Raw genomic sequence first — 57,671 nt, forward strand, 5'->3', positions numbered from 1 at the left:
GTCAACATCACCGGAATATGCACCAGGTCCATCAGCTGCCATAACGAATGTTGATACGGCGATTAAAGCTGCTGCTGCGAATGTTTTTACTAATGCCTTCATAATGTCTTTACTTTATATTGTTAGTTTTTTGTTCTTATTTGTTGACTCAAAACTACAACACAATAGGCCCCTAGCCTATGGGCTTTAGACCAACGCTCTGGAAAACTCGGTGAATGGCGGGAATGTGGAGGTGAAAGTTATCGTTCGAAATATCGCTTCAATTGATGCTGTGCAAAATAAATATCCTTTCTTATTGGAACAACTTTATGAAAACTATTGATCAGGGTTAATCAAGGGCATTAGTGGTTAAATTGAAAACAATCGTACCGTGGAAAAATTCGCTATTGTCAGATAGGATCTAACACCATGAATAGGTGTTTTAAATGGACTATAATTAGTCTTATACACCTAACATCATTTTGTAAAAATCATAATATAGTTTACCTCCTGCAATGTCCCCCAATTCTTCAGCCATTTGAATGTTCAATTCTATATTCACATACAAATCTTCTTCAACCGCCCTTCTTTCAAGATAAAGAGCGACATTAAAGATGGAAGATAAAAAGGATTTATCATTTTGAGCGCACTTAAAAAGTAGATTGTCATATCCAGATTCCAATACAACAATGGCCCCAGTAGTAGTATCAATTGCTAAATCATGACCATAAGCCTTTCCAAAGTATATAAAATTGCTAATTTCTTCTGTTTTTTCCTCAAAGGTGACCATTCCAATTTCTAAATGCGAACAGTCATAGTTTTCTACCAATTCAATAATTGAATATTGAGATACAATTGTTCGCTCTTTTGGCATAACGATATACGCTCTTTTTATATGCTCAATATATTCGTCTGACAAGCCTTGTTTTTTTAGTAGACTAGCATCGATATAAATATTTCTCAAACTTTCAACAAATTCGACTGCTTCCATTTGTTTATTTATCTTAAAATAGTTCTTGCAATGAAAAATAGCCCATCTTCAAGAATTACTATGCTTATGGACTTTGACTCTATTATTATTCAAAGAAGGTATATTTCAAATTAAATCGCTTTATTTCTTCATGTAATTGTTCATGCTATCTTCAATTCCTTTGATGCTTTTAAGAAGATCCGCCCATGTTAGACTTTCTCCTACTATCATATTTTCACGCATGATTTTATAATCCGCCTCCCACTCTTTTATTATCTCTTCAGGCGGAAGGATACTTAAACTCCCTTTTCGATGGTTGGAATAGTCAATCCCCCGAAGTGATGTGACTGTTTTTCGATGCTGGACTATTGTGTTAAATAATTCTTCGTCTTTAATGGCTTCTGTTCCAAAATCAGTATTCATAATCTTATCTATATCATAGAAATGCCTAGTAAGCCTATCTGTCCTGATTTTGTCAATCGGTTTAGAGAACTCTTCATGTAATAAGAGAACCTTTTCTATAAAAGTCCGTGTAGGGATTACAACTTTAACATTAAAAGCGGCTTGAGCAAACCCGGAATCTTTATAATTATCATCTATAAAAGATAGGACCGGTTGTGTCTCGAACGGTTCAGTTAGCGATCTGGCCCCCATTTCCAAGAGTACTCTTTGCTTGATATATGCGTGACCGACTGGCGCTATCGGTTGGTAATAAATTTCCAGCGTATTAGGATCGCTAGTATCGTCAACATAAGTATTATAACGAATTTCATAGAAATCCTTAGGAACTCCCAATTTTTCCAATTGAAGAATCAATTCCTCTCTAAACTCATTGATAATAAAACCTCCGGAGGCCTTTCTCAGTTTTTTAATCTGGGTTTTTGAATCTAATTCGTCGAAACCCAGTAGGTGTCGGTCGATTATTAAATCGATATCTTCTGAAAAACGGTCTATCAACTGATACGCTTTGCTTAAAGACGTACCGCCTTTAAAAATAATAGACTCTGCATATCTTGTTGCAAAAACAGCCTTCAGAACAATACACACCCACCAATCTTTTTCAATAACAAAAGCTGGCAATCCCATTATATTGCTCAATTGATCCAATACAAGCCTCTTTTGTTCTGTCTTAAGATTTAACCACATAATTTTAGGATTGGTAAAGCTTAGTTATTTCTTTCTGGATCCATACTGGAGCATATTTCAACTGAGAATCAAGAATTTGTTTTTCTATCTTTTTGACTGAATGTTTGATCATGCTTAAGAATTCTTCGGAAAGTCCCTCTTGACCTTGTTCTTTAAAAGCTGAAACAACCAACTGTAATAAATCATCTTTTATCGCAAAGCTTTTGGGTACAGTACGTTTAAATTTGATTGTACGCTTACCTATTTTAATATCCCGCTGTGAACCATCTGTTAGATAAACGGCTTTTAGCGGCACCTGCGTAGTCAGCCCTAATAAATACAACGCTAATACACCTGTCGGAGCAATACGAGCTTTGTCTCGCCTTGCAATTTCTTTTGCAATTTCTTCAACACTAGGATATATTGTACCCAATAAAGGGTCCTTTTTAGGTTTAATATAAATACCATGAGCCAATCTTTCAATAAGTCCATTATTCTCCAGGCGGAAAAGTGTCAACCTGATATTCTCTGGTGTCCCATAATTCTTAAAATCATCTGCAAAAAAAAATTCGCCGCGAGAAGACTTAAAAATCTTTGTTTCTATCTTATTTCTAGATGTTTCTGACATTAAAAACCATTTAATCTGTAACAAATTTAGTAAATATTTGTTACAACAAAACAATCTATCGTATAGTATTTACCTTCGATTGCGCCAAATTAAGTGGTATGTCAGAAATTCCGAGCAAGCACTTACAACTATTTCTTTCCCTAATCTTTTTCCTAACTTGAAGTTCCTGTCATTTACAGTCAGATCTTCGGGCATATACAGAAACTAGGTAATATAGGAGGCTTTAATAAATCCGCTGGATTATTGTCCAGCTGAGATTCGTTACGCAGTGCGTAACGGATTGGAGATTCTCTACGCGTTGCGTAGAGAATCGGTCCAAGTCGGGAAAGGTCTGGTAAAAATACCACATATTCCGTAAGTTGGATTCGGAAAAACTGACCTCTCCCCAAAAAACTGGAGCATTTAAAAGTAGAGAATTCAGTCTTGAATTACTAATTTTAAATTTCACATCACGAGTCTCGTTTTAGCGAGAATTGAACAGTGCGGAGTGGATGTTCGGAAATTCCGAACAACTGGAAACGTCTTTGAACTCCCCCTACTCAAAAAAAACATCTAAAACACTAACTACCAACAGATTCACACTTTTAAAACTATCGGCTTATTCTTCATATCATACCAATCATCTAACATACTTTTTTGAACTAAAACCTTGATCGGCAATCAACGAGTAACGCACATTGCATGACAAAATAAAAAAGCCACATCTCCCGACGTGGCCTTAATAAACATATGATTCACTAGTTGTCTGCTACCGATCTGTCCGAGCAGACAACTAGTTATTAAATACTATTTATACGAATTGATCGATTTGGATACTTTCCAGTCATTCCCCACATGCTCCAAGGTAACTAAATCTGTTTTGGTGAAGTTTTCAAACTTTAGAGTCACTTTCGCTACCATATAATCAGCTGATTCTTCTAAGATGTCGGTGCTTACTGTACAGTTTAGCTTTTCGCCTTTTTGTTTTTTCAAGGATTTAACCACTTCGCTACGGCTGTTACTTTGTGCATTGGAAGCTTGGATCTTTTGATTGAAATCAGCTGCAAATAACTGCTCTACTCCTGCTGTTTCTCCCGCTGTAGTTACCGCTACATAGTGTTCTAAAGCGAAGTCTGCTGTGGAAAGGTTAACGTTTGCTTTTGTTGCTTTTGCTCCAGGTCCTTCCGCTGCCATAGCGAAAGTTGATACGGCGATTAGGGCGGCGGCGGCGAATGTTTTTACTAGCGTTTTCATAATATCTTTTTTTATTGTGTTAGTTTTTTATCTGTTCTTATTTGTTGACTCAAAACTACGACACAATAGGCCCCCAGCCTACAAGCTTTAGACCAACGATCGGGAAAACTCGGTGAATGGCGGGAATGGAACGGCGAGGAAAGTGAAATTATTTTTATTATCTTTTAACAACAATTAAAAAACGCGATTCGCCAAGGCCGATGGTGTCAATGATTTTAGCGGAGCTGAGAAGAATACTGTTATTAACATAGAGAAGGAAAAGATGGAACAACATGTAATTAAACTGTTCAGATTATTACTTTTATTGTCATTTATATTTGTCAATGTTAGTTTATTTAGCCGACCAAAATATTTTGTTATGCCGGATAAGCCGGAGAACTATTCAATTGATCAGTACAAATTATCAACAGAAAAACTATACGGTATAGAAAAGAATGTAGAGTTATTTACACTCACATTCCATAATGGACCGGACTCAATAAGTAAAGATAAAATTAATGCCAACACGCAGCTCAATATAATACTTATTGCTGTCCTCCCCGATTTGTTAGGGAGCACAGATTGGAAAGAAATTAATCTCGATACTATTAAAGACGACATTATTACTACTTCGGTATTAAATAGATTATTCCGAATAAATACGCTTTCAGGTTTAGATGACCCTTATGGTCCAAAAACTAAATATTTTGACGAATATCAAATTATCCGGAAAATTGGCAACAAATACTTTGCGTCTAAACATTGTTTAATTCAATTTTTTGCCGTCAGAAATAGGCCTTCCATTTTTCAGCATGTGTTTGGGACAATAAATATTGAGCAAGAACCGCTCAAGATTACAGAAATGGAAACTATTTTTAAAAAGAGATACCCCGGCACTAACTTTCCACCATATACGATCGGCGACACACCTTATTCCTACAGTAGCGCTATTGATTATTTAAGAGATCGGAAAGAATATTTGTCAAAAACCATCAAGTTCCAAAATAACGAAATTGGTTACCAGTTTTGGACCTATACCAACTGGCATACGCATGATCATGAGTTGGAGGTAGATAGAGGAATAGACAGATTTGTATACGTGCCTGGAAAAGGGATCGTGGGCGGTTCATTTGACTTCTATTTTTATTTTCATCGTAAGAAATTGCCCATAAAGTATAGCGACTTTCTGAATAATGTGAAAGAGGAAAAAGTGATGATTGCGCCAGAATTTAAAGTTTAATGATCGCTCATCACATTAAAAATGCTATTCACCAAAGTCGGTTCATTAAATGATTTTAGCGAAGCGGAGAAAAATAGAGTTATTAACCATAGCGAAAGAAAAGATGAAACAACATATAATTAAACGGTTCAGATTATGGCTTTTGATGCCATTATTAATTGTTTCGCTCAGTTTATCTGCCAACGTCAAATATATCTTATTACCTGATCAGCCACAGGGCTGTATCTTAGATAATTACAAATTATCTACAGATAACTTGTATGGTATCAAGAAGAGCGTTGAGCTATTTTCACTGACGTTCATTGATGGTATAGCTATAGATCGAAATAAATTGGACCAGCAAAAAGACCTTAATCTAATTCTTATTGCCGTTCTTCCAGATTTGGAAGGGAACCGTGATTGGACTGAAATTCATCTAGATAGTATCAAAAATGATACAATACCTCACCAATACCTTAAAAGGCTATTAGGGGCCAATACATACGCTGATTTTGATAAAACATACGGTGCAAAAACTAAATATTTCGACGAATATCAAATTATCCGGAAAATTGGCAACAAATACTATTCGTCCAAACATTGTCTTATACAATTTTTTGCCGTCAGAAATAGGCCTTCCATTTTTCAGAATATATTTGGGACAATAAATATTGAGCAAGAGCCTATTAAAATTACTGAAATGGAAGCTATTTTTAAAAAGAGATTTCCGCATGAAGAATTTCCTGCTTACACTATCGGCAATACCCCTTACGACTATCCTACTTTCGATTATCTAAGAGACCGAAGAGAATATTTATCTAAGATCGTCAAGTTTAAAAATGGTAAAATGGGTTACCAATTTTGGACTTATACAGACTGGCATACGCATGACCATGAGCTGGAGGTAGATAGAGGTATTGACAGATTTGTATACGTGCCAGGAAAAGGGATCGTGGCTGGTTCATTTGACTTCTATTTTTATTTTCATCGTAAGAAATTGCCCATAAAGTATAGTGACTTTCTGAATAATGTGAAAGAGGAAAAAGTGATGATTGCACCAGAATTTAAAGTTTGATGGTCGCAATCAACGAGTAACGCACATTGCATGACAAAAATGCCAGATCTCACGACCTGGCTTCTAAACTAAATTTAAACATTTGATTCACTAGTGATCTAACCTTAAACTGATCTTGGCAGATCACTAGTTATTTAAATACCTTACATTGGGTGGTACTGTCATCAATAAGCATAGCCATTCTTGATCATATTCTCGTTGATAAAAACATCATGAAGATAGGCATAAGCCAAAGTCCTCCCGTAACGATCAAGTGAATCCACATCATATTCCAATCGAATATTCTTATCGAGAATCAAACTGTCTAGATACCTTTTGGAGACAATTCCAAATGGATGTTTCTTTTTATGGAAGGCGTTTCTATCCTCAGGTGCGTCTATACCGATCAGTCTAATTTTCACTTTATTCCCCTGACGGTTCCTAACCCAAAATGTGTCGCCGTCTACAACTTTGTAAACCCTGACTTCCTCAATATACGGAAGGTTAGTTTTCTCAAAAAAACCTACTGATCTAAACGTGCGTTCGGCATGTGAACAGCTCATCAAAAACACGATCAGAAAAAACAGGGCAATTACGCCCAGTTTGATCATTATATTTACCCATTTTTTCATGTGGCCTATCGTGTTTTAAGAAACTGTTCAAACTCTTGGTAAAATTCCTGTTTGGTGTTGACCGCCTGAACAACTTTAACATTGGGCGAACCGCTATCTTTCAGCCATTTTTCCCAAACAACCTTAATGATCTGAAAATCTGTCGGCTGTTCCTTTGCAACACCATATTTATCCAAGGATCGATCAACAAGCTCGGCAATAAATATATTGACATCTTTTAAGTTAAAATCTGTCTTATTGAGCGCATAGGCCGAATCAGATTTAATAAATGCAGCTAGATCAGATTTTCTACTTGCTTTAAAGTCCTGGCGGATCTTAGCAATTAATGCAGGGTCTAAGCGATAGCCCTTTCCCTTATTGGCATTCTCAAGGTAACCATCCGTAAACAGTAAAACGACATTGTTGTTTTTTTTGTCAACAAGTATATTGTTATCACTTTTTATGCGCTTTGGGGAAGCATCTACCAGGGAGGCTTTTACTGTTTCATTGAAGTAATTCCAGACATCGGCGCCCGTCTGATTTTTTAATGAATAGTCGTATACCCTTTTCACTTCGTCAGAAAACTGCTGTTCGTCAGCTTTCAATCCTTGGCGAATGTATTTGACCCGATCCATTTGGTTGTTTTCAAATCGATTAAAATCAATGGTCATTTTCTTAGGCTCAAATGATGTTCCGTTCAATATCCCACGGTTGATAAAGTCAATTTTATAAATATCGGCTTGCCCTGAACGACGGGTATTCAAAGTCAGCAGATCACTGCTATGGCCAATTAAACTGCTGATCAGAACCGTATCATGGATCGGTTTGGGATAAAGCGCCATATTGATCCGGTTGGAGAGATCTGGAGCAATAATAATATTATAGTCTTTGAGCGTCACTTGATTATTGGGCAGCTCCTCCTCTTTGGAGGAACCGTCATTCATACAAGCAACAAAAAATGGTAAAATGGCTAATGGCAAGATGTTAGTTACTTTCATTGGTTGATGGATTAGTTGTTAAAAGCTGTAAGATCTGCTAAAAGTTCATGTTTGATATCAGATTGCAATCCTAGATTCGACAGCCAAGCCTCACATTCCCCTACGGCTTCACGGGTTTTATTTTCGGCTTTTAGGATCGCATATACTTCATATAAATATTTGCTCCATCCTTCCATATAGATATTGACCCTATTTTCCATCTCGGCTTTGGAAATAGGCAACTTATCATTGTCAATCTGGCTCTTATAAATCTGTCCGATATTGCTGATGCGCTCTTTGAAGGTCAATAATTGATGCTGTAAGCTTCCGACTCGCTCGTTCTGTTGAATGGGCAGCTGCTGCACCTGCGTTATTTTCTCTTCTTTGTTGACCTGCAATGCAAAGAGTTCGGACTGCAATGCATCATTCTCAAGCTGGATTTTGTTGATCTGTTCTTGGTATTCTTCGATTTCAGCCTGATGGCTCTGTACAATATGTTTGCTTTTCTGTTGTTGGAAGGATAGATTACGCTCGTTGATCTGAGCCAATAGTTTTTCAAAGAAGAACCCAAATAGAAAAACGCCCAAAGCCCCGAGGATAAATACGAGCCAAAAATTACTGTCCCTGAATACAGTTGACAAGGTAAGATGCTGGTCTGTCTGATTGGTCAACAGCTCAATATCATTGATATTTTTTGAAACCTTATAGGCAATAAAGATATCGACGACGATAATAAGAATAATTCCTAGATTATCAATAAAGCCACCTTTAATTTTCTGCCAGATACTCCTATTGGATTTTTCTACTTTTTCTTTCGAATCAAATAGGTCTTTAAACACTTTATACATCCCTAATGCTAGGGGAATGGCGACAAAAAGAAAAAGGAATAGTATTCCCCCCAATCCCTTTTGCCCTATTTTGGAGATCGCATGTGGATTGAATACTTCAGGTGATTCAATATTGGCAGCTCCCATCAAAATCATTTTATTGATATCTTCTTTCGAAAAAACAAAGATATAGGCTACCGAAGAATAGAATACAAAGATATAGAGGGCAAGCAGCAATGTAGTTGCTATCAATATGGCCATCACAGGTTTATTGATACTGGGTTTTACAAACTCCACCTCAAGCTCCCTAATCTTTTGCTGTAGCGCTACGATCTTGCTTTCTAAAAATGGTATCTTGGTATTATTGTTGGAGCTGATCTGCATGCGCTTCTCTTCAATTTTTGTTGTCAAGATGCTGATATCCGAATCTAGGTTCTGCTGATCGAAGGCTGTATTGGTTTTGATCTTTTCGACTTCCTGTTCGGTCTTAAATTCCATATTGGTCGTACTCACCTTTTGCTGTTCGTCAATACGGACTTTCAAACGCTCCTTCTTCTCGGCAATGACTTCAATTTCATTGATAAAATTAGAGTAAAGGCTGTCCATCGCCTGGTGAAGTATCTGATGATCCCCGTTGTTTTCTTTGGCTCGGTTATATCCGCTCTGTTTGACCAGATCTTTGTCAAAAGAGCCTACCTCCGAGGCAATGATATTGTCTAAAACATCTTTGAACTCTTTTAAAGACTGTTGCTGAAAATTGAGATCACTGCCCGATGACACCTTGTACCTTGAGGTTTGGTTTTCCAATTTTGTCTGCATGGGTATTTCTAGTTTTTCAGATGAGATGATATCTTCTAAGGATTCACCATTATTGATTCGTATGGCCCTGTTGCGGATTCCATGAAAAGTTTCTGTAAGTTCCGAAATGGTCTTCGGGTAATTGGTCACTATGACGCTGACATGGTTGTTACTTTTGGAGTTGTTGCTCCAATTATAGGAGCCTGTTATGGCTACGCTCTGATCGATCACGCAAAACTTTTGGTTCATAATTCCCCAGCCGACATTCTTAACCTTGGTTACTTCAGCCCCCTGCTTTTCTAAAAGTGAAAAATCAAGCTTTTCATTATCGGGCTGATCGGAGATAATAATAGAAACTTTAACGTGACGATCAAGGCATCCCTGAACTGTGTCAAACAACTCATTGTCGGTAAACCAGGCCATTGCTATCAGAACTTCGGATCGAGCTTTAGAAAGTTCTTGCCTAATACGTTCGTAGATGACTCTGCTATCGGAGAGTGTATCTTGGATCAATTGATCTGTGTTCATAGTGTTTTTCAGTTAAATACGGTTAATTGACTTTTCTGCTATTTGTTGCTTTATCGATTCAAAACTATCAAAAACCGTAACCGAGATTCTACGGTTTCCCGTAAAGACGCCTCAGGAGGTACATCAGATAAAAAAATCTTTAAAACCTAAGGTAATCGAAATTAAGAGGAGAGAATTTCTTGAGATTTTTGATACCTTTAGAAAAATAACAATCAGCAATTTATTAATCTATATGAGTGCAAATGTTCCTATTGTAAGGTCAGTGTCCTGGCCAGCTGTTTTAATACTGATTGTCTTCTGGATAGTCCTGGTGGTAGCTTCCTTATTCTTATTCCAACTTGAGGGCGTGATGATCGCCTCAGTCCTTTTTTTCATTTTAGTAACAGCATTGCAACAGCTCATTCCAAAGAGCCACAAAAAGGGAATGAAAGCGGTCAAACAGAATGACTTTAAAGGTGCGATTGAATATTTTAAACAGAGTGTCGATTTCTTTACAAAAAAAGAATGGCTAGATAAATATCGAGCAGTTACCCTGTTTAGCGCTTCAAAAATGAGCTATCGGGAAATGGCGCTCTGTAATATTGCATTCTGCTATGCGCAGATGGGGCAAGCCGAAAAAGCAAAAGCGCTCTACGAAGAGATCCTGCAAGAATATCCCGAAAATGGAATCGCTTACTATGCGCTAAACTCAATCAATACCTTTTCAAATCAGGCTGATTAAAAATAGTGCATTCAGCCCGGCTACTTATGAGTCCAGCTTTTACAGATAATCATGAAACAAATAAAGGCTATCCTACGATAGCCTTTTCTCATCATTTTATCGGTTAAAATATGGCACTAAATATCTTGAATGCATTAGATATCGTTTTCAGCAAATAATCCTACCTCATTATTTACCTTGTTTTCACAAAAGTAGCACGATAAACCCAAGAAAATTTACGGTAAACCGTAATCCAATATCGGCGATTGTTATATAAAGCCCAATTCTTTACAGTACGCAACAAGCTGTTCGTTTTTAGTATATCCAAGTACATCCTTCATGAGGTTGAGCCGTTTCTCGATACTGCTCAGGCTCGACGGACGAATGTCACGTTGCTGGAGATACTCGGGCATTTCCTTTTGGGATACACCTTCGTACAAGAGTTTAATGATATGCAGGTCAAACTGCGTAAACTCGTGCGAGTTCTGCTCTTGAATAAATTTTTTACTGTCGGGCGATTGGTACGTGCGGTTCTGATCAACAGCTTGCAATGCCTCGCGCAGATGCTGGCCATCACGGCGTGCTTTGCGGACAAGGCCATCAATCTCGTTGTTTTTGAACATCTCATTGATCAAAGATGAGCGATCCTTGGCCGTCAGCACAATAACCTTAATGTCTGGTTGTACAACCTTGACAGCTTTGATCAGTGAGAGCCCATCTTTTATCTCCTGCGGACTATCATCATCTTCAAATTCGATATCCGTAATGAGTAGGTCATATGGTTCGCCATCGCGGATGGCATTTTTGATCCAGGTCAACGCATGGTCACAGTAGTAAACGTATTTGGTATTGTGAATACCGAGGTCGTGCAGGGTTTTCTGCACAGAAATGTTGGCTATCTCGTGGTCTTCGGCAATGAGTACTTTCTTAAACATACATTATTGTCTTTTTATAATGGGATAACGGTCGTAATATTAAGTCCTTTTCCCGGTTCATTGTCAAAGGTAATTTTACCACCAAGACTTTCAATACGGGAAACCGTATTGGCTAGACCTTTTCCTTTCGATTTTTCTTGTGGGATCCCTACACCATTATCTTTATAGAATATCTTGAGCTCTTGGTCTGTTATTTCAAAACGTACGACGACCTGTTCGGCCTGACTATGCTTCTTCATATTGACCATCAGCTCCTGAAGCACATGTTTGACTTCATCCTTGATACGTTTGCTGATTTCGTCCCACTGTTCGGCGTCATTACCAGCGATTAATACCTTCCGATGGTCAGCGGCAAAGGATTTGAGTAAGCTGGCCAGTTGCTCGTTATAAGGTATCTCTGTGATCGTTTTCTGTTCAACATCGTGCGAGATATCGCGCGACTGGTGGTACATATTTTCCAGTTTATCGAGCACACCATCGCGGTCCACCTCATCGCCATGTTCGATTTCCGACATCACCCGGTAGATGCCATTGGCCACGACATCGTGAATCTTTTTGGAAAGATGTAGCTGCGTCTCTTTGACGCGGTTCTGTGCTTCGAGTTCTAGACGTTGCTTACGCCTTTTGTACCAAAGCGTTCCCCCACCAACAGCTAATAGGAATAAAAAGATACTTGCGCCGGTAATGGCTCGTTGTCTGACAAGACGGTTTTGCTTTTCGGAATTTTCTTTTTCCAGCCGGAGGTTATCGGCCTTATTTTTTTCGACTTCATAGCGGATTAGGGCAAACTGGTTTTTGGCGGCTGCTCGGGCTTGTTGGATGCTGTCGGAAAGATGTTGATATTCTCTAAAAAAATCTTTTGCCTCATTGGAGGAAGTCAACTCCACCAATTTGCCCAAGGCATAAACCTGATCATCAGCACTTTTTAATTCTTTAGCAACTTCATACATCTTCTCTGCATAAGAAAGAGCTTTGACCGGATCGCTAAGGGTATAATAATCAGTTAAGTGTACATAACTTGCATTTAAACCCCAGTTATCCTTCTCCTTCTTTCGAATATACATAGCTTCCAATAATTCATCTTCGGCAGGATAGTCCTTTCGTTGTAGCCATTTAGTTCTCGTTAAATTAGATAGGATTCGAGCGAAGCGCTTCGGATTATCTTTAGTTTTCACAAGTAAACCTTCATAGATTGCAATAGCTTTATCATACTGCCGGATATTTTGATAGCAATGCGCTATATTATTTTGATAGCTAAATGTATTATTGGAGTCATTTGAAAATTTGAGAGCTAACTCATAAAAAGATAATGCTGATTTATATTGACCGAGAGCAGAACTAACAACACCCAGATTATTATAATTGGTACTTAGGTAAACTTTGTATTTAGACTCCTTAGTGTCCATATATCCAAGGGCCTGCAATGCTGTTTCTTGAGCACCGAAGTAATCACCTCCATCCTTTTGAATAACAGCCATAATAATTAAACAATTGGCAATGTTTAGACTGTCATTGGCCTCAGCATATAGGTCTTTAACTTGGCTAAAAGCTAAAAAGGCGCTATCTGTTAACCCTTTTTCTAAAAAACTGTATGCTTTATCATAATAAATAGAATTAACTTTATTTGACGGCTGATCTTCTTTTCGCGAACATGAAAAAAAAGTTAATATTGATAGGAAAATAAAAAAAGGCTTCAATGGATCTGTTTTCCCGAAAATAATAAAAATTCCTTATTAATACAAAAGGCAGCCTGAGCTGCCTTTTAAAATAAAATTATGATTTTGGAGGTCGAGGAGGTAGGGGTGTTTCTGTTTCTCCACCATGATCCCCCGGATCCACAGGAGGTGCATCTGCCGTTTGTACTGTTGGTGTTCCTGTGCTGGGTTGCGAATTAGAAGGTTGACCGATTCCAAATAGAAAATATAATATTAAACTCCACATGATTCAAAAAATTTAAAAAGTTGAAAAAATGAGTAGTCCCCGTGCTCCATGCACGGGATTGCTACAGATGTTTTCAGAAGGCCTTCTGAATTTTTTGGGAAGTAAGAGTGTCAATCGCGGGAGGCAGAAGCTGCTTCCCAAACCGGCTAAAGACTACCGCGAGATCTTCTCATTGTGAAATCAGATTAGTATCTTAGTTTATATTTTAATCGATTTATCATCTGACTTCGAGAACAAAGTTATAGCCGTTAAAACCCTTTTTATCAAATGATTCCGACAATACGGGAAAGACTGATAGAATTCTAAAAATTCGATAAATACCGATATATTGATAAGGTGTTGACTTACGGGATTCCGTAAATACTGATAGAAATAGAACCTAAATTTGTAGCCATGCCGACGTTTAACATATTTAAAGAAAGGGTCCTTTCCCTCTATGAGGAAAAGAAAAGCAAACAAGAAATGGATGAATTATTGGCCAGTCCCTCACCTGCAAACTTGAGAGATTACTGCTTAATTAGATTATCCGAAGGGTTACCAGAAACCGATATTCAGGTCTTACAAAAATTCTTTGATCCACTTAAAAAGGAGAAAAGTTTAGAAGATGCTATCTACAATTATAAAACAGGATGGTTAAGAGCTTTACAGAAGTTTATTTTACGGGAAACAGAAAACCCAGATGAGCTTCTTGTCAAATTATTAGCTGTACTTGTGGATTATCAACCGCGTCCATTTCGCCTTAATTATGATCATAAGCCCATACAAATTGAGAATGACCCACCTTTAGAAAAGAATGATCCACCTGTTGAAGATGATGCTAAAAAGGGCCCATCCACATCTATTAACGGAGAAGGTAATAGCCAAAACGAGTCTGTTATTTCGAAAGGAGATCATCAGAAAACCAATGTGGATATAGACCATGTTGACACAAGTAAGTTAATTAGTTCAGAAGGGGTTGATGAAAGCCAAAGAAATAAAAATGAATCAGGCTCGCAGAAAAAACCATTTTTAAATAGACATACCTTAAGATTTACCGGAGCTACTTCTTTCATTATTGCTATTTTTATTACAATACATTTTTTGACTCCTAAAGATTGCATGTGCTGGGATGGCGAAAAATATATTCAGGTCGATTGCCAAGACAAAACACAAGCGTATCAGGTTATTGGATTAGATCAGGATAGACTAGAGCATTTTCGTAAAATCACACCGCCTGACATCTTAAGGGTGAAAGACATTGGGAATATCTGGTATTCAAAAATCGACAATGAAGTTGAGTTTTTTACAGGCCCGGGATATCACCCAGTCAGACTCAATAAATCTTTAAAAGCTGTGACAAAACATATTTGGGTCACCTATGTAAGTATAACGCCAGACAGCAATCAACATGTTCAATTTGGAATAATGCAGAAACAAAAGGAATAGGTTCCTTAGCTGCATAAAAAAAGCCACATCTTATGACGTGGCCTTAAATAAACATATGATTCACTAGTGGTTTGTCTTGTATTAACGCCAAACCACCAGTTGTAAAATTCTATTTATACGAATTGATCGATTTGGAAACTTTCCAGTCATTGCCCACACGCTCCAAAGTAACCAGATCAGTCTTGGTGAAATCCTCAAATTTCAAAATCACTTTAGCAACCATATAGTCTGCCGATTCCTCGATGATACCGGTGCTAACTGTACAGTTTAGCTTTTCGCCTTTTTGTTTTTTCAAGGATTTAACCACTTCGCTACGGTGGTTAGACTGCGCATTGGAAGCTTGGATCTTTTGATTAAAATCAGCTACAAATAACTGCTCTACTCCTGCTGATTCTCCCTCTGTAGTTACCGCTACGTAGTGTTCTAAAGTGAAATCTGCTGTAGAAAGGTTAATATTAGCTTTTGTTGCTTTTGCTCCAGGCCCTTCAGCTGCCATAGCGAATGTAGATACTGCGATTAGGGCTGCTGCGGCGAATGTTTTTACTAGCGTTTTCATAATGTCTTTATTTTATAGTGTTAGTTTATCTGTTCCTATTTGTTGACTCAAAACTACGACACAATACGCCCCTAGCCTATGGGCTTTAGACTAACGATCGGGAAAACTCGGTGAATGGCGGAAATAGGGAGGTGAATATTTTTTATTATATTGATATGAATCAACGATCAAATTATTTATGAATATACAGTCTAATACAGCTGCTAATCAAGCGAAAAATAAAATGTATGGAGCATTGTTTGGCATCGCAGTTGGTGATGCATTTGGTGTACCATTTGAATTCAGGTCGAAAGAAGAAATGCTAAAAAATCCAGCTACCGAAATGATCGGATTTGGCAGCCATAATCAACCTATGGGTACCTGGTCAGATGATACATCTTTAACCTTGTGTCTTGCAGACTCGCTGTTAGGTGGATATGATTTGGTAGATATCTCCAAAAAATTTATAGCTTGGAAGGAAGGTAAGCTGTGGACAGCAAGAGGAGAAGTCTTTGATATCGGTATCACCACGGCTAAATCGATCGGTGAGCTTAAAGATATTATCGGATCCGGGCAAATCGGAGAGCTACATTTGCTAAAATATCGGGCGAGAGAACAAGACAACGGCAATGGTTCGTTAATGAGAATATTACCCCTTTTATTTGAGATCAAGGGACTTAGTCCGTCGGAACAATTCGAGAAAATTTGGGAAATTTCCGCCCTAACGCATAAGCACATACGCGCTGCAATGGCATGTTTTATCTATCTTAAATTAGCCGAGCTCATTTTGCTAGGTTTGGCCAAAGAGCAGGCTTATGCTGAAATGCGGAATCAAGTTTCAAAGTTCTGGACGGACATCAATTTCCCTGAGTCGGAAATAATTCATTTTAATAGCACCATTTTGCATGACATCAGATCTAAGACACATAATCAATTAAGGTCCAGCGGTTATGTGATCGATAGTCTAGAATCAAGCCTATGGCTTTTTATGGAAAAAGACAACTATAAAGACACTGTATTATCTATTGTAAACCTTGGTGAAGATACAGACACCGGGGCTGCGATTGCGGGCGGATTAGCTGGTTTGTACTATGGGCTGGAAAGTATACCTGAAGATTGGCTTTTGAGCATCGCCCGCAATGATGATATCAAATTGCTAATAGAAAAAACAGTGAAGAGATATTTAAATTAGAAATTCGATAATAATGTCTAACGAGTAAGAGCTTATTTCAAAAATGTCAATTTAAAACATCGAAACATTTATTTTTAAAACAATTTTACATCGACAGCTGTTCTTATAATACAAAACGGCTACAAGCTGCCTTTCGAAAGAAAGGTTCAACATAAAAATTGGCGTCGTACAGTGAAAATCCAATAGTCTTAAAAAACATTGGATGACGAAACAAAAAAGAGGAAAAGATAGGAAACATAAAAATTACTGTACAACTAAACGCTAAGAGAAAGGGTCTGATGAGAATCAGGCCCTTTTGACATAAAAAAGCCAGATTTCAGGATCTGGCCTTTATAAACATATGATTCACTAGTGGTTTGTCTTTTGTTAACGGCAACCACTTGTTATTGGATACTATTTATACGAATTGATTGATTTGGAAACCTTCCAGTCATTGCCCACACGCTCCAAAGTAACGAAATCAGTCTTGGTGAAATTCTCAAATTTCAAAGTCACTTTAGCCACCATATAGTCTGCCGACTCCTCGATGATAGCTGTGCTTACTGTACAGTTTAGCTTTTCACCTTTTTGTTTTTTCAAGGATTTAACCACTTCGCTACGGCTGTTACTTTGTGCATTGGTAGCTTGGATCTTTTGATTAAAATCTTCGGCGAATAACTGCTCTACTCCTGCTGATTTGCCTGCAGTCGTTACCGCAACATAGTGCTCTAAAGCGAAATCTGCTGTAGAAAGGTTAATGTTAGTTTTTGTTGCTTTTGCTCCAGGTCCTTCAGCTGCCATAGCGAAAGTTGATACTGCGATTAAGGCTGCTGCGGCGAATGTTTTTACTAGCGTTCTCATAATGTCTTTATTTTATTGTGTTAGTTCTGTTGTTCTTATTTGTTGACTCAAAACTACAACACAATACGCTCCTAGCCTATCGGCTTTAGACCAACGATCGGGAAAACTCGGTGAATGGCGGGAATGGGGAGGTGAATGTTTACGAATTACTGATTACGGAGAATTATATTCACAATTAAAGAAATATAAGGGCAATCGACACAAAAACTAAAATTAAATAATAAATAAAGAGAATTAATAGTCAATATTTATTTAATTTGCACTCGATTTCACTACAAATACAAAAACTTATTTGGTAACACCAATAAGTCTATATATACCACAAAAATCAATTGAATTATAACATATAAATGCTTCATTCATTCAAAATTTCCTCGTATTTACTTTTACTGTGCTTTTTATTTAATTCATGCAAAAAAAATGAAGAGACTGTCATTCCCGAACCTGTAAGAATTGTCATTAAACCAGATGAAGTTTACTTAAAACGTGAAATACAATTTTTAGGGGCCAGGCTGTCAACTGAAATACAGAATCTGCCGGTAGGTGACTCAGATGAAATAAACTGGACAGTCGAGAACACAAGAATTGCAAGTTTAACACAAAATCCAGAAACAAAAGAAGCTTCAGTATGGCCTGAAGGAGCTGGCGAAACATATGCAATAGCAACCCTCGCGAATGGCAAGGCAACAGCAAAAGTAAAAATCATTGTAACAGATGCCAATGACTACAAGTTTAGATTAGTACTAAAGGACAAAGGGACATCCTCTCATACGTTGAATAATCCTGAAACATTCTTATCAGAGAAGGCTATCCAGCGGCGGCAGAAACGAAACATCCCAATCGACAATTCCGATCTTCCGATTTCGGAAGACTATTTAAATCAAATTGAAAAGATAGGATGTAAAATTGTCTCTAAAAGTAAATGGCTAAATACCGTCACGGTACATTGTGTAGATTATTTCCTTATTGACAACTATAAAAATCTCCCCTTTGTGCACTCCGCAGAAAAAGTATGGGAAGGGCCTAGGGAAACCTCGACCGAGAAAGGAAAGTATAAAGATATCCCGCAAAGGGTATCCAACACTACCCCCAATAATAAATTGGACTATGGCGGAGCTGCCTCCAATATAAACATAAATGATGGCCAGGTGCTTCATGAGAATGGTTTTAAAGGAGCAGGTATCGATATTGCTGTCATCGATGCCGGTTTTTTGAATCTTAAAAATAACCCAGCTTTTAAAAATGTGAATATCAAAGGTGCTAAATCTTTTGTCTATGAAAACGATGATCCATATGCGGTCGATATGCACGGAGTTTGGGTAAGTTCCTGTATGGCTGTCAACCAACCTGGAACATATGTGGGTACCGCACCGGAGGCAAATTACTGGCTGCTGCGCTCTGAAGATCAATCATCTGAACAGCATGTTGAAGAGGACTACTGGGCCAGCGCTGCTGAATTTGCGGACAGTGTTGGTGTAGATATCATTAATTCGTCACTTTATTATGGTCCAGAAAGTTTCTACAATCCTGCTTATAAATTTGAAGAGATGGATGGAAAGACCACATTTGCCACCAGGGCTGCTAACATTGCAGCCAGTAAAGGTATCTTAATTGTCAATTGTGCGGGCAATGACAGAAGCTGGGTAGGGAGTCCGGCCGACTCTCCTCATGTACTTACAGTAGGCGCGGTATATGATAATCGTAGGGTAGCATATTTTACATCTTGGGGAGTGACAGTAGATGGCAGAATGAAACCGGATGTTATGGCCCTAGGTGGAGGAGCATGGGTAATCGGGGAATCAGGCGTCGGTGAAACACGTAGCGGAACCTCCTATTCGAGTCCTATACTTTGTGGCTTAGCCGCCTGTTTATGGCAAGCTTATCCGCAATTGAGCAATAAAGAGCTAATGGATGTAATACGCAAATCAGGAGATCGAATCAATACTCCGGTTATCCCTTATGGTTATGGTATTCCTGACATGAAGAAAGCAATGGAAATAGCAAAAGAGATCAAAAAATCAAGAAAGCTTTAATAGGGATATTAAAGCTACGGGGAGTAATGACTCAAAAAAGCCAGGTCTCAAGACCTGGCTTCTAAACTAAACTTAAACATATGATTCACTAGTGGTCTGTAGCCTGCCTGAGCTGACAAACCACTAGTTGTTAAATTCTATTTATACGAATTAATTGATTTGGATAATTTCCAGTCATTACCCACACGCTCCAAGGTAACGAGATCAGTCTTGGTGAAGTTGTCAAATTTTAGAGTCACTTTAGCAACCATATAGTCTGCTGATTCTTCTAAAATATCTGTGGTTACTGTACAGTTTAACTTTTCGCCTTTTTGTTTTTTCAAGGATTTAACCACTTCGCTACGGCTGTTAGACTGCGCATTGGTAGCTTGGATCTTTTGATTAAAATCAGCTGCAAATAACTGCTCAACTCCTGCTGATTCGCCCTCTGTGGTTACCGCAACATAGTGTTCTAAAGCGAAATCTGCTGTGGAAAGGTTAATGTTAGCTTTTGTTGCTTTTGCTCCAGGTCCTTCAGCTGCCATAGCGAAAGTTGATACTGCGATTAGGGCTGCTGCTGCGAATGTTTTTACTAGCGTTCTCATAATGTCTTTATTTTATTGTATTAGTTTATTTATCTGTTCTTATTTGTTGACTCAAAACTACAACACAATAGGCCCCTAGCATACGGGCTTTAGACCAACGCTCTGGAAAACTCGGTAAATGGCGGGAATGGGGAGAGGAAAGTGTTTAGAATAAAGCACTGAATTTTCGATAATCAGACTCTAACTGCTATCTTTAATAGCAAAAGCTACAAGTCCAAATGATTGAAATTTCCTATCAACACTATAAAGTATTCATCTATACCGATCAGCAATATACACTTGAGTCTGCCGATAATCTCAGACGCTACAAACTGATTGAATAAGTTTTTGAGATATTAGATAATCTTTAACAAATGAAGTTAACAAAGGCAAAATTAGTCGCTAAAGTCAAAGCTCCTTTAGCAACATCAGGATACCTCTATTTTAAAAACTCCATACCCAGCGCACAAGGATTTTTTTCAAAAAAGTTAGAAAACGGTTTTTACTTGTCATTAGGGCTAACAATTAGCAGGTATATGGAAAGCGAATTTACTGGATCTTTTTATTACTCCAAAACAGCCCGATGGGCTTCTGTTTGGGGTGATATTCCAACAGAAAGTTATGTAAGACCAGGCTCCTTAATGTCAGCAGAAGAACGGAGGGTTTATTTTGATACTGAAAATGAACAATTACGTGATTATTGGTGGGATGGTTTTGATGATTCATCGATCGCTTCTTTTATTGAAGTCATCAAACTCACCGAATCGAGATTGTATGAGGACCGATTATTGACAAAAAGGATTGAAGATAGCCTCAGCGTGTCACAACTCAAAAATTACGCCGATGAAGTAAAGAAATTGGTCTCCGACATCGAAAAACTGAATTTCACTTATTTTTATTTACCAGAGAAAGAAATAGACGGAATACCTCCGCAGTGGTTTAAAGCTAGTGAGTATGTCTTAAAAAAACAGAATGGTATACTCAATAAGAATACGGTTAAAAATTTGGCGTCTGATGCTTTTATTCAAAGTACGATCGACAATCTGTCAGCGATAGGAATCCGCTAGTTACTGTATTTAAAATAAATAGCTCCACCTCCATCACTTGAACTATAAAGCGGTCTATTTAAAACAATAAATTAGTTGCGGAATATGGGCGAACAAGAATGACATTAGAAAAAACAAGATGTTCATACAGTTTAAATAAGTCGATCCAATTTATAAAAAAAATCACTCCGATAAAACTATTTGGAAATGGCAATTGTTCTTATAATACAAAGCGGCTCCAAGCTATCTTTCGAAGGAAAGGTTCAACATAAAAATTGGCGTCGTACAGTAAAAATCCAATAGTCTTTAAAAACATTGGATGGTGAAACAAAAAAGAGGAAACGATAGGAAACATAAAAATTACTGTACAAATAAACGCTAAGAGAAAGGGTCTGATGAGAATCAGGCCCTTTTGACGTAAAAAGCCAGATTTCAGGATCTGGCTTCTAAACTAAACTAAAACGTACTACCCCTAGTTTTCGGGATCCTTTATTTGCTCCAATAAACATATCATCCGCTAATAATCAGCCTTTATTATAAGCATCCATCTCATTATATTGAAAATGAAAAATAATGCAAGCCAAGCAAAAGAAAACATATCCGGGTATTGTAGGACAGCATGTAGGCTATAAAGACCTGCTATCCCTATAACTATCGAAAATATCCTATCTAATATAGTTCCCAGTCTTCTTTTTACTATATATAACGAATTCAGTAAAACTGTTGTACAGATTAGAATATAAATAACCGCCAGTAGAGCTTGAACAACTAAGTCCCACATGTTGATGAAATCAACATAATTCAGGCAAGTAAAAAACTGAAATAGAGCAAGAAATAACACCATAAAAAAAAGGAGCGTAAATTTTTCACCCGGTAGAGGTAAAAGCAACAAAAGCAATATTATAATGATATTAATAAACGCTTTATATTTTACTAGTCTTTCCATTAAGAAACTATGCTTTTTCATAATTGATTTATTTAATATCCCAAAGCTACCCTTCTTTTAAGATCAAAAATTTGATAAAAGGCAAAAAAAAGACATATCTCTTTACCATGGATGTTGTCTATACGCCAAAACAAAAAAAGCCACATCTTCCGATATGGCTCTACAACATATATATTTATTTGAGATGGCTTCTACTTATACGAATTGATTGATTTGGAAACTTTCCAGTCATTGCCTACACGCTCCAAGGTAACTAGATCAGTCTTGGTGAAGTTTTCAAATTTCAAGGTTACTTTAGCAACCATATAGTCTGCCGATTCCTCGATGATATCAGTGCTTACTGTACAGTTCAGCTTTTCGCCTTCTTGTTTTTTCAAGGATTTAAGCACTTCGCTACGGCTGTTAGACTGCGCATTGGTAGCTTGGATCTTTTGATTAAAATCAGCTGCAAATAACTGCTCTACTCCTGCTGATTCTCCCTCTGTCGTTACCGCAACGTAGTGATCGAGTGCCAAGTCTGCTGTGGAAAGGTTAACGTTTGCTTTTGTTGCTTTTGCTCCAGGTCCTTCAGCTGCCATAGCGAAAGTGGATACTGTGATTAAGGCTGCCGCTGCGAATGTTTTTACTAACGAGTTCATAATGTCTTTATTTTATATTGTTAGTTCTGTTGTTCTTATTTGTTGACTCAAAACTACAACACAATAGGCCCCTAGCCTATAATCTTTAGACTAACAGACCGGAAAACTCGGTGAATGGTGGAAATGGGCAGGTGAATTTTAATTTTGTGATGTAGGTCACGGTAAATTACCATACAAAATCAAGAAATTTGTTCCAACAAGAAGAAAATCAAAGCAATATGAAAGCAAAACAACTCTTTAGGCAAATAGGAATATTTTCGGCTTTATTAATCCTAATAGCAACGCATTGCTACGCAACAAACCGAAAACCAAAAATTCTATTTGTAGTGACTAGTCACGATACAAAAGGCAATACAGGCGAAAAAACAGGTTATTATCTCGGGGAAGTCTCGCATCCATGGGAGGTTTTAACAGCTGCCGGATATGAGATTGATTTTGTTAGCCCAGAGGGCGGAAATCCACCTGTGGATGGATTTGACCTAAATGATCCCGTTAACAAAAAATTCTGGGAGGATAAATACTACCACAATAAAATCACCCATTCACTCAAACCTAACCAGGTAAAACCTGAAGAATATAAAGCTATCTTTTATGCCGGAGGACATGGTGCGATGTGGGATCTTCCTTTCGATTCATCAATCGCAAAGATTGCCAGCAAGATATACGAGGCAAATGGGGTCATTGCAGCCGTGTGTCATGGACCTGCAGGCTTAACCAACATCAAACTGAGCACCGGCGAATATTTGATAAAAGGGAAAAAAGTTAATGGCTTTAGCAACGAAGAAGAAGAGCTTGTCAAGCTCAGCAATGTTGTTCCCTTTTTACTAGAAGATAGACTAAAAGCAATAGGTGGGATTTATGAAAAATCCGAACCTTGGCAGTCCCATGTTACCGTTGACGGCAGATTGATCACTGGCCAAAATCCACAATCAGCTAAAGCTGTAGGCATGGCTATAGTCAAGGCATTAGATGAGTAAGGTATCCTCCCAAGATAACAACATTGGCTTTTTGAAAACCATGGGTCTGCTTAATAATTGCTAAACAAGAAAATACTAAGAGAAAGGTTCTGATGAGAATCAGGCCCTTTTGACGTAAAAGCCACATCTCCCGAAGTCGCTCTTAATGGGTTTTAAAATATGTATCTGAGTCTGTAAACGGACCCGACAATATGACATTGTATTTTTGGGCGTCGGCGCTTATCAGCGGTGGAGGGCTAGCAAAAATTTATAGACTATTTTCTAGGATAGTTTCTACTTTACGCCCTATTATTTTAAGCATCCTTTCAAATCCCACATCTGTTGGGTGGGTGCCATCTACTGTTCCTTCCGAATCATCACCTATTAAATGGTCTGTGGGGATGTAATACAAATTTTTGTAACCTGCCTGCAGCAGTCTTTCATACTGTAACCTAAAATTCTTATTCTGCTCGGTCAATCGCGCGCTCCACTTTAAATTATAATTGCCGACCTGCCGGGTAATACTCTCTATCAGCAATATGGGTAACTGAGGATGGGATCTACGAATCCGTTTCACAAAATTGAATGTCCGTTCGCGGACTTCTTCGGGACTACTATTGGGCACACAATCCATGATGAGTAGATCCATAGCATCAATGTCACATAGCATATCGGCCACAGCAGGCTCCATCCGGGCATTACCGCTCACGCCCATGTTGATCACGTTAGCATTCAGGCGACGCCCCAATTGCGCTGGATAAGCTAATCCCGGACGGCTTGCGGAAGCTCCATGGACAATGCTGGAACCATAAATCACGACCTTTTTAGCAAACGACTGTTTGGTACTAACAAAGCTGGCTTTGTCATCAATAATCAGGTCAAAATCCAGTAGCTCTTTATATAGCGGAAAATAAACAAGAAATTCTTTTTCTGTTTTCGCCATATCCTCGACCAGCGTAGCCTTACTTTCTGCCAAGTTAAGATCGGGACGGGCTACTCCTGCAAAGCGCCACCCACTGGGCTCTTTTACATATACATCAAAACCCCGTGACATAATCGGCGTGGAATTATTACCTAGCGCCGCATCCGCCGTCTCCCAGTGTAGCGACAACTTGCTCGTATTGCTCTTAAACGTAATAAACATTCCTGCAGCATGGGTATATAATTTCTTTACCGCAGCAGGAAGTTCGCTGTACCTCGCTGTATCTATCCGATGAAATTTTGGAGCATTTTCAAAAGCTCTTCCCTGCAGCTCAAATTTGGCCGACGAAATAACCTGCTGGGCGTATGAAGATACTGAGCCGCAAACAAGAAGGAGGAAAAATAGAATACTTATCTTTTTTTTCATGATGGTTCAATTAATAGCAATAGAAATGATTCTAATTGAATAGTGGCCATCTCGTATTATTCATAAGATGGCCGACTACCTATAAAAGTATCGATTTTTTATTTCACTGTAAATACGGTGGCTACAGCACGTTCACCTTCATGGTCAAACTTTCCATTATCTGAAGGATAGTTGACCACACCTTCGCCCTTCACCCAGGCTGTGGAGGAACCGCCGCCATCATAGTTTAACGCCGAAGTGCAGCCCAAGGCAGCCATTAACTCGCCCAGCTGGGGTATCGTCAGTCCCTGTGATTGTGATGAGCGGCCATCGATAACAGCTACGATCAGCTTATTGTCCGTGGTAAGCCCAACTGCTGTACGGGGGTGCCTACTGGTATTGAAATCTACGTTCAACTGCTCCAGCACCTGACCATCCTGCATCAATAGTGGACCGCCAGCCAATGCAGCTGTAGAGTTCAGGGTACCCCAACCTCCTGCAGGCTTCGGCACAATCTGATAGCTTTGCCCCGTAAAGGTAAATGCACCATTTTCACGGTAGCTATTAAATCCATTCACAGTCTGGTTGATCACCTGGCCATCGTATTTGAAAAACACGGTTGATCCACCTGTACTGGTATTAAAGTAACTGCCGTTAAATGCCACCAAAGCTCCCTTAGCCGTGGCGGCAGCACTTGTTTTTAGAAATCCGGTCTTCACATAGGGAATTTCCAGCTGCACGCCTTTCTTCAGATCAATCTCAAATACATTGACATATTGTTTGGAATCAAATATCCGCGGAAATTGGTAGTACTTCCACAGCACACCGTCAGCAACCGTTTTTGTATTCCAGGTTGCCTTATTGATAATCTCCGCCAAGTTTTCTTCCTGGGGAATACTGTAGTCATAGGGCAGCTGCGTTCCACCCTCATTTTTCTTGCATGAAATAACAAGAAAAAGTAGCAATAAGCTATATATAAAATTTCTTTTCATCTGTTTTCTACTTTATTTCGCCGATCCACTTTAATTTTAATGGAACCGCTTTTTCAATTGTTTTCTTGTCAATAGTACATACAACGGACTCCATATTACGATAAAAGATAACCTTATTTTCTCCTGGCAGCAATCTTGCCGCACTGACATTGCCCACCCCCCAGCTATAAGGCCAGTTAACAAAATAACGTTGCGGCACAGTTTCCCGGACAAACTGAAAGGCCTTCCCTTTTCGTTCCGCCAATAGCATCCTGTCCTTCCCGATCAGTACCAATGATTTCCCCTGAATATATCCTGTATTTATTAGACTCCAGTTCAATGTGTCTGGCAGCGACAGCCATTCGTGAATTGGCAGTTCATTCAGTACCTGATAATCCTTTTTTGAAACTTTACGGCAATATCCATCAAACAGGATATACCATGCGGCCGGGTCATCAATATATATTGGTGGATTAAATTCTGAACTCCCTTTCAGAAAAGGAAACAGCTTCTCCACTAGACTGACGCTATAGGTAATGTTAGCTGCATCCGTTGCGTAGACCATATCCTGTGTGAGATAATAGGTACTGTCTTTTTTTGTCCATACCGCTTCAGGTGTAAGCCATGTCCCTTTTAACGTAAAAAGATGATTGTCTTCGTAACCGTTAAATATTCCGCCATAATCAAGACGGTCTTCCTTTTTGGGCTGTATAGCACCTTCAATAAAAAACTTGGCTGTCACCCCGTCGTATTTTTCCAAGCGGGCAGCAACAGCGATAGCATGCCAGTGGTCGGATACAACATACACCGTATCTCCGGGCTGGATGATTCGCTCGCCAGCGTTATTTTTGAGCCGCCTGCTAAAAATATAATTCTGCACCGTCGTCTTGGAGTTTTCCTCCTTAAAGATTAATGTTGCGGGCACCCCCTTGCTGACCAATTGCAGCGCCATAGACGAAGCTTCACAAATCTTGGAACCGTGTGCACCACAACCTCCGGACACCACAATAGCATCCATCGGCCGGATACGGTAGAGCTGAGCAGCAACATCTACCCGCCGGGCTAATACCTCAGGATCGGCTGAACCCAATAACAGCAGGATATTCTTGTGCTCAGCCGCGCGACTGTTACACATGAAAAGAATGGTAAGGATAAATAGGCAGCTTAATTGTTTCATCTTATTTCACTTTTGCACCCATCCAGCTGGAAGAGCGCGGGTTATTATTGATATCTTGTTGTATGCGACTGTCGTCCAATACCGGCTTATATTTCTTGGCAAGCTCCAGCAACCCGGATGAGCTTAAACCATAGCTCATGGACGGATTTTCGGCACCGATAGGTAGATAATCTGGATTCAGCATAGTCGCAGGTTCAAAACTTACTTTTGGAACAATGCTTCCATCAGCGCCATACACCGCCTTCGTAGCAACAGTGTGCTGGATCAATGGAACAACAGCGACGTTATCTGAATAAGCATCAACATCGCTTGAACTGCCCGCCTGAATATTGCCCGAAACGATCGAATTGATCAAAGTCAAGTTGTTGACATTGCTGCGACGATAGACACCACCGCCGGGACCAACAACGGCATTCTTGGTAATGGTTGTACTGATCACGTCTGCCTGACAGTTATCATACAGCATTAGTCCGCCTCCGCCGTTGGCTGATGTACTCGAATTTTCAGCCAGCAGGCAATTAACAAATACCCCTTTTGATTTTTCACGTAGATAAACACCTGCTCCATAGGATGTATTTGAATTGCCGATCACCTCACAATTATAGAGTGTGATAGCCGCGTTTGGATAGGCATGTACGCCCCCTGCGGTGCCTTTGGCACTATTGTGATTAAATTGGCTATCGTAGGCAACCAGTGACCCATCAGCGATCCATAGTCCGCCGCCGTTATTGCCGCTGTTGCTATTATTGTTGATACGGCAGTTTTCCAACCTGAGCTGGGCACCTGAAAAAGCATAAATGCCGGCAGCAAAACCTGCAGTTCCCTTATCTGCGGTCGCTTTATTGTCAACCACATCCACATTTTTAAGCAAGACTTTAGCCATGCCAATCAACATACCGCCACCTTGGCCACGGCTGAATTTTACGTTGTCAATCGTTGTACTGGCACTACGGTCGGTGGCATTCCCACCCTTGATGCTGATATTTTCTAACATAACCTGATTTTCAGGATCTAGGCTTGCCGTCACCGTGACTGTATGAAACACCGATTTTCCACTGGAAAGCTTCCCCTGAAAGATGGTTTTATACAAGGCCGGATTGGGCTGATCTCCAGGTTTGGCATTGGCCGCATATCCGCCAATAAGACTGACATTCTTTGCAATCTCTATGGTTTTGTCTGATTCCTCGTTCACCTCGCCATTGCGAATGGTTTTGCTTGGAACATAGGTTCCCTCGGCCAAGAATAGGGTGCTGCCGGTCGTTGCTTTTTCGAGTGCCTGATCGAGATCTGTAGCACTGCTCCACGAACTGCCATCCCCCTTGCCCGCAGGAGTTACATAAAAAACGGGAACTTTTCCGGATTCTTGGAAAACCAAGATTTCCTGCGATAGGTTATCATTCAATCGGAGCAACAAGGTCGCCGAACGTTCGTCTTCCAAATTTTTCGAAACAGAAAACCGGATCTTATTTTTCCCTTTGGGATACACCGTACTATCCAGTTTGATCCAATCTTTGTCGCTACTTACGGTAATCGTTGCATTTGCCAAGATGTCCAACTGATAGGTATCGGCCCTACTGCCGACCTCCATATAGTCCCGATCGATCAGGAGCCGCTGCTCACTTTCTATTTTATCTTTTTTACAGCTCTGTATGCTGAGGGCAAAAAATAGAGCCATAATAATATATAACGATTTTTTCATTATAATCAATGTTTTGAACCTACTTATTGTTTTGTGTGTTGCTATAATTCTGCTGCAGCTGACGGTAACATTGGACCAACTGCACTGTGGTTTCATAATGGCACTCAAACATAAATACACCTTTATATTTAATTTTTTCCAGGGCGGCAAAGATCTTATTCCAGTCATTCTGTCCCTTGCCATTACAGGGTAGATAGTGACTTTCCTTGGTTCCATCCCCATCAGCAACATGTACCGTCTTGACGCGCGGCCCAAAAGCCAAGAGCAGACGCTCGGGATGCGCAATATGGTTCATATCGACTGCAATGCCGACCTGATCAGGAAAGCGGGCGAAAAGTTCCTGACATTCTTCCACGGTCCGCAGCAGGGGCCGCTCCCGTTCACCCACCGTCAGCGAAGGGCCGAGCATATTTTCGATGACGAGCTGTCGCCCCGCCTTAGACACTGCCGTGTACAACTCATTGACAGAACGTACCAGCTGGTCCTTTCGGGCGGCGCGTCTGTTGGGCTCGAGATAATAGGAAGGGTGAAAAAGGATCACCTGCGGATGAAGGCGGTAAAGTCCTTCCAGCAGCTGCAAATGCATACGGATCACCTGCTGCCGCTGCTGTTCGTCTACCGTAGAGATATCTATTTTGGCGGAAAAGGGCATATGGACAGACCATACCCTCACCCCCGCTTTCTTCAGCACAGTAGCCAGCGAATCGCATTTAAGCAACCATTCATGCTGTGGAATCTTTAAACTGAGGTCTGCATTGACAAAGCTTCCGAGCCCTGCAATCTCGATATAATCCATACCAGCTGCTTTGTCCGCCTTTAGCTTTTCCAATGCTATCTTCCGGATATCGAGTGAGTAGCCAACGGCATAATCAGGTCGATCCTGTTTTTGACAGTACGTATATCCGGGGAACACAAGAGAACAGAGAATCGCAATAAAAATAAGTTGTTTCATGTTATCGGTATAATTTTTCCCATTCCGGATTCTGTTTCAAATTTGGGTTTAACTTGATATCTTCGATGGGGATCGGTGCATAGTAATCGCGTTTTTCATCAAACTTACCCCGTTGATAAAAGGGATCCAGTGAGCCCTTATTGGCATTCTGGGTATTTGAAACGGGATCCCAAAGTGTCCGCTGATTGATGTTGATCAATGTGGTCACCGTGCCCGGTGCACCCGATGTATTGCCTGTATGGACATACACATCCGCCTTGCCATCCCCTGTAAAATCATAGGCTCCAACACCGGGAAAATAAACGCCGACAATAGGCTGATTCAGTTTGGATCCAGCTTTCCAGCGCATTAAGTCATCCCAGCGCTGTCCTTCGTTGAACAATTCGATCCGTCTTTCGCGCCGTATTTCCAAAAGAATTCCCCTGAATGCACCAGCATCGACATTGGGATACATGGCCAGCAGATAAGGGTCAGGGTTAGCATTCGCGTCAGCGAGGGATAGCATCGGCATCCCCGCACGGCTACGTAGCTTATTGACCGTCAGGTCGAGGTCGCTTTGGCTGATCGTCCCAAGTTCGGCTTTTGCTTCGGCATTGATCAGCAGTCCCTCTGCATAACGGAATAAGATGACATCAAAATAGGAGGCCGATACGCCCCACTGCAATTTATCCGGCAAGGCCTTGATCAGGCGGTAGCCCGTGGTGGTGATCGTCAAGTTGACAGGCTCATTTGCGGTTTCTCCATTGGCACGGAAGTCCGGCCCCGCAGTTGTCTGTGTCAGCCTTGGATCTCTATTTTGCATTTCCTGATAGAATTCCATGGTCTTGTAACCCGATCTATCGGTAAAGCGGCTCCCGTCCTTCATCAGATAGCTATTGATCATATCTTTAGCGATCCCATAGGCTCCAGAAGTTGCAGAGGTAAAGGAATAGCCAAGACCATGCACACGCATGCCCAGTTCAAAATCAATGGCAAGGATAGTCTCCACCTGATCCTGATTATTGCGGGCGAACAGATTCCGATAGGCTTGATCTGCTCCGCCCTGGCTGTACAAGGTATAGGCCCCAGCATTCATCAGTTCGGCCGATGCACTAATAGCCTCATTCAGGAACTTTTCATGTCCCGCGATCTGATGGTATTTTCTAAATGTTCCTTCAAAGAGTGCCACCCTGGCTTTCAGCAGCAGCGCCGTGTATTTAGTGATCAAGTTAAGCTGTTTTTCGGCTGGTATATTTTCGATCGCATAGTCCAGGTCAGCCATAATGGAATCCATCACCAGCTGTCGGGAGTCCCTCGCTTTGAAAAGATCTTCATCTTTGGCAGTCAGCACCTTTCCATACCAGGGCACGTCACCGAAAGTTTTGACCTTATCGTAGTAAAAATTTGCTCTAAAAAAACGGGCTATGCCGCCGTATTTCTTTTGTGCCGCAGCGTCGGGCACTTTATGGTAGTTGGCCAGAAAATAATTGATCTTGCGCAACTGGCTCCAGGACCAACCGCCCGAGCCGCTTCCCACGGGGACAGTTCGATTGCCCTTGATCCGGTCGGCTACCGTGAGGGGGATCATATTGTCCGAACTACCATCATTTGTATACCAGGATTCATTGGGCAAAAAAGTGTAAAAATCATTGGTGGCAACCTCGAGATCCTTTGCTGTATTGAAAAAATAAGGCGCTTCCACCTGGTCCTCTGAAGGACGGTCCAAATAATCTTTCTGACAAGCTGCCAGCGATAGTAAGATCAACAGACCAAGTAGTTTATAGGTATTTGTTGTAAGTTTCATTATCATTGCGTTGTCAAGTATTAAAGCGTAAGCATTAAACCAAAAGAATACGTTTTACCCATGGGATAGTCCCGCAGCAGCCCCCGCTCCGAGGAGTCCGCAGGATCATTGGCACTTGCGGGCGAATTATAATTGATCATAGCACCAGCCTGTTCGGGATCTATATACTTCGTCAGATTGCCAAAGTTCCAGGTCAACAGATTCTCGCCACTGAAGTAAAACCGTAATTTTTCGACTTTATAGCGCCGTGTCAATTTCTGTGGCAAGGTATAACCCAACGTAAAATTTTTCATCCGCAGGAACCCAACGTTGGTCAGGTAATAATCGTTCAGTTCGTAGAGCGACCTTCCGCTCTGCAGGGAAGAGTATCCCCGATAGATCTGTGGATACCTGTTCCCCTTATTGTCCGGGGTCCATGCATTATCCACCAGGTCTTTACGCACAAAGGAAAGATAGGGCCGCTGATAGGATCCCCAGTATAAATCTCCTGTCGGGTACCAGTCCTGTTTGGCAACTCCAGCAAAGGCGGCCGAGAGATCAAAATTATTCCAGGAGGCACTCATATTGATACCAAATGGAAATTTCGGCATGGCATTGCCAATGGGTTTAATATCACCGTGGTTGGCAAGCGTGTTGTCGCCTTTGTCGATGCGTCCATCACCATTGAGATCCACATATTTCACATCGCCGCCGCGCAACATATTCCATTCACTATTTTGCGATACACTCAGAATATCATTATATACTTTGGAAAGGGACAATTGTGGATCCTGGAAACTATTCTGGTAGCTCAATGCTTCCGCATCGGACTGAAACTGTCCGTCGATATGGTATCCCCAGATCTGCCCCAGCACCTGTCCTTCGTAATAAGAACTCAACAAGCCTTGTGGATTATTATATTTCGTAATGATCCCTTTAAAATTAGTGGTATTCACGGCGATGTTAAAGCGGAAAGGTGAGCCGGCAAGGTCAAATTTGTCCTGGTAGCTTACTCCCAGTTCAAAACCTTTATTACGCAAAGCAGCATAGTTTTCACGGGGTTCATTAGCTCCAAATACTGCTGGAAGTGGCTGCCCTGGAAGATACATGCCTTCAACATCCTTCTGATACCAGTCAAAGTTGATATTTAGCTTGTTCTGGATCAGCCCAAGATCAACACCGAAGTCAATGCTCTTGGTCCGTTCCCAGGTGACGACATTCGGCAATGGTGCCGGTGTACTTGCGCCAATAAGACGCCCCCCCCCATTTAGCCAAGCCAACTGCTGCACGGTCATCAATTCCTTAAAGGTATTGACTCCAACAGTCTGGTTGCCGAGCTTGCCATAAGAAGCTCTGAGTTTTAAGGTGGGTATACTGCCTTTGATCGACTCCCAGAAGTGCTCACGGTCCAGTTGCCAGCCTAATGAGATGGAGGGAAAAAATCCCCATCGGCTCCCGCTTGGAAAGCGTGATGAGCCATCATACCGTGAATTTATTTCCAGCAGGTATTTATTATCGTAGGCATAATTAAAACGGCCAAATACCCCTTGAATAGCCCAATTTTCAGCCGTTCCAGCCAGACTATACATCGAGGTACCCAGCGCCAGGTTGGACAGATCTTCGATCAGGAGATCGTCCATGGCCCCGGCGATACGGTCCCGGTCAAAGGATTCCTGATTGTAGCCTACCAATAATTTGAACTGATGTTTTTGCGCCACATTTTTTTCGTAGGTCGCAAACAGGTTCATCGCGTTATATTTGTCTTTCCAGCGGTATTCTGTCAGACGGTTGAGCCCTGCAGTGGTATAGTTGAGTTTGTTGCCCGAGTAGTAACTGAAGGGGTTGAGGCGTGTGCTCCGTGAAAAGTTTTCGATACGGTTGCTATAATCAAAATTTACCTGTAGACCTTTCAATGGCTTGAGCAGGACACGGAATGTATTGGTAAATTCTTCACTATTGCGCAGCTCCCAGCTCTTTCCCGACTCCAGTCCTGCGTTCGCTCCCTGACCACCAGTACCTACACCAATATCCGTTGGAATACCGTCAACAAAATTGGGGTAAAAAGGCATCAAATAATACCAGGTAGTCGTACTCCAAAGTCCCCCTAGACCATTCGCATATCCACCATATTCTTTATCCTTTTCGTTGATGAACTGTGTATTGTTCGAAATTTCCAACCAGCTGTTGGGTGTGAATACCAAATTGGATTTCATATTCTGACGGTCCATATTGGCATCGTCATTGATATTATTGATTGTTTCTCTTTTGAACATACGTCCCGAAAGATAGGCTTTGAGCTTTTCGCTACCTCCAGAAATGGCAATATTATGGAAATTGGAAGGCTGATATTTTTTAAATAGGTAATCCCACCAATTGGTTTTATAGAAAAACTTGTACGTTCCATCCGCCTGTTTCTCATGAAAGGGCGCAATCTCACCCGCAGCCACCATTTTGATCGCTTCCCAGTCCATTGGATTGTACCGCGTATATGAACTGCCATTATACCCATATAGCGCAGCATCTACCGTTTTCCCATAAACATAGGGATCGGAAATATAATCGGTACGTGAGGCCGGTGTAGTCCATGCGAAATTATTGACATAATCCACCTTCACAGTTCCTGCCTTCCCTTTTTTTGTGGTCACCAAGATGACACCAAAAGCGCCACGGGCTCCATAAATGGCCGCCGAAGCGGCATCTTTTAGGACAGAAACACTTTCAATATCATTGGGGTTGACCCGTGTGATATTTCCTTCGATCCCATCGATCAATACCAGCGGGCCGCCCTCATTGATGGAATTAAAACCGCGCACATTGATATCAGGTGCCTTGGATGGATCGCCGTTATTGAGCTGGATGTTTAAGCCGGGCATAAGTCCCTGAAGCGTACCTGCTATATTCGCACTGGGACGTAATGCGATATCCTCAGCATTGACTTGCGACACGGCCCCCGTCAGATTGGCTTTTTTCTGTACACCATAGCCCACGACGACCACTTCTTCCATTGCATTGATAGCCGGCTTCATGGTCACATGCACTGTTGACTGCTGTGCCACCGCTATTTCCAGCGGCTGATAGCCAACCATAGTGAATACGAGTATGGCATCAGGGCTGCTGACCTGGATCTGAAAGCTGCCATCCTCGCGGCTGAGCGTTTTCTCCTTTTTGCCTTTTTCGCTGACCGTAACATTGTCCAAGGGCCGGCCCTGATCGTCTTTGACAGATCCGTTGACCGGGTACAGCTGCGGAGCCGCCATAGCCGACGCTTGGCGAGCAGACTGTTCCACTCTTTTGTTCAAAACAATATTTTTATCCGCTTTGACATAAGATAACTGCAGCTGGGTCAACAGATCTTTGAGGGCTTCTTCAAAAGAAATATTGTGGTAGCTGACGCTGATACGGTCGTCTTTTGCGATCAGCGATTCGTTGTAAAAAATGTTGTATCCGCTTTGCTTCTGCAGTTCTTTCAAGACAGCACTCACCTTCACATTGTTCCGCTTCAGATTGACGGTCTGGCCAAAAGAAAATGCGTGCAGCTGTAAATTGGCTGCGAATAAGAGAGGAATTGCTAATGACAATTTCATAGAAATTGGTATTTTCTGGGATCTTACCTGACATAATAGGGTCGGTCCGATCAATTTTTTTTTATTAAATTGCATTCGGTTGATATAAAATTTAACGGTTTTACTATTCATCCATGTCGAGAAAAAGACAAAACTTTCAGGGGCGTTGGCGCGCTCCTGATTGTTATATATGCTATCTTCTCCTCAGTGTTAGTTTAGCACATATATCCTCCTTCCTTTACGTTCGAAATGTACGCCACCGGCGAAAGCAATTGTTTTCAATAATTTATCGATATTTTCATAACGGGAGATCGTCCCCGAGAAGTGCTGTCCTTGCAGCTTGTCTCCGTAACTGATCTCGACATCATACCAGCGTGCTACCTCATCCATGACTGTTTGAATGGATGCATTATCAAAAGCAAAATTTCCATTTTTCCAGGCAAGACTATAGAACGGATCCACTTGCTCCTTTTTCACGCTCTTACGCCTTTTATTGAAAACGACCTGATCATTGGGCACTAGAATCTGTTCTTTCAAGGCAGCATCGGCAAAAGAGAGCTTGACTTTTCCTTCGACCAATGTGGTAACGATGTGATCATCAAAACTCCGGATGTTAAAATGTGTTCCAAGAACCTCAAGTGTCTGTGCTCCACTTTGTACGATAAAAGGTACCCGTTTGCCTTTATTATCCATTTTAGCCACTTCAAAATAGGCTTCACCTTCAAGCTGCACCGACCGCAACTTAACATCAAATTTTACAGGATATTTGATCTTACTGCCTGCATTGAGCTGCACAAGACTTCCGTCGGCCATCTTTAATGAATATTCTCCACCTCTAGGGGTTACGACCGTATTGTAGACGATGTTATTTGTTGGTGACAACTTGTCTTTGAGCTTATAACTGATTTGACCTTTATTGTCTTTGGTAATCAAATATTCCCCTTGGTCAAGGACCGTATCCGCACGGAGCAAACTGAGGTCGATCTGTTTTCCATTTTCAAGAATGATCATGGCTTTATCAGAACCCGGTACGATGGACACCTTAGACAGCTGCTCTTTCGGTTGCGTATCCGCTGTATAAAAGTTGTAGTAGCCCCATAGCACGGCACCGCAGAACGCAAGAAAAACTGCCGCAACCTGCCACCAACTTCTTCTGAAATTAAAATGACCATCTGTAGTCTTTTGGGGAGTAGATGCCGCTGTTGTAATTCGGGGATCAGCCATTATATTTTCCAACATCCGATGTGGATCAGGGTATGTTGCGGGCTGTGCGGGATACGAATTCTCCAGCCAGACTTTCTCCCAAGCCTGAAGAAATACGGGATCATCCATTAATTCCTGAAGCTGTTCCTGCTCTTCTTTGCTGGCTTGATCAGCAAGATATTTACGTATTAATTGGCTGTATTGTTCAATTTGGTTCATTCCTTTGGATCGATTTCACCTACATAATCGCACGAACTCAGAAAAAGTACCAATAGAAAAATATTTTTTTTTGAAAAGGATTATAGATGCCGTTTTTTTAGTCCCTGGGATTGCTAAATGGGCTAATAAAAAATCGATGCACAAGTTGAGTTCTTATAAAAAAAAGATAGACAGGATTTTGCCCAGCTTGAACCGCACAAATTTCGAGGCGAGGCTGAGGTGATTGCGCACCGTATTTTTGGAGAGCCCTTCTTCATCGGCAATTTCCTGATAAGATTGATCTTCAAACTTGCTCCGCCGGTAAATTGCCTGTTGCTGTGGCGGCAATTGTTCAATAATGGATTCCAGGATGACCTGCAGCTCTTTGCCATCCAGTTCATCCTGCAGCGAAAAGGAATTTTCAAGCCAAGTATGCTGAAGCGACTGTAGATAATTGGACCGAACCAGCGATTTACGGAAATTGGATATGGCCATTCTTTTTGAAATGGTATACAGAAAGGGAAAAATGGCTTCCGGACCGGAAAGCTGCATTCTTTTTAAATAAAATTCGATAAAAACTTCCTGTGTGACCTCCTCCGCATCACTGTCACTTTTACAGAGCTGCCTGACTTTAAAATAGATAATCGGCTGATAATACTTGAACACAACACCAAAAATAGACTGATCTCCAGCTTGTAATAAGAGAAAATCGTCAATTGATATGGAAATATGGTTCAGTCCAGCTATCATGAATTCGGTATATTTAATTGATGCAAATTAACCTAACAGATGTTAATTTCATATAAAATTAACATTAATATCCATAATTTCGAGCTCAATCTTCCTATAAAAAAAGCAGCACTCTCCATGCTACAGGTCTGGCTAATTTCGTAATTAAACAGATTAGTCTTAGTAAAATTCTCAAATTTCAAAGTCACTTTAGCGACCATATAGTCTGCCGATTCCTCGATAATATCAGCGCTTACTGTACAGTTTAGCTTTTCGCCTTTTTGTTTTTTCAAGGATTTAATCACGTCGCTACGGCTATTCGACTGTGCATTGGTAGCTTGGATCTTTTGGTTAAAATCAGCTGCAAAATATCAGCTTTTAGTTTCATTGTAAAACTAGTTTGAACTATATACTATGGCAATAATAAGTAATTTTTCTAGACTATTTCAATCTCCTATTTACAGAAAACTTTTCTGTAAATGGGTTATAAAGCTTTAAACCTTTGGAATCTCATCAAAATAAGTCCTCATAGGTAACAAGAAAAATTACGAGCAATGTTGTGCCACAGGTCAGACTGCGGCACAACATACATGCTAGTTATTTTTTGTCACGAAAAGATCATCAGCTCCCTCATTGATAGGGATATACAATCTTTCCCAGCTTTTTGAATGAACCATTTCCCAGCTATGCCCAGTACCTTTCAAATCTTCAGCCAAAAGAATCGTTCCAGGTTTGATTAAAAAAGTTGAACCATCGCTGACTTTAAATCTGATTTTACCTTTCAGCGTAACCACGTATTGTCTTCTTGGAGCTGGATGAGCATTTTTCTCCCATTCTTCTGTTTTATTGCTTGTCCAAAATGTACTCGTATTGGCGTGTTTCAATGTTGGAATAAAGCCTTTTTGAAACGAGCAGGTTCCATCCGGGTTGTTGATCAAACGTACTGCAGGCATTTTACCTTCGGCTTCCACGTTGACCGCCTTAATTTTTCCATGGCCTTCTTGCGCTTTCACAGCGTTTAAGCTTGATGTTGCCAATATGCAAGCAATAGTTAGTTTGGATATCATTTTCATTTTGTAATGTTTGAAATTATTATTTTGTTGTTTTAACTTTAGAATTCATAAACCGTGTCGTGCACCATCATCCGTTCAAAATAAGGTTTGTATTTAGCGACAAGGGCGAGGTGTCCCGGCAGTTTTCCATAAGCCTCTAGTTCCTCCAATGTCGCAAATTCCATGGATGCATTGTAGGTAAACGAGTTGTCCAATACCGCTCTTGGAGAAGAAGCAGCTGGCTTGCCATAACGTACATTTTTGACATAGGGAAGCTTTTTAAGACCTTCAAAAAACTGTTTAAATTCTTCTACCTGTTCAGCAGACAAGTCAGGTTTTAGCCAAAAAAGCAAATAGTGAAAATACACTTTTTTAGTTTTCGCTTTTTTCTCTTTTGCCATCAGTGAGGTGGCCGCAAAGCTCATTACGCCAGCAGTACCTAGTGTAAGGATAAAATCTTTTCTTTTCATGTTATTGCTATTTAATTAAAATCAATTCTATATTTAAGCACAAATGCCCACTTGTGATCTGTTACCACAGCTTGATCCGCAGCATTTAAATTATAGATCGGACGATTTTGCGCATCAAAAGTCAGCCGGCTGCTATTACCGTGCATCAGTAGCGAGATACCTGCATCATAAATTAGACTTTTGTCTTTCAATGCCTTGTAGTCCCCTACTTGTACAGAAACCGCTGGCTGCAGCTGTAAATTATGTTTGGATGGATTGAAATAAGGGAGTGTACCGCCGACCTGCGCGTAAAATGTATTTCCCGTGCCAGCATTTGGCAAGCTATTTCCCGCACCATTCAGGCTTGCATTGGCCGCATCGATACCTGTCGCGGGGTTGTTTGTCCCTGCAAAGCGGAGATAGTTAGGACCATAATCGCTGTGCATAGCCATACCATAGGCACTAATCGAAGTTCCTTTCTCTTTGTCGATGGGCGCGTCATAGATGATATCCGCTGCAAAATTGCGCATATCGTCATTTTTGGTCATCTGCCGTTCATCCAGATGCCAAAGGGCATTGTGCATATACTCAAATCCAGCCCCTATGCTGAGCACATCTTTTTTACCGAGGTATGTACCCGAATTGAATGGCGTTTCGTTACTCTCTTTATCGTGAAATGCGTAGCGGAAGTAGCCTGACACATCTTTGCGTGCTTCATTTTTGCTGAAGGTGGCTTTATTTAATTTTGGATCAGCACTGGCTGCGGAATATGGATCAGCCAGTACCACCCGATAGTCAAATTTACCAAACTGCCCTTTTGCATAGATGCTCATTTCACGTACGACCATATCAGTCGCCCCAGTATTGGATGTCGCATACAGAGGCAAGTCGTAAAGCAAAGTATTGAGTGGTCCTGTTGTAAAACGGGAAAGACCGCGCCAAGTCGAACGGCCGCCACCGATCGCAAGTTTGGGACTGAAACTATATTCTGCATAGGCATCCAAGAGATCCATATACGTATTAGTCTTGCTGTTGACATTTACGTTGGTAGGCCCCATCTGTAATACAAACAGTAAATTTTCGGTAGGCTTGTAAGTCATCTTTGCCCTAATACGCCGCAAAGAAAGATCAGATACATTCGAAACGGACTCGTTGTTTACCAAGCTTCCCGGATTGAGCTGACTATATCTCGCCCACAGCTCAGCGTATCCGCTGAAGCTGATATAACGTGTATGCTCCTTATTTAAGAAATGAGTAAGTTTTGGATTTCCAAAATCATTGGTTTGCGCCTCGGCGAGCTCTGCGCTACCTAGTCCCAAACTGAGGAACAATGCCAAGGTAAGCTGTTTTCTATTCATGATTCAACCTAATTTTGTTTTTTTGATAAGTCAAAATTAGGCTGAATATGGAGGTGATATTATTAGAAAACCATTAGAATTTTTAGCTTATTCAAGCCCCTTTGGATAGGCCAGTTTAAGTTCGACTGAAAACACAGTCCCTACATGGAGAGTTGAATTAACCGCTACGGTACCCTGATGCATCTCAATAATCCGCTGAACAATTGAGAGACCGATGCCATGTCCCTCTTTTGAAGGCGTACCCGCCACACGGTAAAACAAATCAAAGATATGCGGGATATCCTTGCTGTCTATTCCGATACCATGATCTTTTACCTGCACCTGCGCGACGGTTTTATTTCTGGAGAGCAGTACCTGGGCATGCCGATCGTCACTATATTTACAGGCATTCTCGATCAGATTAGCAAAGGCTACTTTCAAGAGGTAGGCATTTGCAGATACCAAGATTTCCTCTTCGTCGATTGCAGCATTAGCATCAAAAGAGATGCTTACCCGATAGTCTTTATTTTTCTTTAAGACCACCAACTTTGCTTCAAGCAGTATTTCATCCAGTCTGATTTCTTCAAAATTTACCTGCGAACTATCGTAGTTTGCCCGGGCAAAATCCAGCAAAGCTGTCGAAAGTACCGTAGCCTCCTTCGCATCGAGCAATGCCCTATCAATAGAGTTAAAATACTCATCCACATTGGTATTCAGCTGCTGCGCCAATTCCAGTTCGGCGATCATAGCTGCCAAAGGTGTTCTAAACTCGTGTGAAATAATGGATACAAAATGGCGCTGGTTGTTGAAAGATTTTTCCAACCGATTGAACGTATTGTTGAATGTTTCGATAAGTTCTGAGAGCTCATCTTTTGCATTACTATAGGAGACACGCGTGCTCAAGTTGTGTTCGGACACATCCTTTATCTGATGTATAATGTAATTGATTGGCTTAAGAATATAACGTGCAAATAGAAATGAAGAGAAAAAAATAAAAAATAGGGCAACGATATAAATCGTTATCAAAATATTTTTCAGCCGTTCCATATGTGCAAAGCCCGTTACATCGTACGCATGTCCGATCAAGAAAAAAGGCTTACCCTCAAATTGATAGTTCAAGCCCATATACAATTCTTTGCCTTGCTCCCATGTAAAAAAATTAGACGTTTTGAAAGATTCCAATCTAACGTCGGGATACGTCGGTTCGCCTATATCGGAAAAAACCACCCTATTCTGCTGATCGAAAACAGTAATTTGCGCTTCGTTGATCAGCTTTTTATTTTGTTCATGAATTCTTCTTATCTGATGTTCCTGCACCTGTGCATCAAAAATAAATTCTGCGCGCCAGATGATCTTATAGCGTAGCCGATCCACAAATTCTTCCTGCCGATTTAATTCCGAGAAGAAATAAACCGCATAGGCGAATAGAAACAAAATGATAGCCGAAGAGAGCGTAAATACCCAGGAAGTTCTATTGACAATCTTCATTCTTTATTGGATAAAATAAATCCATGTCCGGATTTCGTATGAATCAATTTAGGCGAAAAATCCCGGTCTATTTTTTTACGCAAATAATTGATATATACATCAATATAGTTTGTTCCGGTATCAAAGTTTTTACTCCATACATTACGTGCTATTTCATCCTTGCTGAGCATTTTCTCCCTATGTTTCAAAAAGAAGTGGAGGAGATCAAACTCTTTGGGAGTCAACTTGATAAGTTGTCCCTGACTATGAACCTGCTTACTCCGGAGATCAATACTGATACGATCATAGGTCAGCATCCCCTGAATCTCTTCTTCACTGATTTCCCTGTGCCGTTTGAGCAAGACAGCGATACGTGCAAAAAGTTCACGTATTTCAAAAGGTTTCACCATATAATCATCGGCTCCTGCATCAAAACCAGATATTTTTTCATCGATACTGCCCAATGCTGTGAGCATGATGATTGGGATCCTGGGGTAAGCCGCACGCATCTGTTTACTGAGCTCTATGCCATTCATTCTTGGTAACATAATGTCTATGAGAAGTAAATCATAGTCAACAGATTTGGCTTCTTTGATTGCTGATTCCGCATCACCAAAAACATTGACCAGGTAGCCTTGACTTGTTAATCCTTTTTTCACACTCGAAGCAACGCGTTCATTGTCTTCTACGACCATTATTTTCACCATTCTAGCATGCTTGTATGTATCTACTAATACTGCAGGACAAAGTTAGTTATTTTTCAAAAAGGCTGAAGAGTTAGGTTTCAACTTATTAAATGTAACAGCAGTATAATCAAAATCCTATGCCCTCCTCATAGTAGCGCAGCCTCCATGAACTTTAGACAACGGTCAGGAAAACTCGGTAAATTTACCGTTATCGCTATTGCTAAAATGGCATGGTTACCACTCGTGCATTATATTGACCTTTTTTAATCACAAATAAAACTGCATACCCACCAGCCCCATCGCCGTTAACAGTACTGATGTATAAAATATCATTTGGGTCATCATAGTAGCATGTTGCAAACTCGTTGTTTACATTAAATAGGTTTTCAATTTCCTTTGCCGGGATCTGGATAAATCTCCCCTTTATAGTAGCTTGAATAGAGGTGTAATGGCTTGTAGGGATTTCGCCATCTGTTCCCCAGACCTGCTGCCCTCTAAATTTGTCTACAACGGTATAACCATCATATTGAGTCGATGAAAAATCACCTTTATTTTTTTCATAATCGAAACTATCGGAATTTATTTGCACGGTTATATCTTTTGTCATAAATTTTGAGGTGCCTTCATCAGAAAGTACAGTAGGGATCTGCTTGTAGGATTCTATATATTTAATTCTTGAATTGTGTACATGCCCAGTAATGCTCTTATTTCTTTTGTCTGTATAATCAACAATTACCCAATCGCCAAACTTTTCATCAGGAAATGCATAAACAATTTCATCAGCAGCAATTTTTGAAACAACCACGCTATTCACTGTAGCTTGTTTCCTCACATTTACGTAGCCGTCTTTGTCAATGATTTTTGCAAATTGGGCCGAGGCCAACTGGCATACAGTGAGAAAAAGTAGTACTAAAAGATATCTGTGATTCATTTGGTATAAAGTTATTACTGATAATATTTTGCCCTCAGCTTAATAAGGTCTTCGATCATTTTATCTTCTTTAATTGAGGTACTGTATACAAATTTAAACTGAAAGCTGATAATTTCGTTACTTTTATTTCATTTGCTACTTTTTAATTACTCAGCTCATAGCGATAAATTTCCCTAAACTTATTACATTCAAAACCCAGCGCAGCATTACATATTATTTCACTGGCAGAAGAATTGATTTCAAAAGTGAAAATATGTACGAACACCCAGTCTAATTTTTGAGCGGCTTTCAGTTTACTGGGTAAACTAAATATCAACTGAGTAAGCGCGAATATTAGATCAACTCTCACGAATAAGAATCGCTCATCCTAGTCAAATTTCTTGTGATTACTTTTAGTATTAGATAATTAAAACATGCCCAAAAGGCATACATTATTTAACAAATAAAACTTAAAAACAATGAAAAAGTTATTGATGAGTTTGGTAGCCCTAGCTGCGCTATCGACAGCGGCTTTTGCAGGCACGGACACAAAAGCACCCAAAGAAAATGCAGAAGTAAAAACAAGTACTTCGACAGCATCCGAAACCACAAACAAAGTTGAAGTTACCGAGTCAACAAAAGAAAGCAATGCAAAATTTCTAAAAAAGTGTGTTTACACGCTAACGGTCTACAATACTAGTGGCCAAGTGATTGACACCTTTACTTCGCAAACCTATGTTGAAAATTCCTGTTCAGGATTCTTCGACAACTGCAGAACGATTTACAGACATATGCTTGCCCATGGTGAATTAGGAATATAGTCTGCAAATTATATTTCATTCGAATTATAAGTGCTGAAAAATAAGCGGGGCCTTGGCCCCGCTTTGCATTGATTTAAAAGGCTAGGTCAGAAATAAAACATATTTACCTTTTGTCTGAAAAAAGAATACTTTTAAACGTATTGAAAAAAACTTCGTAAGCCTGGCAATTGGGCATTTAGGTATGTCTATATAACACTTCCCAATGAGGCTGAAACTCTAAACTATTGAAGTCGAAAGTATGCAAACTTTCTTCCTTGTATAAAACCATATAGGTATCCTGAATCCAGTTTAGGAATTTCCAGTCGCCAAACTTTTCGGGCTTTCCCCATCTTCGAGTCTTGAAAATGGTAGCTTTTGAGTCTATTTTTTCAGAAAGTTCTTTAAGTATTGATTTTGAATCAATATTTAAGTTTTTCGCAACTGCAATCACCATAAAATAGCCAAACTCAATTTTATATCCATTTTGAAAACTACGTTGATTAGTTATTGTTATATAAATTTCTGGAGGCACATCTCTTCTTTCACATATTGTCCAAATTGGCGACCAAAGTTCAAACCGTTGAAAGTAATTTTCTGAGTTATCGGAAATAGTCCATTTTTCATGTGATTTTTCATCCCATTTTAGTCGTCCAACTTTAATGAGGGCATGATATATAAACGTTTCATTATTATTTTTAGATATCCTTCTTTCCAAATTGAATTTGTCTACTCTTATCCCTGTTTCATTTGAATTATTCACCTGCTTCAATAGCAAGTCAAAGTAGGGCTGAAAGTCCCGTTTCCAATTGGTCTGTATCCAAGGTGCTTTAAGCTCGTCTGTAGATCCAAAAATAAGATAAAAGTCATAGCGTCTATTTGTCCAGCTCGAATCAGCATCGCTTAAATCGTTGTACAGATTTACAATCTTTTTACCTAACCCCTTTATTAATTTCATTTTTTCTATCCCCTGCGTATTTTCAATTTTTTGTAAAATAATTATTCCTACTCATCAATTCTTGCAGCAGTCAACCCAACAAGACTACCCTCAAAATATTCTAGGCATTAAGATCAGGCCTATTTTTATGATGAATTTATCAAAAAACAATCTATTAAACTACTTTAAGTCACCTAAAAGCTGGTATTATAAAGTAAGTATCATACTGACTTAGATTACCTTTCTTATTTCTGTCCTCAAAGCTTGTCCCCAGACTCCATCAGACAATATCAAAATCAAAAAACACCTTCTAATGAAAGATTGATGTCGTAATTATTTTTAGACTATAAATCCGAATATAAAATGGTATTATTGGATATACACTAAAATTTAAGTCATATGGGAAGAAGCCTTTTCTTACTATTTTTTGCCAATTTACTGTTAACAATCCACGTCAGTTGTTCCGGTCAGCCGAATCAAAAAGAGACTGCTATTGACTCAATTAGAAATACAGGCAAGAATTCTGATAAATCTCAGGTATTCCCTAAAAGAATAACGCTTGGAAGTCCTGTTTCTAAGGAAATAGGATTATTAAAAAAAGTAATTCTTGAGAATAAGAAAGTAAATACGAAGGAAGAATATGAAAACAACTCATTTTCAGCGGTAAGATATTTTTTCGACCCTAAAAACTATACCATTTTAAAGGTCAACACAGATTATCCAGCAATTTTATTCGAAAAATACAATTATAACGCTAACCTTGATTTGACGAAAAACTATCATCAGTTCTATCGGTATCCGATGGTTGGTTTTATGCAAAACCATCAAATTTATGTAGGCGTAAATGCAAATACTGCTTTTGAAAACCCCAGCTTGTTTCCCATCAAATTTAACGGCCATAGTCATAGTCTCGTTGAAAAAATCGATGACAGACAAGTCAATAACTACCAATTATTAGATGAAGTTGCTGTTGATAGCTTGGAATTAAAATACGGTTCCAGTAGAGTTTATTTTAACAACGACTGGAACCTTTTAAAAGAACCCAATCCAAAAAATGAATTTTATGAAAAGGTAGTGCGCTTAAAAAATTCACTTAAAGCTGCTGCTCAAAAAAAGGATATTAATCCCGAAGATATTGATTTATCCATTTCAATGGTAATCGATAAGAATGGAAAAGTTAATCATCTAGAGGCTTATATGGAATATTCAATTCCGGAAAAACAATCTGTTCGAGTAGAAGATTCGGCATTAAAATCCTTTGTAGAAACTTTAAAGATTGATCTTGTCAACAATTATTCATTTTTTATTCCAGCTCTGAACAAAGATAAAAATCCAGTAAGTGCATACTTTTTAACCCGATTAAACATTGGATTACCTTATCGAAATTTTAAATAACGAAACAAAAGAACATAAACCCGAAAAAGTCACATCGCTCCACGTGGCATTAATAGTTCAAAACGGCTACTAGCTACATTTCAAAAAGAAAGAATCAACATAAAAATTGGAATCGTACGGTTAAAATTCAATAGTCTTTAAAAAAGCAACCAACGCTTAAGCCATGATAGGGAAAACTCGAAAAATAGCGAGAACGAGCGTTTAAAAAAACACAGTACTAAGCAATAAAAATACTATTGCCATTGATTAACTTTAGTGAATATTAACAAATTCAAAAATGAATTACTATTTTACATTATTATTTTTAGTTGCTTTGCAGTACGTTAACGCACAGGAATCCTTTGTCTTTAAACACCTTCCTCAGCCACATATAAAGTACGAGACAACGGGTATATATCAAACCAAAGCAGAAGGCAAATTGGAGGGACCATCCCCCTTTACGATGAATCTGGAAGGAAATAATAAGGTCCAATCGACCACCTCTACAGGCGCAGAAATCAAGCAGATAATTCCTTATAAGACAGAAATACTTTTTGTAGAGGCTAGCATGAAATTTAACGAGCAGACAACTCCGTTAAAAACTCCGCTAAGTGGTTCTACGATATATGGCTATTACGATGAAAATGGTAAAACTAAGATTGATTCGATCGTAAACAACACGCTAGATTCCCTGGAAAAACAACATTTAAAAACCGAAATGGAACAGAATCAGTTTGAAGATAAAACGCCAAATAAACCAATGAAAGTTGGTGATTCAGTTGAAAAAACAGAAACAGTGGCATTTCCAGTCTTAGGAGCAGATCAACAGGAATTTTTGGTAAAAACCAAATACACCCTACAAAAAATTGAAAATGGGACTGGCTATTTAAATGCTACGCAAACATTTCAATTAAAAAGTCCAAATGAGCAGATCGAAGTCCTACCCAACAGCAATGGTTCAGGAAAAGTCGAATTTAATATCAAACACACTTACGTAAGCAAAAAAGTAACAAGCGCTAATCTGTACCTCAAAGTCAAACAGGATGGATATGTCATGTCCTGTATAATTTCGTCAAATAACTCTGATATCACAACCGCCTCTTCACTGATACGATAGGCGGTCTAAATCATATTGCAAACTAGATCAAAGTTTAATCGCTATTGTTTTTTTATCAAATCTATTGAAGGTATAAAAAGAATACATTACGGAAACCATAACTTGTTGCCTCAAAATTCAGTTATATATAGGCCCATAACTCGCGACTTAGCATATAAAAATTGGATAATAAAACTAAAAAAAGGGCGCAAAAGGATCATAAAAATTACTGTACAAGTACACGCTAAAATAAAAGGCCTGATCAATATCAGGCCCTTTTGACTAAAAAACTTTCGCTAATTTTGGCTTTTAAAACTTATGCGAATGATCTCACTGTACCTGCACCTCCAATAGTTTTAACCATCCTGAATCAGTTATATCGCCATTTACGGCAAGCCTTATTCCCGGCTGATTTTCATTTGTTGTATCTACAATGGCGACGGCCCAGGTATAGTTTCCAGCAGCTACATCGACATTAGCTTTCAACTCGTATGCGACTGGATTATTCTTAAGCCAGGCGGAAGGTTCTCCTTTATCATCAACAAAAACTTTTTTCACCCTGTTTTCTTCGTTCAGGAGTGCAAAAGCTACTTTATATTTATAATTCCATTGAGGAATATTATTCGGGAAATACCCCCAGCCCATATTCCGCCAGCGGTGGTTAATTGTCGTTTCAGTACCCGAATTGACTTTCTCCGGTAAATAAATACGATCGGGATATAAACGATAGCCACCTTCAGAAATAAAACGCTGGCATAAGGTAAAAGATTTGGTGAACCAGCTTTCAATTTCACCGATACGGAAATCCATCATGTTTACAGCAGCTTCCAAGGAGCTGTCAAATTCCCCCTGCCGAACATCTTCGGGATGGTCTTGCCTGTATTTACCGCTTGGATCAGTCCAGTAACGGTGTGTACCAGTCGTAATCCAACCACCTTCCATAATAATCGGGCGTTTAAAATTCCAGACCTTGGCAAAATTCTTCTCCCAGCTTTGATAATAATCGGTCATTCCAAAGGCATCCTGACGCAGGCTGTACCCTTTATTGATCATCTTATTCAACAACTTCTCCGAATTCGGATTTGGAGCTCCATTGCCCGCTGGGTCGCCAACCACGCGATGATAATTGATTAGCAAGGGGACCTTTGTAAAATTCTTTGAATAAACATCCGAAATCCAATCGACGACTTCTTCTTTGATGGCCTCAATATTTTGACCAGAGGGGTTATTGGGATCTTCATATATTACACTGTGCCCCTCGCCCCACAATCCGAGTCCATAGGCATCTACAAAGGATGCTTTATTTAAATCATTAAAATCCTTAGCTAATTCTTCGATCAGCTTGCTATAATATTTCCGAAAAACAGGATCTTGCAGCACCGGCGTTTTTCTGTCCGGAAAAGATGCATTGGCCACATAATACTTGGCGCCTGCATCAAAAACAAACTGCGGCGTATTTGCTCCTTGATCGCGACCGTCGACCACGATACGAAAGGCGATTGGCAATCCTTTATCTTGTGCCCCTTTGATCATTTTATAGATTGCGGTGCTGGGATCCCTCCAGGCATATACGCCATCTACAGGATTAAAAGTTCGCCAGCTGGTACGGATATAACAGGCAGATGCATAGTCAATTGCTTTGACCGTTTTACCTAAGTCAGGTACATAGAATTGGGTGTCCCAATAAGAGGGATTGCCCGAAGCTGAGGCATACATGACCCAACCATTTAAAGGGTTACGAAACATGGCACTCCTGTTGTAACTGGGCTTCACCAAGGTGCCCGACAGTGCTCTTTCAGTATCGGCGCCTTCTTTCTTACATGACACTGCTAGAAAGCAAAGCATAACAGTAAATGCTTTGAAACAGGCTTTTTTATAATTTATATTTTTCACTTTCAAAAATATTAAAGTTAATTTATGCGGTTGGATACGGTTGCTTACCGTTTTAACGCCAGAATTGTCATGTTTCTTAAATCAAAAATCAGCACATTGGTCGTCGCCGGGATAGTGAAATAAGAATTGCGATTTGCACTCGAATTGCCCCCGCCCAGTTCAGTTGCTTTTCCCAGAGTGAGCGTCAAGGTCTGAGCCACACCTTCAGTCGTAGGCGGAGCACTAAAAGCATAAGCCAGGTTTTTGTTATTACTGTTGTCTCCGGTCACGATAAACTTGGTGGTCCCGACTTTACCCCCGGTATAGACCAAAACCTGCGGATCCGCCAAACTTACCTGACAATCCATTTTTACCGGAGTTCCCCAGCCATTGATACTTCCGTGCATCCACAAATCCGTCACCGTGGTCGTATAAGGCTGGTCCCCTGTCCATGTCACTATTTTAGGAGCAAGTGCTTTCGCTGGAGAATAAATGGTTGCTGTCGCTTTTTGCATATTGACCACAACGCGATACTCGCCCGCAGTTGCTATTTTCCAGGTGAATACGTTTTCTCTCATTTTGATGCCAACGGCATTTCCATCGTTTAGTTCAGCGCTTCCATCCGAGGTAACAACATAATTGGTTTCACCGTTAAATTCGACCGGAATTTCCAGTTCGCCAGGCTGCAAATTCAATACATAGGCATACTGATCCAGATTTTCCAATGTTTTTGGCATCTCTACCTTGCTCCCGCCAACGGCACTTCCGCTCAAGAACACTTTATCGGCATCAAAAACAACCGTCTTGATCGGATTTACTGTAATTCTTACGGTACGTACTTCGGGTGCCTCAAAAGTAGCACCGCCCTCCCATTGTGCAACGACTCTAAACTCCAACGTAAAGCTCTTATTTGCTGGTATGCCCCACTTTTCATTTGCCCAATTTTGTAATTGTTCGGAAGTAAAGCTTCTGCTCAATACGTTATCGTCTTCATAGTTAAATATGGCTGTACCGGTACCAAAATTGTTCCCCACCACATCTAACATCGTACTGTAGCTGACCAAATGATCATCTGACTGCGCCCTGGCAGGCTTCCAGTTAAAGGTGACGATATCTTTGGTCAAATTGACCTCGTCCAGCGTAATGTTTTCCGACGAAGGCTGAAGGTCCATCGTTTCATTGACTTTGGGTATATCCTGAATTTCCTGTTTGCAGGATAACTGGCAAAGTACCATGCTTAAGAAAAATAAGGTTTTGTATAAATAATTGATGATTTTCATTGATTTATATTTTTGCTAACGTTTGGATAGAATCATGCGCTTGACTAGCGCAACTGCTTTTTTGTCATCAGATGGGAAAGCTGCCGAAAATACGATTAGGATTCGGACAGCCTCCCATAACCATTAATTATAACCCGGATTCTGTGGGAACGGCGCCCCTGTATTGGCATCCCTGATCACCTGTGGAATAGGCCATAAGATATTGTTGTCCGTAATTTTATCCTTGATCGCATTATTATATTTTTTGACCCGCTCCACCAAAGTATTGGTACGCACCAGGGTAAATCTTCTGCTTTCTTCACCAACTAATTCACGGATACGCTCATCGAGCAGGAAATCCATATTCATCTGAGCGCCGGTAATTTCGGACGCTCCAGCTCTTTTCCGCACTTCATTGACGGCTTGGGCAGCTTTATCCGGCATATTTTGCCCCAAATAGGCTTCAGCAAGCAACAGATAGGTTTCAGCCAAACGGAATTTCATACGATCTTTATAACTACCGGTCAAACTTAAATTTTCAGTACGTCCGTAAAAGAATTTTGTAATCGCTGGAAATAAGCTTTTTGTCGTAAACCAGGTCTGTTCGGTAATATTGGCTTTTTTACCATATAGCGAGGTCTCATTCGCGTTGTTGTAATACCAGTTGCGTTTAATGTTATAACCTGAATTACGGATATCATTTGTTTCGAAAATACCAGCGACATTGCCTGTAGCATTGGTACCTGTGGTGCCTACCCACCACTTCATTGGCACTAATTGTGCAATACCACGGCCGCCCAATGTGTCAGCCAAAACAAATCCTGTAATCGTCGAGTAATTTGGTATCCAAGCCCTACGCGTCCAGTCATCCGAATTGGTACCACCACCGATCGTGTTAAACTGGAACTGCAATACCCAGATACTTTCTTTATTGCCACTTTTTCTATTTTGGTTATTTTCCAGAAATAAATCGCTAAATACATCGCCTGGTTTGCTGCCATTTACGCCATATCTGTTTTTCATAAGGTTATAATACCCACTATTGATGACCGCTAATGCGGCCTTTTCTGCTTCGGCATGATTGCCCTGCAATAGGTAGATTTCGCTCAGCAAATGACTTGCGGCCCATTTGGTCAGCTTTCCTTCTTTTACGTCGTCCGGATTTGTAGGCAGGTTATCCACCGCAAACTTCAGGTCGTCTACCATGTGGCCGATGACTTCGGCCTTTGGTGTACGGGTAAAATTAAGCTGAAAATCATACAGGATAGTTTCCACATAGGGTACATCGCCATAGAGATAAACCAGGGTACGGTAAGCATATGCCCGAAAGAAGCGGGCTTCAGCCTGAAAACGTGCTTTATCCGCAGGCGTATCCCAATTGGTATTTTTTTCGGAATAAACCAGCATCAGGTTTGCCGATGAAATGAGGTTGTAAGCCCAATTCCAGTAAGTACCCACAAACCGTTCTGAGGCAGTAAGTGTAAGGTTTGCAAAAGCCGTCAGCGAGCCATCGCTATTAATGGCATCAGCGATATCTGTAGATACCTGTAAAGCTTCATATGGGCAGGCACCATTATGGATGAAGGCACCACCTTCGCCATAGGTATTGTATTCTGAACGTGTGAGTGTATACAAACCAGCACTCCCCACCTCGAAACCGTAGGTGCTGGTATAGGTGTTTGAGGGGGCCAGTTCAGTTTTCAGTTCTTCCTCCAGAAACTTCTTACAACCTCCTAAGGTTAACAATACGATAAGCCCCAAACTTGTTGTGATAATATTTTTCATTTTCATGTTCTAATCGATTAGAAGTTTACATTTAAGCCAAACATATACGAACGTGCCGTCGGATAGGAGGCCATCCAGGTGTTGTCGTAATTGAGTACCTCTCTGATATTAGAAATAGTATTCAGATTGTTCACGCTAGCGTTTATATCAATACCATTTACACCGACCTTTTTAGCAATTTTGTGTGGCAATTTATAACCAAAGGTGATATTCTTCACCTGTACGTAGCTCACCTTTTTATAGTACCCGTGTCCTAATGGATTGAGATAACCGGGTGAAACAATCGTCGCATTGGGATTCTCCGGTGTCCAATAATTGGCATCGTGTACATAGTTGGTAATCCCGAAAGTCCAGGCCCCAAGATTGGCCATGTGATCATCGCGCCATACATCAAAAACCCCGGTTACCAACGCAGATGCATAAAAATTTTTGTAAGAAAACCGATTGGCTAAAGAGGCTGTATAGCGTGGATTTTTAGATCCTATGACCACCCTGTCACTTGCTTCTATCTTGCCGTTACCATCGCGGTCGTAGAGCTTGGCAGCTCCGGGTGCTGCCCCATCCACAGTAATGGTTTCTCCATTTTGCCATACACCGATCATTTTATAATCGTAGAATACTCGTAATGGCTTACCAATAAACCAGTTGTTGGCAATATCATCGATACCGTCTCCTCTCAACTCGACTATTTTGTCTCGGTTTAAGGAAAACACAGCAGTCGTATTCCATTGAAAATTTTCTCCTTTCACGTTCGTCGAGTTTAAGGTGACTTCAATACCTTTATTTTGGGTGGCGCCGATATTGTCCCAAATGCGATTATACCCGTTCATGATAGGTACAGTGCGGGTCATCAGTAAATCTTTCGTTTTAGAGAGATAGGCATCGATAGTTCCCCCCAATCTGTTATTAAATAACTGAAAGTCCAGTCCCAGGTTGGTCGAATAGGTGGTTTCCCATTTCAGATTAGGGTTCCCCACACCATCTCCGGCCAAATAGGCTGTCGTAACGGCAGTACCATCATCGCCCCAGATATATTTTACATTGGAGTATAAGCGGTCTAAAGTGCGGTATGGTGTAATCGCCTGATTACCGTTGGCGCCATAAGAAAGGCGGATTTTCAGCATATCCAGCCATGTTACATGATCTTTTAAAAAGCTTTCCTCCCCGATTTGCCATGCCGCCGCTGCGACAGGAAAAAATGCATATTTATTGTTGACACCAAATACCGAGGCTCCATCTGTCCGTCCTGTCAGGGTCAATAGATACTTGCCTTTGTAGGCATAATTTATCCGACCCATGTATGACAGCATCGCAGATTCCGATAAGGAAGCGCTGTTGGAAACAAGACGGCTAGCCGAACCGATCATAAAGTATTCGGTATCATCGGTTACAAAACCTGCACCGCTCTGGGCTGTTGACCAGCTTTTCGTTTTTTGCATACTGAATAAACCCGTCACATCAAAACGATGATCGCCGATCTGCCGCTCGTATTTGAGCAGGTTCTCCCAAGTATAATCGTTATAGTTGGAATTGTTAATGGAAGCACTACCTCCGGCCTGCGTACCCTGATCCCTGCCTTCAAAAGTATTGCGTCCGTAATAGGTTCCTGTAAATCCGTTCCGATAATTATAACCAAAATTTGATCGTAAGGAGAGACCTTCCACAGGCAGCAAAATATTGGCATAGCCAGAAAGAAAGAAGTTGTTATTATACCTATCCTGAATCGCATTGACGTTACGCATCGGATTGACGATCAATGAATACTCCATGGGCTCGGGCACATACTTCCCCGATTCGTCTTTATAGCTCCCATAAGGACTTTGTTTTATGGCATGTTCCAAATTTGGCGTAATACCACCGTCGCTTTTCCGGGTATATTGCAGGCCAACACCAGTCGTTAACCATTTATTAAAAGTCTGATCTACATTTGTGGTAATATTTAAACGGGACAACTTAGAATTGTATACCACACCCTCTTGATCCAAAGCTGCGAGGGCAGCCATATATTTTGTATTCTCTGTACCACCGGAGATGCTCAGCTGATGATCCATGGTCATGGCTTTTCGAAAGACGTAATCCTGCCAATTGTTCGTAATGCCTTTCGCATAATTACCGCGCTCTGTTACGCTAATAATATCCCCGGCGATGGGATCCAATAGCGCTCCAGTATAGCCTTGCCTAATTCGGGCAATATCTTGTTGAAAGCGGATATATTCATTTGGCCCCATGACATTGATGCGTTGCATAGGCTCGGCCATGCCGATCAAACCTTTATAGTTTACCTGAGCTCTACCCAACGCCCCCCGTTTTGTTTGTATCAGAATAACCCCATTGGCCGCACGCGAACCGTAGATAGCCGAAGCGGAGGCATCTTTTAAGATCGAAAGGTTTTCGACGTTGTTGGGATCGATATCTGCTAGGGATCCGCTGTAGGGAATACCATCTAAAATAATCAACGGACTATTGTTGGCCGATATCGAATTTTCACCGCGTATCAACAGGGTCTGTGATGCTCCCGGCGCAGCCTCGCCGGTCGTAATGGAAAAACCGGCAACCTGTCCCACCAAGCGATCCATCAGGTTTGAGGTAGATACCATGCTGAGCTGCTCTTTTCCAACCACGGCCAAACCTCCTGTTAAATCTTTCTTCTTGGCTGTACCATACCCTACGACCACAACCTGATCCAGGACATTATTTCCTGACATCTTCACATTGATGATTCCTGATGGATTGACCTTTAATTCCTGGCTATTGAAACCAATATAGGTAAAAAGTAGCGTAGCCGTGCGTGATGCCTGAATGGTATAACGGCCATTTGCATCTGTCTGAACACCGGTTTTCGCCCCTTTAATCATGACCGAAACACCCTTAAGTCCTTCTCCTGCATCATTGGTGACCTGACCTTTGACATTTATTTGATCTGTTGCTTGCGAATAAGCATAATTAGCCGCCACCACCGATAGGGTAGCACTCATTATCCAGCTCCTGAGCCAGATATGTATCTTTTGTATCATTGATTTATAATGGTTAGTTTAAAATTTACTTGCGTTCTTTACTTTCCCTTTCTCGTAAAGAATATGAGTTTAATATAGGTCAGTTCGGATTACCCTGCGTGAGCCTAATCACGTGGTCGGGAGGAATTTTCATACACATATTTTGCTTTTTTAAAATTGGTTAAGACAAAACTATTATCATCACCAATTCGTAGGGTTCGTTTTTGTACAAAAATGGTTTGATTTTGTACAAAAGGCAAAAACATGTGTTTTTCGCTGTAAAATGGAGTTTAGGAGCGCTTTATTATTCGTTTTTTATACACATTAGATGATCTAGGATAACGGTATCGCTTGGTTGCACATCGATAGCTTCACCCTGACCTTTATATATGATATCGCGGAAACTGGCCTGCGAGATACCTTTGGCTTTTATCGGTTGATGACTGATTAAATTTCTTACAAATAAGCCCTGCACATGCTCGCCATACTCGACCACCAAACCTTGTTTTGCTAGCGGACTGATGACCATATTCTCGATAGAAACATGACTTATACGGAGCTTACCCACAGGCATAATCCGTATGGATCGGTGTGAAATTGAATAGAAGTCCTGCCAGTTCTGGAGATAAATAGTTGAAATGTTGTCGATTTCGCCCCGATATATCGAACCACTGACCACATTGACATTTTCTTCGCCTGCTCCCACTCCGGTATCTGTCAACCCTATATTAATAAAGTCGTCACCGCTTTTACCTTTGCAGTTCGCAATAATAATATTTTTACAGCCAAAACGTACGCCCATGCCGTCTTGATTCAAAATCTGTTTGTCTACTCCATCAACAGTGACGGCCTGCCTTACGTTAAAAGTAATATCGCTTACCTTACCGTTTGTACAGCGTTCCAATACCAGTCCATGCCCATGATAATCCTTTAATGTAATGCCGCTAACCTCAAATACATCAGTGTGAGCCAATATAATGGCGTGGTTCCGCCATCCACCTTTTTGGTTCTCTCGGGGCTTACCTGCATCTGTACCATAAGATTGTCCAAATCCGCTGGGATTTAAGGACAAGATTTTATTATGGTCACCGGTAGCTCTGGGATGATCAGCTCCTTCTAAAAGAACATTTCCTTTTCCGATAATCTTGATATTCTTTGTGGGTGCTATATCTTTAATTGCCAGCCCTGCATTTGCCGAACGAATAAAATTATCCCGGCATTTATCCGATAGCTTAATGGTACAGTTATTCAATTCAAGTTCAAAATCGCCCGGAAGCAAAATGGCCTGATCGATGAGCCAGACACTTTTTTTTGTTACCGCATCGTATTTAGGGATCACTACTTTCCCAGTCGACTTTTTTGCTTCATTTATGGCTTTTTGTATACGTTCTGACTGGGAACCACTTTTGTATTTATTGGGGCTGATCGAAGTCTCATCTACCTTTTGGGCGACAGCCGCTGTCAGATAAATTACGTTAAACAAGCAAAAGCAATATGTAAGCAGAAACGTTTTTCTAAAAATTGTCATTTTCATGATCGTTAGGATTTCAAAAATATAGAATTGCCTTCCTCCTATCTGAACGGGTAAATCGGTAAACTATTGGCTGTATTTTTATTTCTTTCCACTGGAAACCTTTTTCTTAAACTCTGAAGGGCTCAGTTCAAACTGTTTTTTGAAACAGACGCTAAAGTATTTGGCATTGTTAAACCCGGTTTGGTAAGCAACTTCAGCTATCGTCAAATCCGATTTTTCTAACAGATAAGCACTTCTTTTCAGTCGCATATTCAAAATAAATTCTTTGATAGACATTCCCACAATATCATGTATTTTTTGATAGAGAATGGTTCTGCCTACGTTCATATCAGCCACAAAATCTTCTACGGAATAACTTGCATTGTCAATATTTTCTTCAATGACCTGAATGGCCTTAATCAGCAGTTCCTCGTCCATGGAGGTAACGGTTACATTGGAGGGATCTACCTGAATGTGTTTGCTGTATTTTTCTTTTAGTTCCCGCTGATTTCTTAGAATGGTTTCCGTCTGTTGCAACAGGTAGTCAACATGAAACGGCTTATCAATAAAGACATTAGCGCCATATTCCAATGCTTTTATTTTATGCTGGTTGTCATCTCCCGTACCCGAAATCATAATAATAGGAATATGGCTAGTCTTAAAATTTTGTCTAAGGCTACGGCATACTTCCAAGCCATTGCGATTTGGCATGATCAAATCGGTAATAATAAGTTGCGGATAAATTTTTTCGGCTTTAATTAAACCTTCTTCGCCGTCACTTGCTGTATATACATTATATTTTTCGGCCAGACGCTGCTCCAGATAGACACGCAGCTGTTGGTCATCTTCAATGAGCAGGATATTATCTGTCTTTTTTATAGGGAT

General features: G+C 40.4%; 49 protein-coding genes (1 of these 49 running past the window's edge). 12 read left to right on the forward strand and 37 right to left on the reverse strand.

The features are described 5' to 3' along the window. Positions 1 to 442: 442 nt before the first annotated feature. From B3E92_RS21635 to B3E92_RS21650, 4 genes are all read right to left on the reverse strand, one after another. A complete protein-coding gene (locus tag B3E92_RS21635; protein ID WP_070562058.1) occupies positions 443 to 970 on the reverse strand; it encodes a hypothetical protein in 528 nt (175 codons plus the stop codon). A gap of 120 nt (positions 971 to 1,090) precedes the next feature. Then, entirely contained in the window at positions 1,091 to 2,095 is a 1,005-nt protein-coding gene (locus B3E92_RS21640; RefSeq protein ID WP_286898267.1) for a nucleotidyl transferase AbiEii/AbiGii toxin family protein, read from the reverse strand. Between the two features lie 4 nt (positions 2,096 to 2,099). Beyond that, positions 2,100 to 2,702, reverse strand: coding sequence for a DUF6088 family protein (locus tag B3E92_RS21645; RefSeq protein ID WP_286898269.1), 603 nt, complete (start codon positions 2,700 to 2,702; stop codon positions 2,100 to 2,102). Positions 2,703 to 3,488: 786 nt separating this feature from the next. Beyond that, positions 3,489 to 3,935: a nuclear transport factor 2 family protein gene (locus tag B3E92_RS21650; RefSeq protein WP_286898271.1), complete on the reverse strand. Its 447-nt coding sequence runs from the start codon at positions 3,933 to 3,935 to the stop codon at positions 3,489 to 3,491. Positions 3,936 to 4,293: 358 nt separating this feature from the next. Here B3E92_RS21650 and B3E92_RS21655 point away from each other — a divergent pair, with 358 nt between their 5' ends. Further along, positions 4,294 to 5,154, forward strand: coding sequence for a hypothetical protein (locus tag B3E92_RS21655; RefSeq protein WP_286710166.1), 861 nt, complete (start codon positions 4,294 to 4,296; stop codon positions 5,152 to 5,154). Positions 5,155 to 5,257: 103 nt separating this feature from the next. Then, positions 5,258 to 6,208, forward strand: coding sequence for a hypothetical protein (locus B3E92_RS21660; RefSeq protein ID WP_286898273.1), 951 nt, complete (start codon positions 5,258 to 5,260; stop codon positions 6,206 to 6,208). Positions 6,209 to 6,372: 164 nt separating this feature from the next. On the opposite strand, the gene B3E92_RS21665 is transcribed toward B3E92_RS21660, so the two are convergent. Genes B3E92_RS21665 through B3E92_RS21675 form a run of 3 tightly spaced genes read right to left on the reverse strand, consistent with a single transcriptional unit; the run spans position 6,373 to position 9,928 of the window. After that, on the reverse strand, positions 6,373 to 6,819 hold the full coding sequence (locus B3E92_RS21665; protein ID WP_286898275.1) for a thermonuclease family protein: 447 nt from the start codon (positions 6,817 to 6,819) through the stop codon (positions 6,373 to 6,375). Positions 6,820 to 6,824: 5 nt separating this feature from the next. After that, positions 6,825 to 7,796 carry a hypothetical protein gene (locus tag B3E92_RS21670; protein WP_286898277.1) on the reverse strand — a complete coding sequence of 324 codons (972 nt, stop codon included), beginning with the start codon at positions 7,794 to 7,796 and terminating at the stop codon, positions 6,825 to 6,827. A gap of 11 nt (positions 7,797 to 7,807) precedes the next feature. Continuing rightward, positions 7,808 to 9,928 (reverse strand): phospholipase D-like domain-containing protein, encoded by a 2,121-nt coding sequence (locus B3E92_RS21675; protein ID WP_286898279.1) that lies wholly within the window; start codon positions 9,926 to 9,928, stop codon positions 7,808 to 7,810. A gap of 232 nt (positions 9,929 to 10,160) precedes the next feature. Between B3E92_RS21675 and B3E92_RS21680 the strand changes: the two genes are divergently transcribed. Continuing rightward, the gene (locus B3E92_RS21680; protein WP_286898280.1) at positions 10,161 to 10,649 is read left to right on the forward strand and encodes a tetratricopeptide repeat protein; all 489 of its coding nucleotides are present in this window, start codon (positions 10,161 to 10,163) and stop codon (positions 10,647 to 10,649) included. Between the two features lie 248 nt (positions 10,650 to 10,897). Here the strand turns inward: B3E92_RS21680 and B3E92_RS21685 are convergent, their stop codons facing one another. From B3E92_RS21685 to B3E92_RS21695, 3 genes are all read right to left on the reverse strand, one after another. Beyond that, positions 10,898 to 11,563, reverse strand: coding sequence for a response regulator (locus B3E92_RS21685; protein ID WP_286898282.1), 666 nt, complete (start codon positions 11,561 to 11,563; stop codon positions 10,898 to 10,900). A gap of 14 nt (positions 11,564 to 11,577) precedes the next feature. Next, complete coding sequence (locus tag B3E92_RS21690; protein ID WP_286898284.1) at positions 11,578 to 13,041, reverse strand: tetratricopeptide repeat-containing sensor histidine kinase; 1,464 nt, start codon at positions 13,039 to 13,041, stop codon at positions 11,578 to 11,580. Positions 13,042 to 13,336: 295 nt separating this feature from the next. Beyond that, positions 13,337 to 13,504 (reverse strand): hypothetical protein, encoded by a 168-nt coding sequence (locus tag B3E92_RS21695; protein WP_286898285.1) that lies wholly within the window; start codon positions 13,502 to 13,504, stop codon positions 13,337 to 13,339. A 28-nt stretch (positions 13,505 to 13,532) separates the two neighbouring features. Here B3E92_RS21695 and B3E92_RS21700 point away from each other — a divergent pair, with 28 nt between their 5' ends. Then, entirely contained in the window at positions 13,533 to 13,682 is a 150-nt protein-coding gene (locus B3E92_RS21700) for a hypothetical protein (RefSeq protein ID WP_159332799.1), read from the forward strand. A 215-nt stretch (positions 13,683 to 13,897) separates the two neighbouring features. Continuing rightward, positions 13,898 to 14,929: a hypothetical protein gene (locus B3E92_RS21705; protein ID WP_286898287.1), complete on the forward strand. Its 1,032-nt coding sequence runs from the start codon at positions 13,898 to 13,900 to the stop codon at positions 14,927 to 14,929. 109 nt (positions 14,930 to 15,038) lie between these two features. Here the strand turns inward: B3E92_RS21705 and B3E92_RS21710 are convergent, their stop codons facing one another. Then, entirely contained in the window at positions 15,039 to 15,485 is a 447-nt protein-coding gene (locus tag B3E92_RS21710) for a hypothetical protein (protein ID WP_286898288.1), read from the reverse strand. A 178-nt stretch (positions 15,486 to 15,663) separates the two neighbouring features. Here B3E92_RS21710 and B3E92_RS21715 point away from each other — a divergent pair, with 178 nt between their 5' ends. After that, positions 15,664 to 16,656, forward strand: coding sequence for an ADP-ribosylglycohydrolase family protein (locus B3E92_RS21715; protein ID WP_286898290.1), 993 nt, complete (start codon positions 15,664 to 15,666; stop codon positions 16,654 to 16,656). A gap of 393 nt (positions 16,657 to 17,049) precedes the next feature. On the opposite strand, the gene B3E92_RS21720 is transcribed toward B3E92_RS21715, so the two are convergent. Further along, complete coding sequence (locus B3E92_RS21720) at positions 17,050 to 17,496, reverse strand: nuclear transport factor 2 family protein (protein WP_286898292.1); 447 nt, start codon at positions 17,494 to 17,496, stop codon at positions 17,050 to 17,052. A 350-nt stretch (positions 17,497 to 17,846) separates the two neighbouring features. Between B3E92_RS21720 and B3E92_RS21725 the strand changes: the two genes are divergently transcribed. Beyond that, positions 17,847 to 19,529, forward strand: a complete 1,683-nt coding sequence (locus B3E92_RS21725; protein WP_286898293.1) for a S8 family peptidase — start codon at positions 17,847 to 17,849, stop codon at positions 19,527 to 19,529. Positions 19,530 to 19,666: 137 nt separating this feature from the next. Here B3E92_RS21725 and B3E92_RS21730 read toward each other — a convergent pair whose 3' ends face one another. Then, positions 19,667 to 20,113, reverse strand: a complete 447-nt coding sequence (locus tag B3E92_RS21730) for a nuclear transport factor 2 family protein (protein WP_286898295.1) — start codon at positions 20,111 to 20,113, stop codon at positions 19,667 to 19,669. A 353-nt stretch (positions 20,114 to 20,466) separates the two neighbouring features. On the opposite strand from B3E92_RS21730, the gene B3E92_RS21735 reads away from it, so the two are divergent. Then, the gene (locus B3E92_RS21735; RefSeq protein WP_286898296.1) at positions 20,467 to 21,159 is read left to right on the forward strand and encodes a hypothetical protein; all 693 of its coding nucleotides are present in this window, start codon (positions 20,467 to 20,469) and stop codon (positions 21,157 to 21,159) included. 496 nt (positions 21,160 to 21,655) lie between these two features. On the opposite strand, the gene B3E92_RS21740 is transcribed toward B3E92_RS21735, so the two are convergent. Together B3E92_RS21740 and B3E92_RS21745 are read right to left on the reverse strand one after the other, a co-directional pair. Next, complete coding sequence (locus B3E92_RS21740; protein ID WP_286898297.1) at positions 21,656 to 22,105, reverse strand: hypothetical protein; 450 nt, start codon at positions 22,103 to 22,105, stop codon at positions 21,656 to 21,658. Between the two features lie 170 nt (positions 22,106 to 22,275). Beyond that, entirely contained in the window at positions 22,276 to 22,722 is a 447-nt protein-coding gene (locus B3E92_RS21745; RefSeq protein ID WP_286898299.1) for a nuclear transport factor 2 family protein, read from the reverse strand. Positions 22,723 to 22,940: 218 nt separating this feature from the next. Here B3E92_RS21745 and B3E92_RS21750 point away from each other — a divergent pair, with 218 nt between their 5' ends. Further along, positions 22,941 to 23,699: a type 1 glutamine amidotransferase domain-containing protein gene (locus B3E92_RS21750; RefSeq protein ID WP_286898300.1), complete on the forward strand. Its 759-nt coding sequence runs from the start codon at positions 22,941 to 22,943 to the stop codon at positions 23,697 to 23,699. 247 nt (positions 23,700 to 23,946) lie between these two features. Here the strand turns inward: B3E92_RS21750 and B3E92_RS21755 are convergent, their stop codons facing one another. The 15 genes from B3E92_RS21755 to B3E92_RS21825 form a co-directional block, all read right to left on the reverse strand. Beyond that, complete coding sequence (locus tag B3E92_RS21755) at positions 23,947 to 25,026, reverse strand: SGNH/GDSL hydrolase family protein (RefSeq protein ID WP_286898302.1); 1,080 nt, start codon at positions 25,024 to 25,026, stop codon at positions 23,947 to 23,949. Positions 25,027 to 25,124: 98 nt separating this feature from the next. Beyond that, positions 25,125 to 25,997, reverse strand: a complete 873-nt coding sequence (locus B3E92_RS21760) for a phosphodiester glycosidase family protein (RefSeq protein ID WP_286898305.1) — start codon at positions 25,995 to 25,997, stop codon at positions 25,125 to 25,127. Positions 25,998 to 26,004: 7 nt separating this feature from the next. Further along, positions 26,005 to 27,153: a YdcF family protein gene (locus B3E92_RS21765; RefSeq protein ID WP_286898308.1), complete on the reverse strand. Its 1,149-nt coding sequence runs from the start codon at positions 27,151 to 27,153 to the stop codon at positions 26,005 to 26,007. Between the two features lies 1 nt (position 27,154). Then, positions 27,155 to 28,852, reverse strand: a complete 1,698-nt coding sequence (locus B3E92_RS21770; protein ID WP_286898311.1) for a right-handed parallel beta-helix repeat-containing protein — start codon at positions 28,850 to 28,852, stop codon at positions 27,155 to 27,157. Between the two features lie 19 nt (positions 28,853 to 28,871). Beyond that, entirely contained in the window at positions 28,872 to 29,804 is a 933-nt protein-coding gene (locus B3E92_RS21775) for a sugar phosphate isomerase/epimerase family protein (RefSeq protein WP_286898314.1), read from the reverse strand. Position 29,805: 1 nt separating this feature from the next. Next, positions 29,806 to 31,587 carry a RagB/SusD family nutrient uptake outer membrane protein gene (locus tag B3E92_RS21780; protein ID WP_286882812.1) on the reverse strand — a complete coding sequence of 594 codons (1,782 nt, stop codon included), beginning with the start codon at positions 31,585 to 31,587 and terminating at the stop codon, positions 29,806 to 29,808. Between the two features lie 20 nt (positions 31,588 to 31,607). Further along, a complete protein-coding gene (locus B3E92_RS21785; protein WP_286898317.1) occupies positions 31,608 to 35,150 on the reverse strand; it encodes a TonB-dependent receptor in 3,543 nt (1,180 codons plus the stop codon). Between the two features lie 189 nt (positions 35,151 to 35,339). After that, a complete protein-coding gene (locus B3E92_RS21790) occupies positions 35,340 to 36,551 on the reverse strand; it encodes a FecR family protein (protein ID WP_286898319.1) in 1,212 nt (403 codons plus the stop codon). Between the two features lie 153 nt (positions 36,552 to 36,704). Then, entirely contained in the window at positions 36,705 to 37,280 is a 576-nt protein-coding gene (locus tag B3E92_RS21795) for an RNA polymerase sigma factor (protein ID WP_286898322.1), read from the reverse strand. A 572-nt stretch (positions 37,281 to 37,852) separates the two neighbouring features. Next, positions 37,853 to 38,332: a hypothetical protein gene (locus B3E92_RS21800; protein WP_286898324.1), complete on the reverse strand. Its 480-nt coding sequence runs from the start codon at positions 38,330 to 38,332 to the stop codon at positions 37,853 to 37,855. 38 nt (positions 38,333 to 38,370) lie between these two features. Continuing rightward, complete coding sequence (locus tag B3E92_RS21805; protein WP_070565284.1) at positions 38,371 to 38,781, reverse strand: Dabb family protein; 411 nt, start codon at positions 38,779 to 38,781, stop codon at positions 38,371 to 38,373. Between the two features lie 11 nt (positions 38,782 to 38,792). Next, on the reverse strand, positions 38,793 to 40,118 hold the full coding sequence (locus B3E92_RS21810; RefSeq protein WP_259255112.1) for a hypothetical protein: 1,326 nt from the start codon (positions 40,116 to 40,118) through the stop codon (positions 38,793 to 38,795). An 87-nt stretch (positions 40,119 to 40,205) separates the two neighbouring features. Continuing rightward, positions 40,206 to 41,585, reverse strand: coding sequence for a sensor histidine kinase (locus B3E92_RS21815; RefSeq protein WP_286898325.1), 1,380 nt, complete (start codon positions 41,583 to 41,585; stop codon positions 40,206 to 40,208). After that, a complete protein-coding gene (locus B3E92_RS21820) occupies positions 41,582 to 42,271 on the reverse strand; it encodes a response regulator transcription factor (RefSeq protein ID WP_286898327.1) in 690 nt (229 codons plus the stop codon). The genes B3E92_RS21815 and B3E92_RS21820 overlap by 4 nt, the downstream gene beginning before the upstream one ends. 199 nt (positions 42,272 to 42,470) lie before the next feature. Continuing rightward, positions 42,471 to 43,181 carry a hypothetical protein gene (locus B3E92_RS21825; RefSeq protein ID WP_286898329.1) on the reverse strand — a complete coding sequence of 237 codons (711 nt, stop codon included), beginning with the start codon at positions 43,179 to 43,181 and terminating at the stop codon, positions 42,471 to 42,473. Positions 43,182 to 43,639: 458 nt separating this feature from the next. Here B3E92_RS21825 and B3E92_RS21830 point away from each other — a divergent pair, with 458 nt between their 5' ends. After that, positions 43,640 to 43,981 (forward strand): hypothetical protein, encoded by a 342-nt coding sequence (locus B3E92_RS21830; RefSeq protein WP_112373554.1) that lies wholly within the window; start codon positions 43,640 to 43,642, stop codon positions 43,979 to 43,981. A gap of 175 nt (positions 43,982 to 44,156) precedes the next feature. Here B3E92_RS21830 and B3E92_RS21835 read toward each other — a convergent pair whose 3' ends face one another. Beyond that, the gene (locus tag B3E92_RS21835) at positions 44,157 to 44,915 is read right to left on the reverse strand and encodes a hypothetical protein (RefSeq protein ID WP_286898330.1); all 759 of its coding nucleotides are present in this window, start codon (positions 44,913 to 44,915) and stop codon (positions 44,157 to 44,159) included. A gap of 378 nt (positions 44,916 to 45,293) precedes the next feature. On the opposite strand from B3E92_RS21835, the gene B3E92_RS21840 reads away from it, so the two are divergent. Together B3E92_RS21840 and B3E92_RS21845 are read left to right on the forward strand one after the other, a co-directional pair. Beyond that, the gene (locus B3E92_RS21840) at positions 45,294 to 46,289 is read left to right on the forward strand and encodes a hypothetical protein (protein WP_286898332.1); all 996 of its coding nucleotides are present in this window, start codon (positions 45,294 to 45,296) and stop codon (positions 46,287 to 46,289) included. A gap of 277 nt (positions 46,290 to 46,566) precedes the next feature. Further along, positions 46,567 to 47,385: a hypothetical protein gene (locus tag B3E92_RS21845; protein WP_286898334.1), complete on the forward strand. Its 819-nt coding sequence runs from the start codon at positions 46,567 to 46,569 to the stop codon at positions 47,383 to 47,385. Positions 47,386 to 47,694: 309 nt separating this feature from the next. On the opposite strand, the gene B3E92_RS21850 is transcribed toward B3E92_RS21845, so the two are convergent. The 6 genes from B3E92_RS21850 to B3E92_RS21875 form a co-directional block, all read right to left on the reverse strand. Next, positions 47,695 to 49,257 carry a DUF4832 domain-containing protein gene (locus B3E92_RS21850; protein WP_286898335.1) on the reverse strand — a complete coding sequence of 521 codons (1,563 nt, stop codon included), beginning with the start codon at positions 49,255 to 49,257 and terminating at the stop codon, positions 47,695 to 47,697. A gap of 44 nt (positions 49,258 to 49,301) precedes the next feature. Next, entirely contained in the window at positions 49,302 to 50,516 is a 1,215-nt protein-coding gene (locus B3E92_RS21855) for a SusE domain-containing protein (protein ID WP_286898337.1), read from the reverse strand. 123 nt (positions 50,517 to 50,639) lie between these two features. Continuing rightward, entirely contained in the window at positions 50,640 to 52,286 is a 1,647-nt protein-coding gene (locus tag B3E92_RS21860) for a RagB/SusD family nutrient uptake outer membrane protein (protein WP_286898339.1), read from the reverse strand. An 11-nt stretch (positions 52,287 to 52,297) separates the two neighbouring features. Further along, positions 52,298 to 55,294, reverse strand: a complete 2,997-nt coding sequence (locus tag B3E92_RS21865; protein ID WP_286898341.1) for a SusC/RagA family TonB-linked outer membrane protein — start codon at positions 55,292 to 55,294, stop codon at positions 52,298 to 52,300. 283 nt (positions 55,295 to 55,577) lie between these two features. Continuing rightward, positions 55,578 to 56,756, reverse strand: a complete 1,179-nt coding sequence (locus B3E92_RS21870) for a glycosyl hydrolase family 28 protein (RefSeq protein WP_172462281.1) — start codon at positions 56,754 to 56,756, stop codon at positions 55,578 to 55,580. Positions 56,757 to 56,885: 129 nt separating this feature from the next. Then, positions 56,886 to 57,671, reverse strand: the end of a protein-coding gene (locus B3E92_RS21875; RefSeq protein WP_286898343.1) for a hybrid sensor histidine kinase/response regulator transcription factor. The gene runs 3,279 nt beyond the window's last position; only the last 786 of its 4,065 coding nucleotides appear in the window; the start codon falls outside the window, past its right edge; its stop codon occupies positions 56,886 to 56,888.

This window comes from Sphingobacterium sp. UBA6317 (assembly GCF_002440385.1).
GTDB lineage: Bacteria > Bacteroidota > Bacteroidia > Sphingobacteriales > Sphingobacteriaceae > Sphingobacterium > Sphingobacterium multivorum.

Bases quoted from the DNA above. Each gene is read 5' to 3' on its own strand.
- B3E92_RS21810 (WP_259255112.1), bottom strand. From the start codon at position 40,118: ATGAATAGAAAACAGCTTACCTTGGCATTGTTCCTCAGTTTGGGACTA.
- B3E92_RS21715 (WP_286898290.1), top strand. From the start codon at position 15,664: ATGAATATACAGTCTAATACAGCTGCTAATCAAGCGAAAAATAAAATG.
- B3E92_RS21680 (WP_286898280.1), top strand. From the start codon at position 10,161: ATGAGTGCAAATGTTCCTATTGTAAGGTCAGTGTCCTGGCCAGCTGTT.
- B3E92_RS21860 (WP_286898339.1), bottom strand. From the start codon at position 52,286: ATGAAAATGAAAAATATTATCACAACAAGTTTGGGGCTTATCGTATTG.
- B3E92_RS21700 (WP_159332799.1), top strand. From the start codon at position 13,533: ATGAGTAGTCCCCGTGCTCCATGCACGGGATTGCTACAGATGTTTTCA.
- B3E92_RS21855 (WP_286898337.1), bottom strand. From the start codon at position 50,516: ATGAAAATCATCAATTATTTATACAAAACCTTATTTTTCTTAAGCATG.
- B3E92_RS21800 (WP_286898324.1), bottom strand. From the start codon at position 38,332: ATGAAAATGATATCCAAACTAACTATTGCTTGCATATTGGCAACATCA.
- B3E92_RS21840 (WP_286898332.1), top strand. From the start codon at position 45,294: ATGGGAAGAAGCCTTTTCTTACTATTTTTTGCCAATTTACTGTTAACA.
- B3E92_RS21690 (WP_286898284.1), bottom strand. From the start codon at position 13,041: ATGGCTGTTATTCAAAAGGATGGAGGTGATTACTTCGGTGCTCAAGAA.
- B3E92_RS21695 (WP_286898285.1), bottom strand. From the start codon at position 13,504: ATGTGGAGTTTAATATTATATTTTCTATTTGGAATCGGTCAACCTTCT.
- B3E92_RS21655 (WP_286710166.1), top strand. From the start codon at position 4,294: ATGCCGGATAAGCCGGAGAACTATTCAATTGATCAGTACAAATTATCA.
- B3E92_RS21830 (WP_112373554.1), top strand. From the start codon at position 43,640: ATGAAAAAGTTATTGATGAGTTTGGTAGCCCTAGCTGCGCTATCGACA.
- B3E92_RS21675 (WP_286898279.1), bottom strand. From the start codon at position 9,928: ATGAACACAGATCAATTGATCCAAGATACACTCTCCGATAGCAGAGTC.
- B3E92_RS21670 (WP_286898277.1), bottom strand. From the start codon at position 7,796: ATGAAAGTAACTAACATCTTGCCATTAGCCATTTTACCATTTTTTGTT.
- B3E92_RS21705 (WP_286898287.1), top strand. From the start codon at position 13,898: ATGCCGACGTTTAACATATTTAAAGAAAGGGTCCTTTCCCTCTATGAG.
- B3E92_RS21815 (WP_286898325.1), bottom strand. From the start codon at position 41,585: ATGAAGATTGTCAATAGAACTTCCTGGGTATTTACGCTCTCTTCGGCT.
- B3E92_RS21635 (WP_070562058.1), bottom strand. From the start codon at position 970: ATGGAAGCAGTCGAATTTGTTGAAAGTTTGAGAAATATTTATATCGAT.
- B3E92_RS21825 (WP_286898329.1), bottom strand. From the start codon at position 43,181: ATGAATCACAGATATCTTTTAGTACTACTTTTTCTCACTGTATGCCAG.
- B3E92_RS21790 (WP_286898319.1), bottom strand. From the start codon at position 36,551: ATGAACCAAATTGAACAATACAGCCAATTAATACGTAAATATCTTGCT.
- B3E92_RS21780 (WP_286882812.1), bottom strand. From the start codon at position 31,587: ATGAAACTTACAACAAATACCTATAAACTACTTGGTCTGTTGATCTTA.
- B3E92_RS21685 (WP_286898282.1), bottom strand. From the start codon at position 11,563: ATGTTTAAGAAAGTACTCATTGCCGAAGACCACGAGATAGCCAACATT.
- B3E92_RS21660 (WP_286898273.1), top strand. From the start codon at position 5,258: ATGAAACAACATATAATTAAACGGTTCAGATTATGGCTTTTGATGCCA.
- B3E92_RS21750 (WP_286898300.1), top strand. From the start codon at position 22,941: ATGAAAGCAAAACAACTCTTTAGGCAAATAGGAATATTTTCGGCTTTA.
- B3E92_RS21775 (WP_286898314.1), bottom strand. From the start codon at position 29,804: ATGAAACAACTTATTTTTATTGCGATTCTCTGTTCTCTTGTGTTCCCC.
- B3E92_RS21845 (WP_286898334.1), top strand. From the start codon at position 46,567: ATGAATTACTATTTTACATTATTATTTTTAGTTGCTTTGCAGTACGTT.
- B3E92_RS21865 (WP_286898341.1), bottom strand. From the start codon at position 55,294: ATGATACAAAAGATACATATCTGGCTCAGGAGCTGGATAATGAGTGCT.
- B3E92_RS21770 (WP_286898311.1), bottom strand. From the start codon at position 28,852: ATGAAAAAATCGTTATATATTATTATGGCTCTATTTTTTGCCCTCAGC.
- B3E92_RS21765 (WP_286898308.1), bottom strand. From the start codon at position 27,153: ATGAAACAATTAAGCTGCCTATTTATCCTTACCATTCTTTTCATGTGT.
- B3E92_RS21735 (WP_286898296.1), top strand. From the start codon at position 20,467: ATGAAGTTAACAAAGGCAAAATTAGTCGCTAAAGTCAAAGCTCCTTTA.
- B3E92_RS21650 (WP_286898271.1), bottom strand. From the start codon at position 3,935: ATGAAAACGCTAGTAAAAACATTCGCCGCCGCCGCCCTAATCGCCGTA.
- B3E92_RS21820 (WP_286898327.1), bottom strand. From the start codon at position 42,271: ATGGTGAAAATAATGGTCGTAGAAGACAATGAACGCGTTGCTTCGAGT.
- B3E92_RS21745 (WP_286898299.1), bottom strand. From the start codon at position 22,722: ATGAACTCGTTAGTAAAAACATTCGCAGCGGCAGCCTTAATCACAGTA.
- B3E92_RS21640 (WP_286898267.1), bottom strand. From the start codon at position 2,095: ATGTGGTTAAATCTTAAGACAGAACAAAAGAGGCTTGTATTGGATCAA.
- B3E92_RS21725 (WP_286898293.1), top strand. From the start codon at position 17,847: ATGCTTCATTCATTCAAAATTTCCTCGTATTTACTTTTACTGTGCTTT.
- B3E92_RS21730 (WP_286898295.1), bottom strand. From the start codon at position 20,113: ATGAGAACGCTAGTAAAAACATTCGCAGCAGCAGCCCTAATCGCAGTA.
- B3E92_RS21740 (WP_286898297.1), bottom strand. From the start codon at position 22,105: ATGAAAAAGCATAGTTTCTTAATGGAAAGACTAGTAAAATATAAAGCG.
- B3E92_RS21710 (WP_286898288.1), bottom strand. From the start codon at position 15,485: ATGAAAACGCTAGTAAAAACATTCGCCGCAGCAGCCCTAATCGCAGTA.
- B3E92_RS21805 (WP_070565284.1), bottom strand. From the start codon at position 38,781: ATGAAAAGAAAAGATTTTATCCTTACACTAGGTACTGCTGGCGTAATG.
- B3E92_RS21835 (WP_286898330.1), bottom strand. From the start codon at position 44,915: ATGAAATTAATAAAGGGGTTAGGTAAAAAGATTGTAAATCTGTACAAC.
- B3E92_RS21720 (WP_286898292.1), bottom strand. From the start codon at position 17,496: ATGAGAACGCTAGTAAAAACATTCGCCGCAGCAGCCTTAATCGCAGTA.
- B3E92_RS21665 (WP_286898275.1), bottom strand. From the start codon at position 6,819: ATGAAAAAATGGGTAAATATAATGATCAAACTGGGCGTAATTGCCCTG.
- B3E92_RS21755 (WP_286898302.1), bottom strand. From the start codon at position 25,026: ATGAAAAAAAAGATAAGTATTCTATTTTTCCTCCTTCTTGTTTGCGGC.
- B3E92_RS21785 (WP_286898317.1), bottom strand. From the start codon at position 35,150: ATGAAATTGTCATTAGCAATTCCTCTCTTATTCGCAGCCAATTTACAG.
- B3E92_RS21760 (WP_286898305.1), bottom strand. From the start codon at position 25,997: ATGAAAAGAAATTTTATATATAGCTTATTGCTACTTTTTCTTGTTATT.
- B3E92_RS21795 (WP_286898322.1), bottom strand. From the start codon at position 37,280: ATGATAGCTGGACTGAACCATATTTCCATATCAATTGACGATTTTCTC.
- B3E92_RS21645 (WP_286898269.1), bottom strand. From the start codon at position 2,702: ATGTCAGAAACATCTAGAAATAAGATAGAAACAAAGATTTTTAAGTCT.